General features: G+C 71.0%; 53 protein-coding genes (1 of these 53 cut by a window edge). 25 read left to right on the forward strand and 28 right to left on the reverse strand.

Translation table 11 applies throughout. The features are described from left to right. Window positions 1-348, reverse strand: a 348-nt coding sequence (locus tag ABZ857_RS35775) for an ATP-binding cassette domain-containing protein (protein ID WP_357052451.1), incomplete at its 3' end; no start/stop codon positions are given. Between the two features lie 19 nt (window positions 349-367). After that, on the reverse strand, window positions 368-1,555 hold the full coding sequence (locus ABZ857_RS35780) for an ROK family protein (protein WP_357052454.1): 1,188 nt from the start codon (window positions 1,553-1,555) through the stop codon (window positions 368-370). A gap of 174 nt (window positions 1,556-1,729) precedes the next feature. On the opposite strand from ABZ857_RS35780, the gene ABZ857_RS35785 reads away from it, so the two are divergent. Both ABZ857_RS35785 and ABZ857_RS35790 read left to right on the forward strand, forming a co-directional pair. Then, a complete protein-coding gene (locus ABZ857_RS35785; protein WP_357052457.1) occupies window positions 1,730-2,473 on the forward strand; it encodes a beta-phosphoglucomutase family hydrolase in 744 nt (247 codons plus the stop codon). Continuing rightward, window positions 2,470-4,872 carry a glycosyl hydrolase family 65 protein gene (locus tag ABZ857_RS35790; protein WP_357052460.1) on the forward strand — a complete coding sequence of 801 codons (2,403 nt, stop codon included), beginning with the start codon at window positions 2,470-2,472 and terminating at the stop codon, window positions 4,870-4,872. The genes ABZ857_RS35785 and ABZ857_RS35790 overlap by 4 nt, the downstream gene beginning before the upstream one ends. 28 nt (window positions 4,873-4,900) lie before the next feature. Here ABZ857_RS35790 and ABZ857_RS35795 read toward each other — a convergent pair whose 3' ends face one another. The 12 genes from ABZ857_RS35795 to ABZ857_RS35850 all read right to left on the reverse strand — a co-directional run bounded on the left by ABZ857_RS35795 (window position 4,901) and on the right by ABZ857_RS35850 (window position 19,516). Then, window positions 4,901-5,824 carry an SDR family oxidoreductase gene (locus ABZ857_RS35795; protein ID WP_357052462.1) on the reverse strand — a complete coding sequence of 308 codons (924 nt, stop codon included), beginning with the start codon at window positions 5,822-5,824 and terminating at the stop codon, window positions 4,901-4,903. A 65-nt stretch (window positions 5,825-5,889) separates the two neighbouring features. Further along, window positions 5,890-6,858, reverse strand: a complete 969-nt coding sequence (locus ABZ857_RS35800; protein WP_357052465.1) for a GNAT family N-acetyltransferase — start codon at window positions 6,856-6,858, stop codon at window positions 5,890-5,892. Next, on the reverse strand, window positions 6,855-7,841 hold the full coding sequence (locus ABZ857_RS35805; RefSeq protein WP_357052467.1) for a hydroxyacid dehydrogenase: 987 nt from the start codon (window positions 7,839-7,841) through the stop codon (window positions 6,855-6,857). Before ABZ857_RS35805 ends, ABZ857_RS35800 begins: the two co-directional genes overlap by 4 nt. Continuing rightward, on the reverse strand, window positions 7,825-8,817 hold the full coding sequence (locus tag ABZ857_RS35810) for a dihydrodipicolinate synthase family protein (protein ID WP_357052470.1): 993 nt from the start codon (window positions 8,815-8,817) through the stop codon (window positions 7,825-7,827). Before ABZ857_RS35810 ends, ABZ857_RS35805 begins: the two co-directional genes overlap by 17 nt. Next, window positions 8,817-9,836 (reverse strand): epimerase, encoded by a 1,020-nt coding sequence (locus tag ABZ857_RS35815; protein WP_357052473.1) that lies wholly within the window; start codon window positions 9,834-9,836, stop codon window positions 8,817-8,819. Before ABZ857_RS35815 ends, ABZ857_RS35810 begins: the two co-directional genes overlap by 1 nt. Before the next feature lie 3 nt (window positions 9,837-9,839). Continuing rightward, complete coding sequence (locus ABZ857_RS35820; RefSeq protein WP_357052476.1) at window positions 9,840-10,676, reverse strand: carbohydrate ABC transporter permease; 837 nt, start codon at window positions 10,674-10,676, stop codon at window positions 9,840-9,842. Next, window positions 10,673-11,569: a sugar ABC transporter permease gene (locus ABZ857_RS35825; RefSeq protein ID WP_357052479.1), complete on the reverse strand. Its 897-nt coding sequence runs from the start codon at window positions 11,567-11,569 to the stop codon at window positions 10,673-10,675. Before ABZ857_RS35825 ends, ABZ857_RS35820 begins: the two co-directional genes overlap by 4 nt. Before the next feature lie 75 nt (window positions 11,570-11,644). Beyond that, window positions 11,645-12,877, reverse strand: coding sequence for a sugar ABC transporter substrate-binding protein (locus tag ABZ857_RS35830; RefSeq protein ID WP_357052482.1), 1,233 nt, complete (start codon window positions 12,875-12,877; stop codon window positions 11,645-11,647). Window positions 12,878-12,909: 32 nt separating this feature from the next. Continuing rightward, complete coding sequence (locus tag ABZ857_RS35835; RefSeq protein ID WP_357052485.1) at window positions 12,910-14,163, reverse strand: Gfo/Idh/MocA family oxidoreductase; 1,254 nt, start codon at window positions 14,161-14,163, stop codon at window positions 12,910-12,912. 35 nt (window positions 14,164-14,198) lie between these two features. Continuing rightward, window positions 14,199-16,322 carry a hypothetical protein gene (locus ABZ857_RS35840; RefSeq protein WP_357052488.1) on the reverse strand — a complete coding sequence of 708 codons (2,124 nt, stop codon included), beginning with the start codon at window positions 16,320-16,322 and terminating at the stop codon, window positions 14,199-14,201. 24 nt (window positions 16,323-16,346) lie between these two features. Further along, window positions 16,347-18,512 (reverse strand): hypothetical protein, encoded by a 2,166-nt coding sequence (locus tag ABZ857_RS35845; protein WP_357052491.1) that lies wholly within the window; start codon window positions 18,510-18,512, stop codon window positions 16,347-16,349. A 194-nt stretch (window positions 18,513-18,706) separates the two neighbouring features. After that, complete coding sequence (locus ABZ857_RS35850) at window positions 18,707-19,516, reverse strand: IclR family transcriptional regulator (RefSeq protein ID WP_357052494.1); 810 nt, start codon at window positions 19,514-19,516, stop codon at window positions 18,707-18,709. 189 nt (window positions 19,517-19,705) lie between these two features. On the opposite strand from ABZ857_RS35850, the gene ABZ857_RS35855 reads away from it, so the two are divergent. Genes ABZ857_RS35855 through ABZ857_RS35870 form a run of 4 tightly spaced genes read left to right on the forward strand, consistent with a single transcriptional unit; the run spans window position 19,706 to window position 23,917 of the window. After that, window positions 19,706-21,064: an aspartate aminotransferase family protein gene (locus tag ABZ857_RS35855; RefSeq protein WP_357052497.1), complete on the forward strand. Its 1,359-nt coding sequence runs from the start codon at window positions 19,706-19,708 to the stop codon at window positions 21,062-21,064. After that, on the forward strand, window positions 21,064-22,251 hold the full coding sequence (locus ABZ857_RS35860) for a mandelate racemase/muconate lactonizing enzyme family protein (RefSeq protein WP_357052500.1): 1,188 nt from the start codon (window positions 21,064-21,066) through the stop codon (window positions 22,249-22,251). Before ABZ857_RS35855 ends, ABZ857_RS35860 begins: the two co-directional genes overlap by 1 nt. Then, window positions 22,248-23,090: an amidohydrolase family protein gene (locus ABZ857_RS35865; RefSeq protein WP_357052503.1), complete on the forward strand. Its 843-nt coding sequence runs from the start codon at window positions 22,248-22,250 to the stop codon at window positions 23,088-23,090. The genes ABZ857_RS35860 and ABZ857_RS35865 overlap by 4 nt, the downstream gene beginning before the upstream one ends. Further along, window positions 23,087-23,917 carry an SDR family oxidoreductase gene (locus ABZ857_RS35870; protein WP_357052505.1) on the forward strand — a complete coding sequence of 277 codons (831 nt, stop codon included), beginning with the start codon at window positions 23,087-23,089 and terminating at the stop codon, window positions 23,915-23,917. The genes ABZ857_RS35865 and ABZ857_RS35870 overlap by 4 nt, the downstream gene beginning before the upstream one ends. Here ABZ857_RS35870 and ABZ857_RS35875 read toward each other — a convergent pair. The 3 genes from ABZ857_RS35875 to ABZ857_RS35885 all read right to left on the reverse strand — a co-directional run bounded on the left by ABZ857_RS35875 (window position 23,905) and on the right by ABZ857_RS35885 (window position 26,427). Further along, window positions 23,905-24,732 carry an SMP-30/gluconolactonase/LRE family protein gene (locus ABZ857_RS35875; protein WP_357052508.1) on the reverse strand — a complete coding sequence of 276 codons (828 nt, stop codon included), beginning with the start codon at window positions 24,730-24,732 and terminating at the stop codon, window positions 23,905-23,907. The genes ABZ857_RS35870 and ABZ857_RS35875 overlap by 13 nt on opposite strands. Then, window positions 24,729-25,562, reverse strand: a complete 834-nt coding sequence (locus ABZ857_RS35880) for a fumarylacetoacetate hydrolase family protein (protein WP_357052511.1) — start codon at window positions 25,560-25,562, stop codon at window positions 24,729-24,731. Before ABZ857_RS35880 ends, ABZ857_RS35875 begins: the two co-directional genes overlap by 4 nt. Before the next feature lie 97 nt (window positions 25,563-25,659). After that, window positions 25,660-26,427 carry an IclR family transcriptional regulator gene (locus ABZ857_RS35885; RefSeq protein WP_357052514.1) on the reverse strand — a complete coding sequence of 256 codons (768 nt, stop codon included), beginning with the start codon at window positions 26,425-26,427 and terminating at the stop codon, window positions 25,660-25,662. A gap of 260 nt (window positions 26,428-26,687) precedes the next feature. Between ABZ857_RS35885 and ABZ857_RS35890 the strand changes: the two genes are divergently transcribed. Further along, on the forward strand, window positions 26,688-26,993 hold the full coding sequence (locus ABZ857_RS35890; RefSeq protein WP_357052517.1) for a hypothetical protein: 306 nt from the start codon (window positions 26,688-26,690) through the stop codon (window positions 26,991-26,993). A gap of 301 nt (window positions 26,994-27,294) precedes the next feature. On the opposite strand, the gene ABZ857_RS35895 is transcribed toward ABZ857_RS35890, so the two are convergent. The 3 genes from ABZ857_RS35895 to ABZ857_RS35905 form a co-directional block, all read right to left on the reverse strand. Then, window positions 27,295-28,359, reverse strand: coding sequence for an MBL fold metallo-hydrolase (locus ABZ857_RS35895; protein WP_357052520.1), 1,065 nt, complete (start codon window positions 28,357-28,359; stop codon window positions 27,295-27,297). Between the two features lie 645 nt (window positions 28,360-29,004). Then, a complete protein-coding gene (locus ABZ857_RS35900; RefSeq protein ID WP_357052523.1) occupies window positions 29,005-30,345 on the reverse strand; it encodes an MFS transporter in 1,341 nt (446 codons plus the stop codon). Further along, complete coding sequence (locus ABZ857_RS35905; RefSeq protein ID WP_357052526.1) at window positions 30,338-30,919, reverse strand: helix-turn-helix domain-containing protein; 582 nt, start codon at window positions 30,917-30,919, stop codon at window positions 30,338-30,340. Before ABZ857_RS35905 ends, ABZ857_RS35900 begins: the two co-directional genes overlap by 8 nt. 211 nt (window positions 30,920-31,130) lie before the next feature. Here ABZ857_RS35905 and ABZ857_RS35910 point away from each other — a divergent pair, with 211 nt between their 5' ends. Further along, window positions 31,131-33,671: a glycoside hydrolase family 9 protein gene (locus ABZ857_RS35910; protein WP_357052529.1), complete on the forward strand. Its 2,541-nt coding sequence runs from the start codon at window positions 31,131-31,133 to the stop codon at window positions 33,669-33,671. A 271-nt stretch (window positions 33,672-33,942) separates the two neighbouring features. Here the strand turns inward: ABZ857_RS35910 and ABZ857_RS35915 are convergent, their stop codons facing one another. From ABZ857_RS35915 to ABZ857_RS35925, 3 genes are read right to left on the reverse strand one after another with little or no spacing between them, the layout of a single operon-like run. Then, window positions 33,943-34,275, reverse strand: coding sequence for a DUF2283 domain-containing protein (locus ABZ857_RS35915; protein WP_357052532.1), 333 nt, complete (start codon window positions 34,273-34,275; stop codon window positions 33,943-33,945). 27 nt (window positions 34,276-34,302) lie between these two features. Beyond that, a complete protein-coding gene (locus ABZ857_RS35920) occupies window positions 34,303-35,241 on the reverse strand; it encodes a hypothetical protein (RefSeq protein ID WP_357052535.1) in 939 nt (312 codons plus the stop codon). Window positions 35,242-35,287: 46 nt separating this feature from the next. After that, window positions 35,288-35,614 (reverse strand): hypothetical protein, encoded by a 327-nt coding sequence (locus ABZ857_RS35925; protein WP_357052538.1) that lies wholly within the window; start codon window positions 35,612-35,614, stop codon window positions 35,288-35,290. An 81-nt stretch (window positions 35,615-35,695) separates the two neighbouring features. On the opposite strand from ABZ857_RS35925, the gene ABZ857_RS35930 reads away from it, so the two are divergent. The 8 genes from ABZ857_RS35930 to ABZ857_RS35965 all read left to right on the forward strand — a co-directional run bounded on the left by ABZ857_RS35930 (window position 35,696) and on the right by ABZ857_RS35965 (window position 43,692). Next, on the forward strand, window positions 35,696-36,085 hold the full coding sequence (locus ABZ857_RS35930; RefSeq protein ID WP_357052541.1) for a YbaB/EbfC family nucleoid-associated protein: 390 nt from the start codon (window positions 35,696-35,698) through the stop codon (window positions 36,083-36,085). A gap of 28 nt (window positions 36,086-36,113) precedes the next feature. Further along, window positions 36,114-36,494 carry a YbaB/EbfC family nucleoid-associated protein gene (locus tag ABZ857_RS35935; protein WP_357052543.1) on the forward strand — a complete coding sequence of 127 codons (381 nt, stop codon included), beginning with the start codon at window positions 36,114-36,116 and terminating at the stop codon, window positions 36,492-36,494. 261 nt (window positions 36,495-36,755) lie between these two features. Continuing rightward, the gene (locus ABZ857_RS35940; protein WP_357052546.1) at window positions 36,756-37,397 is read left to right on the forward strand and encodes a phenylalanine--tRNA ligase beta subunit-related protein; all 642 of its coding nucleotides are present in this window, start codon (window positions 36,756-36,758) and stop codon (window positions 37,395-37,397) included. 197 nt (window positions 37,398-37,594) lie between these two features. Continuing rightward, the gene (locus ABZ857_RS35945; RefSeq protein ID WP_357052549.1) at window positions 37,595-41,284 is read left to right on the forward strand and encodes a multifunctional oxoglutarate decarboxylase/oxoglutarate dehydrogenase thiamine pyrophosphate-binding subunit/dihydrolipoyllysine-residue succinyltransferase subunit; all 3,690 of its coding nucleotides are present in this window, start codon (window positions 37,595-37,597) and stop codon (window positions 41,282-41,284) included. 83 nt (window positions 41,285-41,367) lie between these two features. After that, on the forward strand, window positions 41,368-41,541 hold the full coding sequence (locus ABZ857_RS35950) for a DUF6104 family protein (protein WP_167530605.1): 174 nt from the start codon (window positions 41,368-41,370) through the stop codon (window positions 41,539-41,541). A gap of 186 nt (window positions 41,542-41,727) precedes the next feature. Then, window positions 41,728-42,549, forward strand: a complete 822-nt coding sequence (locus tag ABZ857_RS35955; RefSeq protein WP_357052552.1) for a DUF4097 family beta strand repeat-containing protein — start codon at window positions 41,728-41,730, stop codon at window positions 42,547-42,549. Window positions 42,550-42,661: 112 nt separating this feature from the next. After that, window positions 42,662-43,402: a PadR family transcriptional regulator gene (locus ABZ857_RS35960; RefSeq protein WP_357052555.1), complete on the forward strand. Its 741-nt coding sequence runs from the start codon at window positions 42,662-42,664 to the stop codon at window positions 43,400-43,402. Between the two features lie 50 nt (window positions 43,403-43,452). Further along, entirely contained in the window at window positions 43,453-43,692 is a 240-nt protein-coding gene (locus tag ABZ857_RS35965; RefSeq protein ID WP_357052558.1) for a hypothetical protein, read from the forward strand. Here ABZ857_RS35965 and ABZ857_RS35970 read toward each other — a convergent pair. Next, window positions 43,682-44,644: a zinc-binding dehydrogenase gene (locus tag ABZ857_RS35970; RefSeq protein ID WP_357052561.1), complete on the reverse strand. Its 963-nt coding sequence runs from the start codon at window positions 44,642-44,644 to the stop codon at window positions 43,682-43,684. The genes ABZ857_RS35965 and ABZ857_RS35970 overlap by 11 nt on opposite strands. Before the next feature lie 347 nt (window positions 44,645-44,991). Between ABZ857_RS35970 and ABZ857_RS35975 the strand changes: the two genes are divergently transcribed. After that, a complete protein-coding gene (locus ABZ857_RS35975; protein ID WP_357052564.1) occupies window positions 44,992-46,200 on the forward strand; it encodes a serine protease in 1,209 nt (402 codons plus the stop codon). Window positions 46,201-46,336: 136 nt separating this feature from the next. Here ABZ857_RS35975 and ABZ857_RS35980 read toward each other — a convergent pair whose 3' ends face one another. Then, complete coding sequence (locus ABZ857_RS35980; RefSeq protein ID WP_357052567.1) at window positions 46,337-46,825, reverse strand: SSI family serine proteinase inhibitor; 489 nt, start codon at window positions 46,823-46,825, stop codon at window positions 46,337-46,339. A gap of 211 nt (window positions 46,826-47,036) precedes the next feature. Between ABZ857_RS35980 and ABZ857_RS35985 the strand changes: the two genes are divergently transcribed. The 4 genes from ABZ857_RS35985 (at window position 47,037) to ABZ857_RS36000 (ending at window position 51,302) form a co-directional block, all read left to right on the forward strand. After that, the gene (locus tag ABZ857_RS35985; protein ID WP_357052570.1) at window positions 47,037-48,164 is read left to right on the forward strand and encodes a trypsin-like serine protease; all 1,128 of its coding nucleotides are present in this window, start codon (window positions 47,037-47,039) and stop codon (window positions 48,162-48,164) included. Window positions 48,165-48,450: 286 nt separating this feature from the next. After that, window positions 48,451-49,632: a hypothetical protein gene (locus ABZ857_RS35990; protein ID WP_357052573.1), complete on the forward strand. Its 1,182-nt coding sequence runs from the start codon at window positions 48,451-48,453 to the stop codon at window positions 49,630-49,632. Between the two features lie 69 nt (window positions 49,633-49,701). Beyond that, window positions 49,702-49,986, forward strand: a complete 285-nt coding sequence (locus ABZ857_RS35995; RefSeq protein WP_357052576.1) for a hypothetical protein — start codon at window positions 49,702-49,704, stop codon at window positions 49,984-49,986. A gap of 197 nt (window positions 49,987-50,183) precedes the next feature. Next, the gene (locus tag ABZ857_RS36000; protein ID WP_357052579.1) at window positions 50,184-51,302 is read left to right on the forward strand and encodes a hypothetical protein; all 1,119 of its coding nucleotides are present in this window, start codon (window positions 50,184-50,186) and stop codon (window positions 51,300-51,302) included. A gap of 94 nt (window positions 51,303-51,396) precedes the next feature. Here ABZ857_RS36000 and ABZ857_RS36005 read toward each other — a convergent pair whose 3' ends face one another. Further along, a complete protein-coding gene (locus ABZ857_RS36005) occupies window positions 51,397-52,803 on the reverse strand; it encodes a hypothetical protein (protein WP_357052582.1) in 1,407 nt (468 codons plus the stop codon). Between the two features lie 196 nt (window positions 52,804-52,999). Continuing rightward, window positions 53,000-54,184 (reverse strand): NADP-dependent malic enzyme, encoded by a 1,185-nt coding sequence (locus ABZ857_RS36010; protein WP_357052585.1) that lies wholly within the window; start codon window positions 54,182-54,184, stop codon window positions 53,000-53,002. Between the two features lie 273 nt (window positions 54,185-54,457). Between ABZ857_RS36010 and ABZ857_RS36015 the strand changes: the two genes are divergently transcribed. Next, on the forward strand, window positions 54,458-54,985 hold the full coding sequence (locus ABZ857_RS36015) for a CGNR zinc finger domain-containing protein (protein WP_357052588.1): 528 nt from the start codon (window positions 54,458-54,460) through the stop codon (window positions 54,983-54,985). Between the two features lie 17 nt (window positions 54,986-55,002). Here the strand turns inward: ABZ857_RS36015 and ABZ857_RS36020 are convergent, their stop codons facing one another. Next, window positions 55,003-55,317, reverse strand: coding sequence for a S24 family peptidase (locus ABZ857_RS36020; protein WP_239105287.1), 315 nt, complete (start codon window positions 55,315-55,317; stop codon window positions 55,003-55,005). Window positions 55,318-55,401: 84 nt separating this feature from the next. Between ABZ857_RS36020 and sodN the strand changes: the two genes are divergently transcribed. The 3 genes from sodN to ABZ857_RS36035 form a co-directional block, all read left to right on the forward strand. Continuing rightward, window positions 55,402-55,803, forward strand: coding sequence for a superoxide dismutase, Ni (gene sodN, locus ABZ857_RS36025; protein ID WP_357052592.1), 402 nt, complete (start codon window positions 55,402-55,404; stop codon window positions 55,801-55,803). 210 nt (window positions 55,804-56,013) lie between these two features. Next, window positions 56,014-56,439: an ATP-binding protein gene (locus ABZ857_RS36030; protein ID WP_079316287.1), complete on the forward strand. Its 426-nt coding sequence runs from the start codon at window positions 56,014-56,016 to the stop codon at window positions 56,437-56,439. Beyond that, window positions 56,439-56,863, forward strand: the 5' portion of a protein-coding gene (locus tag ABZ857_RS36035; protein ID WP_030511447.1) for an RNA polymerase sigma factor SigF. It continues 376 nt past the right edge of the window; only the first 425 of its 801 coding nucleotides appear in the window; the start codon lies at window positions 56,439-56,441; the stop codon falls past the right edge of the window. The genes ABZ857_RS36030 and ABZ857_RS36035 overlap by 1 nt, the downstream gene beginning before the upstream one ends.

Consider the following 56,863-nt stretch of genomic DNA (forward strand, 5'->3'; position numbering starts at 1 on the left):
CCGGGAGAACCCGAAACTCGCCATCTCATGGCCGAGGAAGATGTTCTCCGTCACGCTCAACCCGTCCACCAGGTCGAGCTCCTGATAAATGGTGGCGATTCCGAGGCCCATGGCCGCGGTCGGCGGCGCCAGCCGTACGGGCGAGCCGTCGAGCAGCACCTCGCCCTCGTCGGGCGCGTGGGCACCGGACAGGATCTTGATGAGCGTGGACTTCCCGGCGCCGTTCTGGCCGAGCAGGCAGTGCACTTCTCCGGCTCTGACCTCAAGGTCCACGCCGTCCAGCGCGCGTACGCCGGGGAACTGCTTGACGATCCCCCTCATTTGGAGCAGGGGGTGTTCGTCTCCCATGGGGGTCTCCCAACGATGATCAGTTGGCGGAGTAGACGTGATCGCTGATCAGGCGGGTGGCGCCGATGACACCCGCGGTGTCGCCGAGTTCGGACAACACGATTGGCAGGTTTCCGGTGGCGAGCGGCAGCGACCTGCGGTAGACGACGCTTCTGATCTCCGCGAGCAGCACGTGGCCGAGCTTGGCCACGCCGCCCGCGATGATCACAAGGCCGGGGTTGAAGAAGCTGACCAGGCTCGCCAGCACCTGGCCCACCCGGCGCCCGCCGTCGCGGATCAGCCCGATCGCGCCGGCGTCGCCCTGCGCCGCAGCCGCGGCGACGTCCTCGGCCGTCAGCGTGCCCGCGACCGCGAGCCGTTCGGCCAGGTACGGCGAGCCGCCCGAGCGGGCCACGGCGACGGCCTCCCGCGCCAGCGCGGCGCCGCCGAAGTACGCCTCCAGACATCCGGAGTTGCCGCAGGAGCAGACCGGTCCGAGGTCGTCCACCCGGATGTGGCCGATGTCGCCGGCGCTGCCGGACACACCGCGGTAGATCTTGCTGTCCACCACGATGCCGCAGCCGATACCGGTGCCGATCTTGACGAGGAGGAAGTCCTCGACGTGCCGCGCGAGACCGGCGTGCAGCTCTCCGAGTGCCATGATGTTGACGTCGTTGTCGACCACCGTGGGGCAGCACAGCGCCTGCCCGACCGTCTCCCTGACCGGGTAGCGGTCCCAGCCGGGCATGATCGGCGGCACCACCGGGACGCCCTCGGCGAAGCTCACCGGCCCGGGGACGCCGATGCCGGCTCCGCTGAGATCGGTGAACAGCCCGTCCCTGCTCAGCTTGCCGAGCAGTTCGATGGCCCGGTCCAGCACGACGGCGGGCCCCTCTCTGATGTCACAGGGCTCGCTCAGGTGACCGAGCACCTTGAGCTCTCCGTCGGTGACGGCGACGTCGATCGAGGTGGCGCCGATGTCGATCCCGGCGAACCGGATTTCACCGGCCAGGCGTACGCGTCCCGAGCGCCTGCCGCCGCGCGAGGCGGCCAGTCCGTCGGGCTCGGCGAGCCCCAGCTCGATCAGCCGGTCCAGCTCGACGTTGAGCTTCGACCGTGACAGGTCCACCACGTCGCCGAGTTCGGCACGGGAACGCCCGCCGTCCCTCAGCAACCGCAGGAGCGCGGCCTGGTGGACGTTCTCCGGCCTGATGGTCGTCCTCTTCACGTACGCCTCCGCGTCCCGGTGATTGGCACGAAACGTACCTCTTTTCTGCTGATCAGGGAAGACCTTTTATCGATGTGATGCAATCTTTCGCTGAAATCAGCAAAAGTAACGTCCTGTATGCGGGGTAGAAGAGCAGGAGGACGGTTGGAGGGCGCATGCTGGGGGTTGCCTGACATGCTGGGTTTGCCTGACGGGGTGCGCGGCTGCCTGTTCGACATGGACGGGGTTCTCACGCGCACGGCCCGGATCCACGCGGCGGCGTGGAAGGAGATGTTCGACGAGTACCTGCGCGACCGGGCGGTCGCCACCGGCACGCCGTTCGTGCCGTTCGACGAGACCGGCGACTACGAGCGGTACGTCGACGGCAGGAAGCGCCTGGACGGCACGCGGACCTTCCTGCGGGCCAGGGGCGTCGACCTGCCCGAGGGCAAGCCCGGCGACCCGCCGGGCATGCCCACCGTCAACGGCCTGAGCAACCGCAAGAACGAGCTGGTCCAGGCGATCCTCGACCGGCGGGGCGTGGAGGTGTTCGAGGGCTCGGTGCGCTACCTGCGCGCCGTCCGCGACGCCGGGCTGCGCCGTGCGGTCGTCTCCAGCAGCGCCAACACCGCGCGCGTGCTCGCCGCGGCCGGGCTTGAGGACCTGTTCGACGCGCGGATCGACGGCGTGGTGGCCAGGGAGCGCGGCCTGGCCGGCAAGCCCGCCCCCGACATGTTCCTCGCCGCCGCCGAGGCACTCGGGCTCGCGCCGGCCGAGGCCGCGGTGTTCGAGGACGCGCTGGCGGGCGTCGCCGCCGGGCACGCGGGCGGCTTCGCCCTCGTGGTGGGCGTGGACCGCGGCCACCAGGCGGAGGCCCTGCGCGAGAACGGCGCCGACGTCGTGGTGACGGACCTCTCCGAACTGCTGGACGACAAATGATCAAGCATCCCGCCTTCGTCGTCGAGCCCTGGTCGGTGCGGGAGTGCCACCTGCACACCGACGTGCTCGCCCAGACCGAGTCGGTGTTCGCGCTGTCCAACGGGCACATCGGGCTGCGCGGCAATCTCGACGAGGGCGAGCCGTACGGGCTGCCCGGCACCTACCTCAACTCCTTCTACGAGCTGCGCCCGCTGCCGTACGCCGAGGCGGGCTACGGCTACCCCGAGTCCGGCCAGACGGTCGTCAACGTCACCAACGGCAAACTGATCCGGCTGCTCGTCGACGACGAGCCGTTCGACGTCCGGTACGGGACGCTGCACTCACACGAGCGGGTCCTCGACCTGCGGGCGGGGACGCTCACCCGGAAGGTCTGCTGGAGCTCCCCGACCGGGGCGCAGGTGCGCGTCACCTCGACCCGGCTCGTGTCGTTCACCCACCGGGCCGTGGCCGCGGTGCGCTACGAGGTGGAGCCGGTGGACCAGCCGCTCAACGTCGTCGTCCAGTCGGAACTCGTGGCCAACGAGACCGTGCCGCCGCCGACCGCCGACCCCCGCGCCGCCGCTGCGCTGGAGGCGCCGCTGGTGCTGGAGGAGAACGTCGCCGCGCGCAACAACGTGTGCGTCATGGTCCACTCCACCAGGGCCAGCCGGCTGCGGGTCGCGGCGGGGATGCGCCACGAGATCGACGGCCCGGACGGCACCCGCGCCGAGTGCGACGGCGGCGGCAACGTCAGCCGGGTCACGATCGCCACCCGGCTCGTGCCGGGCGAGCGGCTGCGGCTGGACAAGTTCTTCGCCTACGGCTGGTCGGCCAAGCGGTCCCGGCCCGCGATGCACGACCAGGTCGTGGCGGCGCTGGCGGCGGCCAGGCTCACCGGGTGGGAGGGCCTGTGCGCCGAGCAGCGCGCCTTCCTCGACGACTTCTGGGCGGGCGCGGACGTCGAGGTCGAGGGCGACGCCGAGGTGCAGCAGGCGGTGCGTTTCGGGCTGTTCCACCTGCTCCAGGCGGGCGCCCGGCTGGAGCGCCGGCCCATCCCCGGCAAGGGGCTGACCGGCTCGGGCTACGACGGTCACGCGTTCTGGGACACCGAGAGCTTCGTGCTGCCGGTTGCCACCTACACCTACCCCCGGGCCGCCGCCGACGCCCTGACGTGGCGCGCCACGATCCTGCCCCTCGCCCAGGCGCGGGCCGAGCAGCTCGGGCTGTCCGGGGCGGCCTTCCCCTGGCGCACGATCAACGGCGAGGAGTGCTCGGGCTACTGGCCCGCGGGCACGGCGGCCTTCCACGTCAACGCCGACATCGCCGCCGCGGTCACGCGATACGTCGACGCGACCGAGGACACCGAGTTCGAGCGGGACATCGGCCTGCCGCTGCTCGTCGCGACCGCCCGGCTGTGGTGCGCGCTCGGCCACCACGACGCCGAGGGCCGCTACCGCATCGACGGCGTGACCGGCCCGGACGAGTACAGCGCCGTCGCGGACAACAACGTCTACACCAACCTCATGGCCCAGCGGAACCTGCGGGCCGCCGCCGCGGCGGCCGTACGCCACCGCGACGGGGCCGAGCGGCTCGGGGTCACGCTGGAGGAGACGGCGATGTGGCGCGACGCCGCCGCCGCCATGTACCTGCCGTACGACGAACGGCTCGGAGTCCACGAGCAGAGCGAGGGGTTCACCGGGCACGCGGTGTGGGACTTCGCGGGCACCAGGCCCGAGCAGTATCCGCTGCTGCTCCACTTCCCCTACTTCGACCTGTACCGCAAGCAGGTCGTCAAGCAGGCGGACCTCGTGCTGGCCATGCACCTGTGCGGCGAGGCGTTCACGCCCGAGCAGAAGGCGCGTGACTTCGCCTACTACGAGGCGCTGACCGTGCGGGACTCCTCGCTGTCGGCCGCCACCCAGGCCGTGATCGCCGCCGAGGTGGGCCAGCTCGACCTCGCCTACGCCTACCTCGGCGAGGCCGCGCTGATGGACCTGCGCGACCTGGAGCACAACACCCGCGACGGCGTCCACATGGCCTCGCTGGCCGGGGCGTGGATCGCGCTGGTGGCCGGGTTCGGCGGCATGCGGGCACGCGAGGGGCGGATCCGCTTCGCCCCCCGCCTGCCCTCGGGCATCACCCGGCTCACCTTCCGCGTCCGCTACCGGGGCCGCCTGCTGCGGATCGACGTCACGCCGGACGGCACGACGTACCGGCTCCTGCACGGCTCGCCCATCACGCTGGCGCACCACGGCGAGGAGCTCACGCTCGGCGCGCGGCCGCAGGCCCGGCGCAACCCGCCGCCGCCCTTCCCCGATCTGCGGGTCAGGCAGCCGCCCGGCCGCGCGCCCATGCCACGGCGGCCCACGGACCTGTCCGCCGACCTCGTCGGCCCGGCCGAGCAGGCCGAGGAGCTCTGACGGCCCGGCCGGGCGGAGCGCGAGGAGGTCAGAGCATCGCCTGCAGGGAGGCGCCGGCCTGCTCGCCCAGCTTGGTCGGGAGATAGGGCTGCTCGGCCATGACGGCCTCCCAGTTGTCGCGGATCGCCTCGACCGTGAGGTCGTCGGTCCGCCAGCCCGGCCCCTCGGCGACGAACACCCGGGCGATCCGGCCGGCGCCGACCGAGAACACCTCGCCGCTGGTCTCGCAGCTCTCGTGGGCCAGGTACGCCACCAGCGGGCTGACCCGCTCGGGGGTGAACTTCTCCTCGAACTCCGCGGGCAGCAGCGTCTCGGTCATCCGCGTCCACGCCACGGGGGCGATCGCGTTGGCCTTGATGTTCGCCCGCGCGCCCTCGATGCCGAGCGTCTTGGTGAGGCCCACCAGGCCCATCTTGGCGGTCGAGTAGTTGGCCTGACCGAAGTTGCCGAACAGCCCGGCGGGCGAGGAGGTGTTCACGATCCGTCCGTACGCCTGCTCCTTCATGTGCGGGAACGCCGCCCGGCTGACCAGGAACGAGCCGCGCACGTGCACGGCGATCACGGCGTCGAACTCCTCGACCGTCATCTTCCCGAACGAACGGTCGCGCAGGATGCCGGCGTTGTTGACGACGACGTCCACACGGCCGAACGCGTCGAGCGCCGTCCGCACGATCGCCTCCGCGCCCTCCGGCGTGGCGACGTTGTCGGTGCTGGCCACCGCCTCTCCGCCGTTTTTCACGATCAGCTCGGCGACCTCCGCCGCCGGGCCCGAGGACGCGCCGGAGCCGTCGAGGGCGCCGCCGAGGTCGTTGACGACGACCTTCGCGCCGCGCCGGCCGAGCAGCAGCGCGTGCGACCGGCCGAGCCCGTGCCCGGCACCGGTGACGATCGCCACCCTTCCGTCGAACCTGAGCTCGGCCCCGGCAGCATCGTGACCCTCAGCAGCAGACATGGCGCCACCCTTCCAGAAAGAGAACAAGGTTCTGGTAGCACTTTAGCCTTCTGCGACGGCAGCGGTCAGAAGTAGTCGGCCGTCCAGTGCACGGCGCGCGGGTGCTCGACGACGGCCCTGACGTCGGCCTCCTCCAGCAGCAGCGGCCTGGCCATGCCGGTGCGCTCGTCCCGGCGCTCCCACTCCTCGAAAAGGAGGGGCAGGGCGGCGCGGACCGGAGGGTCGAGCGGCGCGCGCAGGCGTCCCGACCGCACGCCGCGCGCGCGGGCCTCGGCGGCCACGGCGCGCAGCAGCGGCCCGGCCGCCCGATCGGCCGCGAGCGCCACCTCGACCACGTCGCCGGCGCTCCAGTCCACCACCGCGTACGCCATGGGCGTGCCGTGCTCGCGGACCAGCAGGATCTCGTGCGGCGGGCCGTACCAGACGGGGACGCGGCCGGTCCAGTCCCGGGCGGAACGCACGGTGGTGAGCGGGCGCCGGTCGTCGTGCCGGTCGTGCAGCGCGGCGAGCACGGTCCAGTCGTCGAGCCCGGTCCAGTCGTCGAGCACGGTCCAGTCGTCGAGCCCTGCCGGTCCGGCGGTCCAGCCGGCGTCGAGAGTGCCGGCGTCGAGAGTCCCGGCGGCGGCGAAGCGGCCGTCCACGCGCGGCCGGTCGAACACCCGCCAGCCGGAACCGGTGTAGACGCCCGGCGTGCCGGTGAACAGCAGCGACCACGCGCACCCGGCCGCCGTCATCGCGTCGGCCGCCATCGCGAGCAGTCGCCTGACCAGTCCCCTGCCCCGGGCGTCCGGCCTCGTCGCGACGCTGGACAGGCAGCCCACCCGCTGGACGCCGCCGTGAGCGTCGCGCACGTCGCGGGGCAGCCAGTACACCACGGCCAGGACGCCGGTGGCGTCCGCGGCCACGAGCGTGCGGCCGAGGCGCCCCTCGTCCTGCTCGTAGAGCGGCACGATGTGGGACGCGGTGAACGCCCGCGCCCACAGCTCGTAGAGGGACGTCACCTCGTCCGCGCGTACGGTCCTGAACTCGGTCAACCCATGCGCTCCAGCATCTCGGGAGTCACCTCGTGGTGCAGCGGAAGCCCCGCGCGGTGACGCCGGATCTCGTCCAGCACGAGCGTGCCCTGGCGCCGCCGCGCCTCGACCGTCCCGGCGGCCTGGTGCGGCGTGAGCAGGACGTTCGGCAGGGTCCTGAATCCGTGGTCGGCGGGCAGCGGCTCGGCGTCGAAGACGTCGATCGCGGCGTCGATCCGCCCGGTGCGCAGCTCCGCCAGCAGCGCCTCCTCGTCCACCAGCCACGACCTGGCCGTGTTCACCAGTCCCGCGCCGTCGGGCATGAGCGCCAGCTCGCGTGCGCCGAGCAGATGCCTGGTCTCCGGCAGCACCGGCGCGTGCAGGGCCACGATCCTGCTCGTGGCCAGCAGTTCGTCCAGCGGCACGGCGGGCACGCCGGGCTCGCCCGCGAAGTGGGGATCGCTCACCACCGTCTCCGCGCCGAGGGCGCGCACCAGCTCCAGATAGGCCCGGCCGGTGCGGGAGGCGCCGACGACCCCGACGCGGCATCCCAGGATCTCGTGCCGCGGCGGCGCCTGCTCCGCCGTGTGCCAGTCGGCGCCCCCACGCAGCGCGTGGTCGAAACGGTGGATGCGGTGCAGGAGGGACAGGGTGAAGGCGAGCGCCACCTCGGCGACCGGACGGGCCATCGCCTGCCCCGCCTGCGTCACCCTGATCCCCCGGGCGAACACCTCGTCGGTGACGAAGAACTTGACGCTGGCGCCGATGTGGGCGACCAGCCGCAGCCCCGGCGCGAGGTCCAGCAGGGCCGTGTCGAGGACCGGCATTCCCCAGCCCGTGACCAGGATCTCCGTGCCCGGAAGCGCCTCGGCCAGGGCGGCCCGGTCGGCCGGGTCGTCGAGCGGACGGGCTTCGCCGAGCTCCCGCCCGAACAGCCGGGCGCGCAGGTCCGGCGGCACGCAGACCAGTGTGCGCGGGTCGGGCGCGTCAGGCGAGCCAGGCATCGAGGTGCTCCGCCACGAAGTCGTCGTCCACCAGCCAGGGGTAGGCGGCCGTCACCCGGGTCAGCTCCTCGGCCTGGCCGGGCGACAGGCCCTCGTCCGGGTCCAGGCACCAGACGCCGGCGAGCAGGCCCTGCCTCCTGAGCACCTCGTGCACGCCCGCGATGCACCCGGCGAAGCCGTGCGCGGCGTCGAACACCGCCGCGTTGGCGTCGGTGAGCTGTTGCGCCTTCCGGGCCAGCCCGGCGGGGTCCCGGGACACCTGCTCGACCATCGCCACGGCGGCCCGGGTCCAGACCGCCCACTGGCCGAGCAGGCCGCCGCGGAACCGCAGCCCGCCGGGCAGCGCGGCGAGCAGGTCGCCGATGATGTGGTCGTCGTTGCCGGTGTACAGGGCCACCTCCTCGCGCCGGTCCGACGCCGCGACGCCGTACGCGACCTCCAGGGTGCGGTAGCGGTCGAACGGCGCGACCTTGATCGCGACGGTGGACGGCTGGTCGGCGAGCGCCCGCCAGAAGTCCCGGGACAGCTCGGGGCCGCCGATGGCCCGTTGCAGGTAGAACCCGATCACGGGCAGCACCTCGCCCACCGCGCGCGCCCGCTCCAGCAGGTCCGCCTCGGTCGCCCCGGGGACGACCGGCGACAGCAGCACCGCGTCGTACCCGAGGCCCGCCGCGAGCTCCGCCTCCGCGACCGCCTGTGCGAGGGGGCCGCAGGCGCCCGCGACGGTCACGACGTCCCCGGCGCGGTCGCTCGCGGCGACGGTCTCGGCGGCCAGTTCCAGGACCGGGCGCAGCAGTCCGGCCTCCCGGATCTCGAACTGCGTGGTGTGCACGCCCACGGCGATCCCGCCGGCGCCCGCCGCGAGGTAGTAGCGGGTGAGGGCCCGCTGGCGGCGCTCGTCGAGCGTGCGGTCCGCGGTGAGGGCGAGCGGGTGAGCGGGGATGACCGCCCCGTGGAGCAGCGGTGCGAGGGACATCAGAACCTCCCGTCGCGCACGGCGAACTTGGTGGGCTTGCCCGACACGGGCAGTCCCCGCGCCAGCCAGTCGGCCTGCCAGTCGACCAGCGTGCCCAGCGGGACGTCCGGGTAGCCGAACAGCGCGTGGCAGCGTGTCGCGTCGCTCAGCAGGGCCGTACGCGCCTCGGTGCCGGTGAACTCGGCGGCGACGCCGAACCGTTCGGCGAAGCGGGACGCGATCCGCCGGACCGACGCGGTCTCGGGGCCGGTGAGGTTGAGCACGAAGGCGTCGGACGACGCGTGCTCCAGCGAGCGCAACGCGACCTCGTTCGCGTAGCCCTGCCACACGACGTTGACGTGACCGGTGGTGACGTCCACCGGCGACCCCGACAGCACCGTCTGACCGATGTCGGCGAGCACGCCGTAGCGCAGGTCCACGGCGTAGTTCAGGCGCAGCACGCTCACCGGCGTGCCGCGCCGCGCCGCGTGCTCGAACACCCGCTCCCGGCCGAGGCAGCTCATCGCGTACTCCCCGACCGGCCCGGTCGGATCGGTCTCGGCGCAGCCGCCGGACTCCAGGCCGGTGAGCGGGTAGACGTTCCCTGTGGAGAACGCCGCGATCCGCGCACCGGCGTACCGCTCCGCGACGCGCGCGGGCAGCGCGGCGTTGACCACCCAGGCGAGGTAGGGCGCGGCGGCGGTGCCGAACTTCGCCCCCACCATGAACACCACATCGCGGGCGTCCGGCAGCGCGCTCAGGTCCGCGTCCCCCATCAGGTCGAACGTCACCGTGCGCACGCCGTGCCGCTCCAGGTCGCGGGCCGCGGCGGGGTCGGACCAGCGGGAGACCGCCCACACGGCGTCACCCGTACGGCCGGCCTCGTCGAGGCCCCGGCGGGCCAGGCGGCACAGCGTGGGGCCCATCTTGCCGCCCGCGCCGAGCACGACCAGGTCGCCCGCGCCCGAGGCCAGGGAGGCGACGAGGGCGGGAGACGGCGTCGTCAGCCGGTCTTCCAGCGCGGATTCAGAGTCGAACATCATTTATCCCTTGATTCCAGACATGGTGACGCCCTCGGTGAGGTAGCGCTGGCCCACGAGGTAGGCGGCGAAGATCGGCACGAAGGCCACGGTCGCGCCCGCGAGCACGACGTTGAGCGGCACGTTCTGCTCCTGCAGCGACGCGATGCCGACCGTCAGCGTGCGCATGCCGGTGCTCTGCCCGACGATCAGCGGCCAGAGGAAGTCGTTCCAGTGCCACAGGAAGACGAACAGGCCGAGCGTGGCGAGGATCGGCTTGCACAGGGGCAGCACGATCCTGACGAAGATCGTCCATTCCGAGGCGCCGTCCAGCCGGGCCGCCTCGAACAGCTCGTCGGGCAGCGCGCCGATGAACTGCCGCATCAGGAAGACCGCCTGGGCGTTGGCGAGGGTCGGCACGATGAGCCCCCAGAAGGTGTCCACGCCGCCCGCGTTGGCGACCAGGACGAACAGCGGGATCAGCGTCACGTGGTAGGGCACCATCACCATCGCGAGGAACGACCAGAACATGGTCTCCTTGCCGGGGAAGCGCTTCTTGGCGAAGGCGTATCCGGCGAGCGAGGCGAGCAGCAGCACGAGCACGACGCTGACCACCGAGTAGATCAGCGTGTTCAGCGTCCACAGCGGCAGGTCGCCGCCGCCGAGCACCCGCTCGTACGCCCCGGTGGCCAGCGGCCAGGGCAGCAGGCTGCCGGGGAACTCGACCGCCGCCACCGGCTTCAGGCTCAGCACGACCATCGCGTAGAACGGGAAGATCGTGACGATCGAGGCGACGCTCAGGAGCACGATCCGTACGGCCCGGCCGCCGGGTCCCGGCTCCAGCGCTCGGTATGCGGTCACTTGGCCCTCCCGATGAGCAGCCGCTGGATCAGCGCGACGAACAGAGTGAGCACGAACAGGGCGACGCCGAGGGCGCTGGCGTAGCCGAGGTCGAAGTACTTGAAGCCCTGGTCGTAGAGGTCCATGACCAGGGTGTAGCTGGAGCGTCCCGGGCCGCCGCTCGTCATGACGTAGACGAGGTCGAAGACCTGGAAGGAGTTCGTGGTCTCGATCACGGCCAGGAAGAAGATCGCCGGCCGCAGCTGCGGCAGGACCACGTAGCGGAAGCGCTGCCAGGGCCCCGCGCCGTCGCTGAGCGCCGCCTCCTCCAACTCGCGCGGCACGTCCTGGAGCCGGGCCAGGACGATCAGCATGCCGTACCCGAAACGGGACCAGACCGACACGATCACCAGGGCCGGGATGACGAGCACCGGCGAGGCCAGCCAGGAGCCGCCGATCAGCTCACCGAGCGGCCCCGACGAGGAGAACAGCCAGGTGAAAATGGTGGCCGCCAGTACGAGGCTGGTGATGACCGGCAGGAAGAAGATCGACCGGAACAGCCGCACGCCGCGGAACGACCGGCGCACGAGCAGCGCCAGGCCCACCGACACTCCGACGGACAGCGGCAGGTAGAGCACCGTGTAGATCACGGTCACCTTGAGCGCCTGCCAGAAGAGCGGATCGTGCAGCATCCGCTGGAAGTTGTCCAGGCCGACGAACGTCGGGCTGTCGCCGACCGTGTACTCGAAGAAGCCGAGTAAGGTCCCCACGACGGCCGGGCCGAACCGGAAGGCCAGGAACAACAGGAAGCACGGCAGGACGAACGCCAGGCCCCAGCGGGCCTCGTACCGGGCGCCCGCCGACCTGCGCCGGGCCGTCACTCGGCGCGGACGCGCCTCCGCGGTGACCGTCACGGGTTTACCTCACAGGTGTCTCGAAACTTGTCGCACCGTCCCGGCCGCCCTCGTGGGGTGGCCGGGACGCGCGTCCTACTGGCCGATGAGGGCGTTGGCCGCGGTGGCGGCGTCGGTGAGGGCCTGCTGCGGGCTCTTCTGGCCGATCAGCGCGGCCTGGATCTCCGGCGCGAGCACGCCCATGACGTCGCGCGCCTTGTCGTGCAGCGGCGCGCCCTGCATCAGGTCGAGCGTCTTCTCCATCTCGGCGTTCGGCCCGTCCGTGTACAGGGCGCCGGTCGACTTCTGCGGCGAGAAGAAGCCGGAGGCCGTGTCGTACGCCTTGGTGACGGCGGCGCCGGAGGCGAAGGCCAGCCACTTGCCGGCCGCGTCCTTGGCCTTGGAACCCTTGAGCATCGACAGCGCGCCGATGGAGCCGTAGCCGACCTGCTTGGCGTCGCTCAGCGGCGGGTAGATCTTGATGTTCTCCGCGCCCCAGAACGACTCGACGTCCGCGGGCACCTGCTGCCAGGTGCAGGCCGTCTTGTTCTGCGCCAGGTGCGTCTGCTCGAACGCGGGGATGCCGGTGAGCAGGTCCTTCTCGACGTAGCCCTTGTCGGCCAGCGTCTTGAGGAAGGTCAGCGCCTTGAGGCCCTCAGGGCCGTCGAAGGCCACCTTGGCGCCGTCGGGCGTGAAGACGCTGCCGCCGGCCTCCCACAGCAGGGGGTAGAACGACTGGTTGAGCGTGGCGCCGGGGTCGGCGTAGTAGTTGGTGACGTCGAAGCCCTTCTCCTTGAGCTTCGGCGCGATCGCGAGCACGTCGTCCCAGGTCTTGGGAGCCTCCACCCCGGCCGCGTCGAGCACCTTCCGGTTGCACATCAGCGGGTTCGCGCCCATCAGGATCGGGGCGCCCATCAGCTTCCCGTCGATGGTGACGGCCTGCTTGACGTTGTCGCGGTAGTCCGCCTTGGCCGTGTCGGACAGATAGGAGTCGACCGGCTGGATGGCCTTGGCGAACTTCGGGATCTGGTCGGGGATCAGGTAGACGAGGTCGGGCCCCTTGTTGCCGGCGATCGCCGTGGTGAGCGACTCCTCGCGCTTGGCCCAGGGGTAGATCTCGACCTTGACGTCGATGTTCGGGTTGTCCTTGGTGAACGCGGCGATCTGGCCGTCCCAGAAGGCCTTGTGCTTGGCCTCGTCCGGGATGATCGGATACACCCACATGGTCACGCTCTGCTTGCCGGACGCGGTGTCCGAGCCGGAGCCGCAGGCGGTGGCCGCGGCGGCGAGCGCCGCCACCACGACCGGCGCCAACATGCGAAGTCGCATGGGAAAGGTCCTCTCTCAGGAGTCGGGGAAGTTCACTGCTCGGGCACGTCGACGACGGTGCCGCTGTGCCGGGCCCGCTCGGCGGCGAAGACCGCGAGGTGGGAGGCGAGCGACTCGGCCGGGCCGGACCGGATCAGGACGTCGTCGCCGGTGGCCACGGCGCGCACGAAGGCGTCCATCACGCCGTCGTCCCCGCCGCCGTGGCCCTCGCCGGCGTTGGCGCCGCCGACGGGGCCGGCCTCGGTGGTCTCGGTCCTGCCGGTGCGGAAGTCCAGGACCGTCACCCGCTCGCCGTCTCCGACGAGCTGCCCGTGGCTGCCGAAGATCCGGGTCTGCCGGTGGGTCTGCTCGGTGAAGGCGGTCATCGTGAACGTCCCGGTGGCGCCGCCCTCGAACTCCAGGGCCAGCACCTGGTGGTCCACGACGTCGTTGTCGCAGGCGTAGACGCACCTGCCGTACGGGCCGGTGCGCAGCGCCTCGGTGACGCCCGCCTCGTCCGTCGCGTCGGTGATCACGCTGACGGGCCAGGCGGCCCCGCGCTCCCGCAGTGCGGGGTAGTAGAGCTTGGGCGCCGAATAGGGGCACTCGGGCTCGATCGCGCAGTCCAGGCAGCGGTCCGCGGCGCCGACGGGGCGCTTGTCCGGCCGGAAGTGGCCGAGGTCGCCGAAGCTCGCCACCCGGGCGATCCTGCGTCCGGTCACGTACGCCAGCCAGTCGAGGTCGTGGCAGGACTTGGCGAGCAGCATCGGGCTGGCCAGCTTCTCGCTCCGCCACGGCCCGCGGACGTAGGAGTGGGCCGCGTGCCACCAGCCCACCGGCTCCAGGTGCTGGACGCTCATGATCTCGCCCAGCACGCCGGAGCGGACCACCTCCATCACCAGGTCGGTGTACGGGGTGTAGCGCAGCACGTGGCAGACCGCGAGCCGGACACCGGCCTCGGTGACCGCGGCGACGATCCGCCGGCACTCCTCCTCGGTGGGCGCGAGCGGCTTCTCCAGCAGCAGGTCGCGCCCGGCGCGGGCGAACGCGACGGCCGGGTCGACGTGGTCCCTGTCCTGGGTCGCCACGATCACCGCGTCGGCCGGCACGTCCGCGGCCAGCATGTCCTGCCAGGTCGCGTACTCCGCCACCCCGGGATGCCCGGCCGCGACGAGGCCGCGCCGGTGGGGGTCCGGGTCGGCCACGGCGACGAGCCGCGCGCGGTCCGGGTTGCGCGCCACCCACGAGGCGTAGGTCTGGCCCCGGCTTCCGGCGCCGGCGAGGGCCAATGCGACCCGGCGTTCCATTTGCACTCCTCTGTGATGGTTTGGGAGTAAGAAGGTTAGAGAACGAGGTTTCCGGTGGTCTGGACCCGGGGGCCGTCCGGCGGCGTCGTCCGGGAGACGCCCTCCTCGACGCAGGAGGTGTGCTGGAGCAGCGAGCCGTCGCCGAAGGCGGCCCCGGCGAGCGTGACCTTCCCGCCCGACAGGCGGGCGCCGACCGCCGAGTACACGTTCTTCCCGGTCTCGATCGCCACGTGGGCCGTGCCCGCGTCGTTCGTCGTGCTCCGGTAGTCGCGCAGTTCCCACTGGACGGTCCCGCCCGCGTCCGCGCGGGACAGCAGCGCCTTCGCGCCGTTCGTCCCCTCGACCACCGCGCCGCCGCCCACGTGGACGCGCTGGTCCTTCTTCCCCGACAGCCGGATGCCGGTGCCCGACAGCCGCCCGCCCTGGATCCGTACGAGCGAGGCGGCGACGGGCAGCGGCGCGCCGCCCTCCTTGCCGAGCAGCGTGCTGTCGACCAGGTGCAGCTCGCCCGTGCCGTTGCAGGCGTTGCCGTCCAGGTTCGCCAGCACCGACCGCACGATGTGCACGGGCGAGGTGACCGAGGACTGCACGATCTCCGTACCGGCGGCGATCGTGAAGTCGCAGCCCTCGATGACGTTCGGCCGGGCCGACAGCGCGGACGACTGGGAGATGATCAGCTGGTTGTTCGCGGAGCAGCCCCGCATCTGGACGCCGTCGGCGTTGACCCAGATCATCCCGGAGCCCGCGAGCGACGGCTTGCCGATCACCCGCATGTCCTCAAGCGTCAGGTCCGTGACCTTCACCCGGGCGACGAACCACGAGCAGACGTGCCGGCGTACGGTGATCCGCTTGGCCGCCGAGCCCCACGCCGCACCGGAGTTGGCGAACGTCATCAGGCCGGAGTTGCCGGTGTAGACGAGGTCGTGCTCGTACTGCCCGTGGGTGACGAACGGCCCCTGGTCGTCCCCGTCGCCGTGGCAGTTCTCCACCAGCCCGTACGCCGAGGCGGTCCAGTCGTTGAGGTGGCGGGCGTTGGAGGTGTGGCAGTCGGCCACGTGGCCGTACAGGCAGTAGATCTGCTGGGTGAGGTAGCCCGCGCCGCCCCATGTGACGGACGTGGGGTTCTTCAGCGAGCAGGAGCGCGTCTGGAAGTAGGTGCACCAGCGCCGCATGACGACCGGCCAGAACGTGCCGGTGGCGTCGATGCCGGACACGTCGCACCAGACGGCGTACTCGTAGGCCACCGGGTGCGACCCCGTGTACTGGTCCGCGCCCGCGCCGGTGAACACCATGTTCCTGACGTGGACCCGCTCGACCGGCTCGATCCGCGTCCAGGTGATCGACCGCCCGGCCTTCAGCGTCCAGCCGTTGAGGTAGTTCACCCGGATGTGGGAGCCGTCCACGATCTGGGTGACCTGCACGAGCTTCTGCAGCTCGCGTTCCCACTGCCCGGCGCCCTTGCTCACCTCGGCCGACCACCACTGACCGACCTGGAACTTCGACGAGTCGCCGACCTCGAAGACGTCCGACAGCTCCGGCATGTCCGCGGTGAGCGGCGCGGTCACCACCGTGTCGGTGACCTTGCCCCGGAAGAAGAGCACGGCCGCGAAGGGGTCGTCGTAGCCCGCCTTCTCGATGCCGTCGGTGCGGACGGTGTGGCCGCCGAAGTCGAACTCCAGGTTCGAGCGGGTGTACCTGTGGCGCTTGACGAACAGCAGGTCGGTGTGGGCCTCGATCCGGTGGATGGACGGGTCGTTCACCATCGCGTCCAGCGCGGCGTCCGCCGGAGCGTCGTCGCCGAACACGCCGAACCTGCGGAAGTCGCCGACGCCGTCGTGGACCTGCACCCACCGGCCCGCGCCTGAGCCGCCCGAGTTTTCAGGACGCAGCACTGTGCCGCCGTTGGCCGCCGTCGTGGAGTCCGCGTCCCAGCGCACCAGCATGCCGCCGCCGTCACCGGCCGCCTTGTAGCCCGCGACCCGCACCAGCGTCCCGTCCGGGATCTTCCCGCCGTCCAGCGACAGCAGCTCGGCCACCGTCGCCACGCCGTACACAGCCGTCTTCAGCTCCGCCTGCGGCCCGGCGTGAGCCGTACCGGGAACCAGCAGAGCCAGCCCGCCGACACCGCCCGCCGTCAACAGGGCACGACGGGACCTCATGGATGAACTCATTTCGGGGACTCCTCAGACGGCCAGGTTGCCAGTGGTGATGACTCGGGGCCCCTGCGCCGGGGCCGTACGGGTGACGCCCTCTTCGGCGCAGCCCGTGTGCAGGAGGTGGGAGTCGCCGCCGAAGGCGGCGTCCGCGAGCGTGATGACGCCGCCGCGAAACCGCGCCCCGACGGCGGAGTAGCGGTTGACGCCGCTCGTGATCGCGACGTGCGCGGTTCCGACGTCGCGGGTCGAGCTGGCGTAGTCGCCCAGCTCCCACCGCACCGGTGAGCCGTCGGCACGGGACAGCAGCGCCTTCTCGCTGTTGGTCCCCTCGACCACGGCGCCTCCGCCGATCGACAGCCGCTGCTCGCGGACCGCGGACAGGCGGATGCCGGTGTCGGTCAGCCGCCCGCCGGACACGACGACCTCGGCGGCTCCGATCAGGAGCGGCGCCGCACCGGCGGTCCCCGTGAGGACGGTGTCGGTGAGGTGGACGGGGCCGGACCCGCGCATGACCGCGCCGTTCATCCCGGTGAAGACGCACCGGACGAAGTGGACGGGGTTCGTCACCGGCGTCTGGACGACGACCTGCCCCTCGGGGAGGTCGAAATGGCAGTCCTCGATGACGTTCGGCCTGCCGGACCGCGCCGACCGCTGCGCGACCGCGAACGTCCTGGCCGAGCAGCCGCGCATCTGCACGCCGTCGGCGTTGACCGTCAGCGTGCCGCCGGGGTCGAAGGTGGAGCGCGGGATGACCTTGACGTCCTCCAGCGTCAGATCGGTGATCTTGGTGTTGGCCGTGAACCAGGAGCAGACGTGCCGGCGTACGGTGATCCGCTTGGCGCTGATCCCCCACTGCGCGCCCGAGTTGGCGATGTCCATCAGGCCGGAGTTGCCGGTGAACACCAGGTCGTGCTCGTACTGCCCGTGGGTGGTGAACGGGTTGCCGCCCGCGTCGTCGCCGTCTCCGTGGCAGTTCTCCACGACGCAGTAGGCCGACGCGGTCAGGTCGTTGAGGTGGCGGGCGTTGGAGGTGTGGCAGTCGGCCACGTGGCCGTACAGGCAGTAGATCTGCTGGGTGAGATAGCCCGCGCCGCCGTAGAAGACCGTCGGCGGGTTCTTCAGCGTGCAGCTCTCGGTCCGGAAGTAGGTGCACCAGCGGCGCATGACGACCGGCCACCAGGTGAGGGTGGCGTCGATGCCCGAGACGTCGCACCAGGCGGCGTACTCGTAGGCCACGGGGTGCGAGCCGGTGTACTCCCGGTCGTCGGGCAGTTCCCCGTTCTTCGGCCCGTCGTACGGCGGGGCGCCGACGAAGACCATGTTCCTGACGTGGACCCGCTCGACCGGCTTCACCCTGGTCCAGGTGATCACGCGGCCCTTGTCGAGGTCCCAGCCGTTCTGGTAGTTCACCCGGATGCGGGAGCCGTCCACGATCTCGGTGACCTGCACCATCTTCTGCAGTTCCCGCTCGTCGCGGCCGGAGAGGTTGTTCACCACCGCCGTCCACCACTGGCCGACCTTGAATCTCGACGCGTCACCGACCTCGAAGACGTCGGCCAGGTCGGGCATCGGGGCGCTCAGCGTGTGCTCGACGACCGTGCCGGTGACCTCCCCGCGGAAGAAGAGCACCGCGCCGAACGGGTTGTCGTGCGTGTTCTTCTCGATGCCGTCGGTGCGGACGGTGTGGCCGCCGAAGTCGAACTCCAGGTTCGAGCGGGTGTACGTGTGGCGCTTGACGAACAGCAGGTCGGTGTGGGCCTCGATGCGGTGGATGGACGGGTCGTTCACCATCGCGTCCAGCGCGGCGTCCGCCGGCGCGTCGTCGCCGAACACGCCGAACCTGCGGAAGTCGCCCACGCCGTCGTGGACCTGCACCCACCGGCCCGCGTCCGGCCCGCCGAGGACTGTGCCGCCGTTGGCCGCCGCGGTCGAGTCCGCGTCCCAGCGCACCAGCATGCCGCCGCCGTCACCGGCCGCCTTGTAACCCGCGACCCGCACCAGCGTCCCGTCCGGGATCTTCTTGCCGTCCAGCGACAGCAGCTCGGCCACCGTCGCCACGCCGTACACCGCCGTCTTCAGCTCCGCCTGCGGCCCGGCGTGAGCCGTACCGGGAACCAGCAGCGCCAGCCCGCCGGCACCGCCCGCCGTCAGCAGGGCACGGCGAGCCAGGGGAGATTTCTGGGGATCGTTCAACAGATGCCTCAACCTTCGGCCGTACGGCGGGACGCGGCACGGCAGGGGGTGAATGAAGGCCGGGCGGACACGCGTGAGGCGTGCAGGCGGCGGTGCTGCTGGCCGAAACCGTCCGCGGTCAGGGGCTGTGACGTCGCGGGGGCCAGTTGTTCGCCCGATGTGGCGCAAACCTTAAGCAGGTTTCGGTCGGCAAATCAAGGCCGGTAGCCGAGTTCCCACGAAATCCGCCGCGCCGCGTCCCGCACCTGCCGCCCCAGCTCCTGGTAGCGCCATGTGGGCAGAGCCGGTTTCAGGCCGGTGATGCTGATGGCCCCGGCGCACGTGCCGGAATGGTCGCGCAGAGCGCTGCCGACGCAGAACACCCCCTCCGCGTCCTCCTCGTCGTCGAGCGCGTAGCCCGTCTCGCGGATGTCACGCAGGTGCGCCAGCAGCCGGTCGAGCTCGGTGATCGTGTGCGCCGTGCGGCGGGGCAGCCCCACCCTCTCGATCAGGGCCGCGACCTGCCGATCCTCCATCTCGGCGAGCAGCGCCTTGCCGAGGCCGGTGCAGTGGGGCAGCTCCCGCACGCCCATCCGCAGGTCCACCTGGATGCGCTCGCCGTTGCTCACCTGGTCGATCACCACGGCCTGGTCGCTCTCCGGGATCGCGAGCCGGGAATTCATGCCCGTCGTCCGGGTCAGCTCCACCAGAATGGGACGGGCGACGTCCCGCAGCGACAGCTGGTCGCGCGCCCTGTCCCCGAGCCGGGCGAGCGTCATCCCGAGCCGGTAGCGCCGGTTCATGCCCTCGCCGTCGTCGGCGGCCAGGCCGAACCGCTGGAGTGTGTAGAGGGTGGCGAAGGCCGAGCTCTTCGAGAGGCCGCACGCCGCCGCCACCTCGGTCACGCTCATCCCCTCCCCCGGGGGGCCACCGGCCAGGGCCTCGAGGACCTCGGCCGCCCTGGCGACGCTGCGGATCCAGTAGCGGGAGTTCTCCACCTCGCCATTCGCCATACTGTTCGTCATAGCCGAACACTGTAGCGCATTTTTCATCACACCTCCCCAGTACGGCATTGACCTGCGATGTATGCCTCCCTAAGATGCCGCTATCTGTTCGGGTACGCCGAATAGTGTTCGTAACAATCGATCTGCGGCGGAAACATTCGCGTCACACCGGAACGGGGCTGGTCCCGGTGCGGCGGCCAAGGAGACCATGTGAATCAGCAACCGGCCCCGTCCACCTCCCTGCCCGAACGGGCCCGCCGGGTCATCCCCGGCGGGGTCAACAGCGGACAGCGGAACGTTCCGGGACTCGCCGACCTGGTGATCGCCCGGGCCCAGGGCGCCACGTTCTGGGACGCGGACGGGCGGCAGTACACCGACTACCACGCGGCCTTCGGCCCGCCCCTGCTCGGCCACAACGACCCGGACGTCGCCGCGGCCGTGGCCGAGGCGGGACGGACCCTGGACCTGTGCGGCGTCGGCGTCACCGAGGGCGAGATCGAACTGGCCGAGACGCTCGCGGAGCTGGTCCCCAGCATGGAGCGGGTCCTCCTGACCAGCACCGGTTCGGAGGCGACCTTCCACGCCCTGCGGGTCGCGCGGGCCGCCACCGGGCGCCGGCTGGTGGTGAAGTTCCAGGGCTGCTACCACGGCTGGCACGACTCCGTGAGCATGAACGTGATCTCGGCGCCCGACCGCGTCGGGCGCAGGGACCCGATCTCCACGGGCATCCTGCCCGAGGTCCTCGACGCCACGCTCGTCCTGCGGTTCAACGACCCGGAGGGGGTGCGCGCCGCGTTCGCCGACCACGGCGACGACATCGCGGCCGTGATCGTCGAACCCGTGCCGCACAACGTCGGCTGCCTGCTCCCCGACGCGGAGTTCCTGCGTACGCTCCGGGAGGAGTGCACCCGGCACGGCAGCGTGCTGGTCTTCGACGAGGTGATCACGGGCGTACGGCACGGCCTGGGCGGCTGGCAGGAGATCGCCGGCGTGACCCCGGACCTGACCACGATGGGCAAGGCCATCGCGAACGGCTATCCCGTCGGCGCGCTCGGAGGCCGCGCCGACCTCATGGACCTGTTCAGCTCGCGCCCCGGCGCCCCCGTCTTCTTCGCGGGCACCTACAACGGCCACCCGGCGGTGGTCGCGGCGGCGCTCGCCACCCTGCGCAAGCTGCGCGAGGAGCCGGTGCACGAGCACGTGTTCCGGCTGGGCGACCGGGTGCGCGCCGAGCTTCCCCCGGTGCTCGCCTCTCTCGGCGTGCCCGCCGTCGTCACCGGGTACGGCTCGGTGTTCGTCACCTACTTCATGGACCGGCTGCCGAAGACGTACGACGACCTCCTCGCCAACGACACCGCCATGTTCGTCGGATACCGTCGCCGCATGGTCGACCAGGGCGTCTTCGAGCTGCCGCTCAACCTCAAGCGCAGCCACCTGTCGTACGCGCACACCGACGCGGACGTGGACCGGCTGATCGAGGCCACCGAGGCGGCCGTCCGCGCCCAGCTCGCCGAAGGCGGCGCGCCCGGCGACCTGAGCACCGCCTCCACCATGGGAGGAGCCCGCTGATGCTGACCGTGAACACCACCCGCCCGGCCGGCCCCGCCGGGCGGATCAGCCGCGTCGAGACCCTCACCCTGGGCACCGCCTGGCGCGACTTCAGCTATGTCCGGATCCACACCGACGAGGGCCTGTCGGGCGTCGGCGAGATCACCCATCCCTACCGGGCGCGGGAGACCTGCCTGCTGACCGAGGCGATGGCGCAGCGCCACCTGCTGGGCGCCGACCCGTTCGACGTGGAGGAGATCTGGCTCCGGCTCTACCAGGGCGACTTCCTGCGCGGCGGAGACGTCGGCGGCATCGTGGTGTCGGGCGTGGACCAGGCGCTGCACGACCTGATGGGCAAGGCGCTCGGCGTGCCGGCCTACCGGCTCACCGGCGGCGCCTGCCGCGACCGGGTCAGGGTCTACGCCAACGGGTGGTACACCGGCGACCGCGAGCCCGGCGCGTTCGCCCAGCGCGCCAAGGAGACGGTCGCCAAGGGCTACACCGCGCTGAAGTTCGACCCGTTCGGCGCCGGCCTCGGCGAGCTGTCCCGCGCCGAGCTGCGGCTCTCGCTCGACATCGTCGCCGCCGTACGGGAGGCGGTCGGCCCGGACGTGGACCTGTTCGTCGAGGGGCACGCCCGGTTCGCCTTCCACACCGCCGCCCGGCTGGTGCGGGAGCTGGAGCCGTACGACATCGGCTGGTTCGAGGAGCCGCTGCCGTGGACCCACATCGAGCGGTACGCCGAGCTGCGCCAGCGGGCGGCCTTCCCGATCTCGGGCGGGGAGCACTTCCACAACCGGTACGAGTACGCGCGGCTGTTCGCCACGGACGCGGTGGACATCATCCAGCCGGACCTGTCCATGGCGGGCGGGTTCACCGAGGTGCGCAAGCTCGCCGCGCTGGCCGACCTCCACGCGATGACCGTGGCGCCGCACAACTCGAACTCGCCGCTGTGCACGACCGCGTCGGTGCACGCCGTGCTCGGCATGCCGAACTTCACGATCCTGGAGACCTTCGACGGCCTGCTGGAGCCGTACGTCTTCGAGGCGGTCCGCGGCGCCCTGCCCATCGAATCCGGATATATCGGGATACCTGATGAGCCAGGACTGGGAATCGAGCTGGCCGACGAGGTCTTCGAGGAGCACCCGCCGAGCCACCGGTTCTGGAACATGTTCGCCGAAGGCTGGGAGAAGCGGAACCGCACATGATCGTCGACGTCCACTCACACCTGTTCACCTGCCCGGACGACGTCGGGGACCCCTTCGCCGCCGAGTCGGCCCGCGCGCACGGGGGTCACGTCGACCTCACCGTGCGGTGGTCCGACTACGCGGCCTCCGCCCCCGACGGCACCAGGACGATCGTGGTGGGCGGCAAGGCGCGCAGGTCGGGCCTGTGGGTGGACGACGCGGCCGTGGCGGATTACGCGGCCGCGCACCCCGACAGGCTGATCGGCTACCTGTCGCTCGATCCCACCCAGCCCGGCTGGCGGGACGAGCTGGTGCGCGGCCACCAGGACCTGGGCCTGCGCGGGATCAAGCTCATGCCGATGTACGCGGGGTTCGACCCCGCCGCCCCGGAGTACGACGACCTGTTCGCCTACGCCGAGCGGCACGGCCTGCCCCTGCTGGTGCACACCGGCACGACGTTCGTGTCCAAGGCGCCGCTGAAGTGGGCGCTTCCGGTCCATCTGGACGAGGTCGCGATCCGCCACCCCGAGCTGCGCATGGTCCTGGCGCATCTCGGCCACCCGTTCGAGGGCGAATGCATCGCGGTGATCCGCAAGCACCGGCACGTCTACGCCGACGTCTCCGCGCTCCACTACCGCCCGTTCCAGCTCTGGCACAGCCTCAGGCTCGTGCAGGACTACGGGGTGTGGCACAAGCTGCTGTTCGGCAGCGACTACCCGTTCACCACGGTCGACGCCTCGATCGAGGGGCTGCGGGCGGTCGGGGCCGTGGCGGGCATCCCCGGCCTGCCCCCGCTCGACCGCGACGACATCGAGAGCCTCATCCACCGCGACGCCCTCCCGCTGCTGGGGCTCGCATGAGTGAGCGAAGGTTCGACCTGACGGGACGGGTGGCCGTCGTCACCGGCGCCGCGCGCGGCCTCGGCCAGGCGTTCGCCGCCGGTCTCGCCGAGGCCGGCGCGGACGTCGTGGCGATCGACAGGCCGGGCGGGCCGCCGCTGGACGAGACCGTCCGGCTGGTCGAGGCGTACGGCAGGGTCTGCAGCCCGGTCGAGTTCGACCTCGCCGACACCGCCGGTCTCGCCGGCCTCGCCGACCGCCTCTGGGCCGGCCGCCCGGTGGACATCCTGGTCAACAATGCCGGGATCGCCAGGCTTGAGCACTTCAACGAGATCACGGTCAATGGCTGGCGCGAGATCATGGCGGTCAACGTCGACGCCGTGTTCTTCCTCTCCCAGCGGGTCGCCGAGCACATGATCGCCGCCGGACGGCCCGGCAGGATCGTGAACGTCTCGTCGAAGAACGGCCTGATGGCCGAGGCCGGGCTGGCCCACTACAACGCGTCCAAGGGCGCGGTCGAACTGATCACCAAATCGCTCGCGGCGGAGCTCGGCCCGCACGGCATCACCGTCAACGCGGTCGCGCCCGGCATGATCGCCACGCCGATCGACGACGCGTTCCCCCTGGAGCACCAGGCGTTCGAGGCGGCCTGGGCCGAGCGGATCCCCCTCAGGGGCGGGTACGGCACGCCCGACGACGTCACCGGCGCCGTCGTCTACCTCGCGTCCGACGCCGCCCGGTACGTCACCGGCGCCACCGTCGTGGTCGACGGGGGCGTGCTGGCCGACCAGATGCCCCGCCACCGGTTCATGCCGCCGTACCGCTCGACCCTGGATCAGCCACGGTAGGGGTGGGCGGGCAGGCCGGTGGCCGACGTGCGGCAGCGGAAGACCTCGCCTCCCGTCCGGCCGTCCGAGGCGGTCGTCACGTACAGCTCGTCCAGCCCCGGGCCGCCGAAGGCGCAACTCGTGACGCGGGACGCCGGGATCTCGACGACCAGGTCGAGCCGCCCGCCCGGCCCGTACCGCAGGACGGCGCCGCCTTCCCACACCGCCACCCAGACGTGCCCCGATGCGTCCACGGTGATGCCGTCGGGGCGTCCGCGCGTCACCGGGACGAAGGTGCGCCGGTTCGCGAGGTCGCCGGAGCCCGGGTCGTAGTCGAAGACGTCCACCCGGCCCAGGGCGGTGTCCACGTAGTACATGAGGCTCTCGTCCGGACTCCAGGCGATGCCGTTGGAGATCGTGACGCCGCCGACCACCCGTTCGACGTGACGATCGGCACCGAGGCGGTAGAGGGCGCCCACGCCGGGCGCGTCCGTCATGGTGCCGGCGAAGAACCTGCCCGCGCTGTCGCACGCGCCGTCGTTCATCCGGCCGCCCGCCTCGATCACGGTGGCGAGGACCTCCGGCGGGCCGCCCGCGGTGAGAAGCGCGAAACCCTCGCGCAGGGCGAGCGCGAGGCCGCCGCGCGCCGCGGGTACGGCCACCGTGACCGGGCGGCCCACGTCGATCGACTCGTGGCGCCCGCCGGCGAGCGTATGCACCAGCCCGGCCGGGATGTCGACCCACAGCAGCCGCCCGGCCTCATGATCCCAACGGGCCCCCTCCCCCAGCGCGGACCGGGGCACCGGAAGGGCGACGGGCTCCGAGACGCGGATCACTCCCGGCCGGTCACGGGGTTGCGCAGGGTCCCGATGCCCTCGACGCCCACCTCGACGACGTCACCGGGACGCAGGGAGCGCCGCGGGTCCATGAACTCGCCGCACCCCCACGGCGTGCCGGTCAGCACCACGTCACCGGGCTCCAGCGTGAACGAGCGGGAGCAGAAGGAAAGGAGCTCCGCCACCCCGAAGAGCATCTGCGACGTGCTGGAATCCTGCACCGTCTCGCCGTTCACGACGGTCCACAGCCGCAGCCCCTGGGGGTCGGGGATCTCGTCGGGCGTGACGACGACCGGGCCGAGCGGGCAGAACGTGTCGAGGCTCTTGCCCCGCACCCACTGGCCGTCGCCGAACTGGAGGTCCCGGGCCGACACGTCGTTCGCGACGGTGTATCCGGCGACACCGGCCAGGGCCTCCTCGGGGCTCGCGTCGCGCAGCGGCGCTCCGATGACGGCGGTGAGCTCGACCTCCCAGTCGACGCGGGAGGTCAGTGCGGCGTCGACGACGATCGCGTCCTCCGGGCCGATCACGCTGGAGGGGAACTTCGCGAAGACGAGCGGCCGCTCCGGCTTGTCCATGCCGGCCTCGCGGATGTGGTCCAGATAGTTGAGCCCGATGGCGACGATCTTGCCGGGCCGCAGCGGCGCCGTGGGCACGGCCCCCGGGATCTCGGCGGTCGCCGCGCCGGCCAGACGGCGGACCTCCCCCGCCCCTCTCGTCAGGACGTCCCGGAGGGTCACTCCGGCCGGCACGCCGAGCGCCAGCCACGCTCCGTCGCGCTCCACCGCCGCGACCTCGCCACCCGCCGTCCGGACCGTCCCGAGCCTCATGATCCCTCATTCCGTATGACAGAACGCTATTCCACGATGCGGTTATGAGATCACCGCGGAGGGGGATTTGTCAAGATATTTCCGCAGATGAAGAGGGTTAGGCGGTTCGTCCGTACTCGGTGGCGAGCCGGCGGATCGTCTCGCCGAGCTCCCTGGCCCTGGACCCGGGCAGGCGTTCCTTGAGCACCGTCACGCTCACCGCGGCGAGCGGGACGTCCCTTCCCAGGAACACCGGAGCGGCCACGCAGCGTACGCCGGGCTCGTTCTCCTCCAGGTCCAGCGCGTAGCCCCGCCGCCTGATCTCCGCCATCTGGGCGGCCAGCCCCGCCGGGTCCGTCACCGTGGCCCGGGTCGGCGCGCGCAGCGGCCCGTGCCGGACGGCCCAGGACGTGACCGCCTCGTCCGTCGGGTACGTCCAGGCCAGCAGCGCCTTGCCGACCCCGGTGCAGTGGGCTCCGTTGCGCCCGCCCACCACCGAGGTCATGGTGATGGACCGGGGCGCCTCGATCTTGTCCAGGTAGACGACGTCGGCGCCGTCCAGCACGGCCATGTGCACCGTCTCGCCGGTCGTCTCGCGCAGCCGCGCGAGCAGCGGGTGGACCAGCCCGCGCACGTCCATGTTCTCGTGGAAGCGGAACGCCGTGGCCAGCAGTTCGGTGCCGATGAAGTACGGACCACCCGGCTCGTACTGAGCGGCGAACCCCCGATGCCTGAGGGCTCCGAGAATGCGGTGCAGGGAGCTCTTGGGAAGCCCCACCCTGGCGGCGAGCTCGTCCAGCGTCACGCCCCGCCCGTGCTCGCTGATCTCCCGCAGGACCTGCAGGGCCCGGTCGATGCTCGCCACCGGCGAGCGCTCCTCGCTCACGACACCGTCCTTCCGATTCCGCGTGCCAGAATAACGGCCCGCCGCGCGGAGCCACCCCGCGTATGCGGCCTCGCGGCGCCGGCCGGCCCGCGGAAGGTTCCCGCCTCCGCCCAACCGCTTTCGCACCCCTTCGATACTTGCGTTATCAGAAATTGCCGACGCACTGCGGTTGAGAATCTGAGATGAAGCGGGTGAAAACTTTACAAACACGGGTGAACTATTAAGCTGTCGACGAGTGAGCGTCCCGTTGGAGAGGACCGGTGAGCGTGAAACGCTTGTGGCAGGCGCTTGTAGCAGGTGCCTTACTCGTGCTCGGCATCGTAGCCGTGCCCAATCCCGCGAATGCCTGGAGCTGTACGACCATCCAGACGCAGTTCATGTATTTCGAGGAGGGCACGCCGATCCACAGCGCACCCCGTGGCAGCTCGTCAGTGGTGGGCATTCTTGGATACGAGCAACCGCTCGACGTCAACGGTTCCTGCGTCAGCGACTCGGGCCTTCAGTGGTGGCGCGTCGACGTGGGCGCCTACAACGGGTACGCCTACGACGGATACCGAGTCGGCTGAAACCGGCCGTGTGATATTCACATCGCGCACACGCGTCGTCACGCGGCTCCGGCGAGCATAACCGGAGAAGGCTCTCCATCCGCCTGCGCGAGCACCGCGTGACGATTTGACTGCGCGGTGAGTCCCAATTCGGTGGATCTCTCGTAGAGGTCCGTGAGTATCGGCCGGAGATTCCTTCAGAACCATATCCCCGAACGACATCCCCGCTCACCGTGGCCGAGGAAACGAGCCGCGCCCTCCGGCCCCCTGCCGTCCATCGGACCGTCGAGGCGGCAGAGCGCGGCCCGGCCGGTCGCGGGTGTCAGGCGGAGGGCGCGTACCAGAGATCGGGCTCGCCGGGCACGCGGGTGACCATGCCGCGCCGCTCCAGCCACACCAGGTGGGCGAGCGTCTCGTTGTTGGCCGCCCGCCGCATGTGGGCGGGGATCTCCTCCCAGCTCCGCGACCAGGTGAGCCTGGTGGCGATGTCCCAGCAGGCCGAACCGTCCCCCTCGGCCACGACGCGGCGGACCTCGGCCAGCCGCTCCTCGTGGTGCGCGATCACGTAGTCGACCCGATCCGCCAGCTCCAGGAAGCGGTACTCGTGGGCGGGCAGCACCTCCTCCACGTCGAGCTTGCCCACCGCCCGCAGCGCGTCGAGGTAGTCGGCCAGCGGGTTGGCCGACGACTGAGGGTGCACGGCGACCATCGACGTGATCCGGGCGAGCACGTGGTCGCCGGAGAACAGCAGCCTGCGCTCCGGCTCCACGAAGCACAGGTGACCGGGCGAGTGGCCGGGGGTCCACACCGCCCGCAGGTCCCAGCCGGGCAGGTCGAGCCGGTCGCCGTCCTCGATGAGCCGGTCGGGCGTCGCCGTCGTGACGAACTGGCGCAGCATGACCGACGCCCCGGCCAGTTCCTCGGCCGTCATGTCGGGCACGCCGCACCTCACCAGCAGGTCGCGCTCCCGCTGGACGAGCGCGTTGACGGCCGACTCGTCGTAGCGGTCGTGCACGATGCGGGCGTCGGCCGGGTGCAACCCGATCCAGGCGCCGGAGACCTCACGGATCCGTCCGGCCAGGCCGTAGTGGTCCGGATGGATGTGCGTGACCAGCACGGCCTTCACGTCGGTGATCTCGTATCCGGCCGTGGCGAGCCCCGCGACGAGCGCGCCGTACGCCTCCTCGGTGTTCCATCCGGCGTCGATGATCACGACTCCACCGGGGACCTCCAGGGCGTAGACGAGGACGTAGCGCAGCGGGTTGATCGGGATCGGGACGGGAATCGACCACAGCCCCGGCCGCACCCGCTCGACCTCGGGCAGTCCCCCGCCCAGCCACGCCGCGCGCTGCGCCTCGTTCGCCGCGGTCACGCTCACCTTGCTCATCGGCTCCCCGCCCCTCTCGCAGCCCTGCCCGCTTGATTGTGCCGCCTTACCGAATCTGGTTCTACCGGGGGTACCACCGGCCAGGACCGGCGGGGAGGCGGACTACCAATCGACGCGGGTACGCCTTCGGTTCACCAGAGACCTGGAACAACATGTCGGCCGGCTCAAGGAACTCCCGGTATCCGAACTGGTGAAGCGCGAAATCCTCCCGCAGGAGCCGAGCGACAAGATCTCGCGCATCGATCAACTCCTCGCGTTCTTCGCCGTGGGCTCGGTCGACGTGTGGCGAGATCTGTACGAGCAGCCGGCGGGGCGTGCTACCCGCCCAGGAGTTCCGCCCCCGGCTGCAGAAGATCTGCTCCACCGGCGGAGTCGCGGTCGTCTTCGTCGTGGAGATCAAGGGTGCGCGTGTGAGCGGGGTCACCCGCAAGATCGGGACCAAGCGCGTGATCCAGCTCAGACGCGGTACGGGCCTTCGCCCGGGAGATCGGGATCGCCCCGGGAATAGTCGTGGGACGCCTGCAACGAGAACACCCACGACGCTGGCCCTACCGTAACGGCAACGACCTCAAGCGCAAGCTGGATCTACTCGACACGTAGCAACGGCAACACAACGGTACGAGCCGAGACCCGGCTGACCACGCTTCAGGGCGTCCACCGGGGGTGCCCGGCGGGACCGGCGGGGAGGCGTACGTACAGGAGGGCGGAGGCGAGGACGACCACGGCGGTGAGGGCCCAGGCGGGACCGACGCCGGCGATCCCCGACAGCGGCACCAGGCAGAGCGAGGAGAGCAGGCCGCCGAACTGGAGTTGCAGGGAGTCCACGGACATCACGGTGGCCCGGCGGCCCGCGGCGACCCGCTGGTGCAGCAGTTCGGTCCTGAGCAGGGAGGCGACCGCCAGCGCGGTGAACAGCAGCACGTAGGCCGCCGCGGTCGCGACGACCCCCGCGGCGCCCCGCAGGACCGTCGATGCGGCCAGCGCGACGACCGCCGCCGCCGTGACGACCGTGGCCGAGGCGGCCGCGCGGACCGAGCCGCGGAGGAGCCGGGCGACCGGCGGCGCGAGGGAGCTGCCCAGCGCGTTGGCGGCGAAGCCGCCGAAGGTCACGAAGGCGTAGGCCGCGCCGCCGGTCTCGGACCCTCCGGTCAGCGCGGCGAGGCGTCCAGGGGTGAGCAGCTCGATGCTGTTCAGCATCACGCCGGCCCCGGCGGCGAGCAGCAGCAGCCGTCCGAGGGCGCGGTCGGCCAGGCCGAGCCGGACCCCCGCGACGATCGTGACCGGCACGTCGCGCACCACCTCGGCCAGCCGGACCGCGGCCCGGACGGGCCCCCTCCCCGTACGGCTCGGCTCGCGCATGAGCACCAGCACGGCCACGAGGAGGACGAGCGCGGCCCCCGCCCCCGCCCAGACCGGCGCGGCCAGCGGGTCGTGGCGTACGGCCAGCGGGAGCAGGCCGCCGGCGAGCGTGCCGAGCGCCAGGGCGGCCGAGCCAGCGACGTTGCCGGCCGCGAGCCCGGGCTTCAGGTCGGCGGCCGGGCCATACCGCGCGTGCAGGGTGTCGACGTACCACGCCTGGGCGGGCCCGCTGGACAGCGCACGCGCGACGCCCTTGAGCACGGACGCGACCAGGAACGGCCACACCGAGTGCGCCAGGGCCATCACGACCAGCCCGGCCACGCTGACGACGGCCGAGGCGGCGAGCACCGGGCGTCTCCCGAGGACGTCGGCGAGCCCGCCCGTCGGCAGTTCGAGCACGACGATCGTGACCGAGTAGGCCCCGCCGACCAGGCCGACCTCGGCGATGTCCAGCCCTCTGGCGGACATCAGCAGCACCATCGGCGCCAGCATCAGGCCGGTCGGCAGCCAGGTGAGGAACTCGATCGCGGCGTAGCGCCCGTGCTCACGCATGCCCGGCCGCGGGGTCTCGGCGAGCGATCGCCTGGGCTCGCCCGCGACCGGCTCACCCACGACCGGCTCACGCATGACCGGCCACCGGGTCGCGGCGCGGATGGGCCGCCAGCAGGACCGCGACCAGACGCGCGTCCGGGTCGTCCCGATCCCGTTCGCCGGCCTCCAGGAGCATGGCCGACACCCGCTCGTAGAGGGACGCCACCGTCGCCGGCGACAGCCGTACCACCAGGTCGGACATGCCGGCGGCCTCGACCCACGCCTCGCTCCACAGGTCGCGCTCGCGCTCGAAGTTCTCGACGTCGGCGGTGAGCTTCTCGAGCTGGCGCCGCCGCAGGAACGCCGCGGCCTCCCGGCCCTCGGCGGTCGCGGCCATCTCCACGTCGCTCCAGGAGGTGAAGCGGTGGATCGCCCGCCACCGGCGCTCGCGCCGGTCGCGACGGCCGGGATCCTGCTCGACGAAGCCATATCTGGCGAGCTGGCGCAGGTGATAGCTGGTGGAGCCGGAGCTCTCTCCGAGGCGGCCGGCCAGCTCGGTCGCGGTCGCCGGGCCGGTCGTGCGCAGCTCCCCCAGCAGCCGCACCCGCAGCGGGTGGGCGACCGCCTTCAGGGTGCGGGGATCGTGGACGTGGAAGACCTCGTGATCCATGCCCCGGACGCTAACATCGCAAAGACATCTTTGCAAAAATCTCTTTGCAGAAATGAAAGTTTCAGCCTTACCGGCCCGCAACGCCCGGTCACGCGCGTCTCCTCGGCCGGCTCGTTGACGCCCACAGAAACCCACAGGAAACATGCGATTCGCTCATCACTTGGGAGCGCTCCCACTCCCAGGGTCCTCCCCCACACCCCCGAGGACGACTGTGCTCAGACGAATCGGCATCCTCGCCGTGGCGGCACTGGCCACGGCCTGCCTGACCGGCGCACCTCCCGCAACGGCGGAGGAGGGCCCGGAACAGATCCCCAACGGCACGTTCGACACCACCGCCGACCCGTGGTGGCACACCGCGAACCTGAACTTCGAGCTGTCCGACGGCCGGCTCTGCACGAACGTCCCCGCCGGGACGGTCAACCCCTGGGACGCGATCATCGGCGTCAACGACATCCCGCTGGTGAAGGACGAGACCTACGCGTTCAGCTTCTTCGCCACCGCCGACCCGTCGAAGGTCGCCAGGGCGTACGTTCAGCTGCCGACCGATCCCTACACCCAGTACGTGGCGGCCGCTCCCGAGGTCAGCGTCTCGGGCAACACCTACAGTTACACGTTCACCTCGCCGGTCGACCTGCCCAACGCCCAGGTCGTCTTCCAGATCGGCGGCAGCTCGACGGCCTGGCGCTTCTGCGTGGACAACGTCTCGCTCAAGGGCGGGGCTCCACCGGAGGTCTACACGCCCGACACCGGTCCCCGGGTGCGGGTGAACCAGGTGGCCTACCTGCCCAAGGGCCCGAAGAACGCGACGCTCGTGACCGAGGAGACCGAGGCGCTGCCCTGGCAGCTCAAGGACTCCGTCGGCACCGTGGTCGCGCACGGCACGTCGACCCCGCGCGGCGTCGACGCCAGCTCCGGGCAGAACGTCCACTCGATCGACTTCGGCTCGTACGTCAAGGCGGGGACCGGCTACACGCTCACCGCCGACGGTGAGACCAGCCGGCCGTTCGACATCAAGCCCGACGCGTACGCCGACCTCAAGCTCGACGCGCTGAAGTTCTACTACACCCAGCGCAGCGGCATCGCCATCGACGACGCGCTGCGGCCCGGGTACGGCCGTCCCGCCGGTCACGTGGACGTGGCCCCCAACCAGGGCGACACGAACGTCCCCTGCCAGCCGGGCGTGTGCGACTACCGTCTCGACGTGTCCGGCGGCTGGTACGACGCGGGCGACCACGGCAAGTACGTCGTCAACGGCGGCATCTCGGTCGCCCAGCTCATGAGCGAGTTCGAGCGCACCAAGAACGCGGCGACCGCCAAGCCGATCGGCAGCCTGAACATCCCCGAGAGCGGCGACGCCGTTCCCGACGTGCTCGACGAGGCCCGCTGGGAGCAGGAGTTCCTGCTGAAGATGCAGCGGTCCGACGGCATGGTCCACCACAAGATCCACGACGAGAACTGGACCGGCCTGCCGCTGCTGCCACACCTGGACCCGCAGAAGCGCGAACTGCACCCGGTCAGCACGGCCGCCACGTTGAACCTCGCCGCGACGGCCGCCCAGGCGGCCCGGATCTTCGCGCCGTACGACGCCGCGTTCGCGGCGAAGAACCTGGCGGCGGCGAAGAAGGCGTGGGCGGCCGCCAAGGCGCACCCGGACGTGCTCGCCTCCCCCTCCGACGGCAACGGCGGCGGCACCTACGACGACGCCGACGTCAGCGACGAGTTCTACTGGGCCGCGGCCGAGCTCTACATCACCACCGGTGAGAAGGAGTACAAGGACTTCGTCCTCGCCTCTCCGCACCACACCGCCGACCTGTGGAGCAAGAGCGGCGTCTTCGACTGGGGCCACGTGGCCGCGCTCGGCCGCCTCGACCTCGCGACCGTGCCGAACGACCTGCCCGGCCGGGACACGGTGCGCCAGTCGGTCGTCGACGGCGCGGAGCGCTACCTCGGCGTCGTCAAGGCCCACCCGTACGGCCTGCCGTTCGATCCGGGCAACTATTTCTGGGGCTCCAACAGCGCGATCCTCAACAACACAGTCGTCCTCGGCGCGGCCTACGACATCACCGGCACGGTGAAGTACCGCGATGCCGCCATCGAGGCCATCGACTACCTGCTGGGCCGCAACGCGCTCAACCAGTCCTACGTGACGGGCTACGGCGAGGTGGCGTCGAAGAACCAGCACAGCCGGTGGTACGCCCACTCGCTGGACACCTCGCTGCCGAACCCGCCGCACGGCACGCTCGCGGGCGGCGCGAACTCCGACATCCAGGACCCGGTGGCCCAGGCCAAACTGAAGGGCTGCAAGCCCCAGTTCTGCTACATCGACGACATCGGCTCGTACGCCACGAACGAGGAGGCCATCAACTGGAACTCCGCGCTGTCGTGGGTGTCGGCGTTCGTCGCCGACCAGGGCGACGGCACGGTCAAGGCCCCGGGCGCGTGCAAGGTCACCTACACCACGCACGGCACGTGGCCGACCGGGTTCACCACCCAGATCACCCTCAAGAACACCGGCACGAAGGCGATCGACGGCTGGTCGCTGAAGTGGTCGTTCCTGGGCGGCCAGAAGGTGGCCAGTAGCTGGAGCGCCAAGTTCTCGCAGGAGGCGGCCACCGTGACCGCCGCGAACGAGGCGTGGAACAAGACCATCAAGCCGGGCCAGTCGGTCACCTTCGGCTTCAACGGCCAGGCCGCGCCGGGGGCCAACCCCACGCCCGACCTGTTCACGCTGAACGGCGCCGCCTGCGCCTGACCCGATCCGTTCCGGATCGGAAAGACTCCGGCCGCCGCCTCAGCAGAGGCGGCGGCCGGTTCCATGCCGGGACGTGCCGGGGCATGCCGGGCCGGGGAAACCCGCCGACGGAATCAGGACCCGCAGCGTAGGCGCAGCCGTGCCAGGCGGCCACAGCGCAGGCCCGGCCCTGCCGAGCGGCTTCAACGCAGGCCCGGCCCTGCCGGGTGGCCTCAGCGCAGGTGCGGCCGTCCGAACGGCTTCAACGCAGGCCCGGCCCTACCGGCCGGCCTCAGCGCAGGCCCGGCTCGTAGGGCGGCAGGGTGACGCCTCCGTCGTCCTGCCTGTCGTCCGGCCCGTCGTCCTGCCCGCCGCCGTCCTGCCCACTGTCGTCTCCGCCGTCCGATCCGTCGCCGGCCTGGGCGAGGACCTCCGGGCGCAGGACGTACGACGCGCCGATGATCTCGATGCCGAGGAGGGTGCCGTTCCGGTCGAGGTCCAGGACGATCTCCCCGCGCAGCTCGTCGGCCTCGACCTGGACCTGTGTCTCCGCTTCGCCGGCGTCGATCCGGTCGACCAGGTAGACGTAGGCGACGTCGTTCTCCCTGTCGTGTTCGATGCGCACGTCAGACCTCTCGCACTCGCCCGGCGGCTATTTCTTCTTGCGGATGACCGTGATTAATTTACCGGTCCTGGTGTTCTCCACGATTTTCAGGTTCTGCGTCTCGTAGACCGTGGTTCCCGGCGTGTTGCCCCGGCTCTTCTTGCCCGTCCTTCTGGCGTTCTCGACCATGTCGTCGCTGATGCCACGCTGGCTCTGCCGCAGGTCGGCGTGGGAGCTCACCCCGCCCTCACCGCGGCCACCGCCACCGCCACCTCCGCCGCCGCGGCGCCCGCCTCCGCCTCGGCGGCCGTTGCCGCCGCTCCTGGCGTTCTTGTTGCTGCGCCCCATGAGGGCCATGCCGTCGTGGACGGACCGGCCCGGGCCGGCCGACGCCCTCGGGCCCACCGTCCCCCGGGCCGGGATCCGGGCCCCCGCGCCGGCGAACGCGGGGGCCGGGCCACCGCCGCCCGGACGGCGCAGACCTTCGAGGACCCGGCGGAACTGCTCGGTCACGCGGCGGTCGAGCGCGGGGACCAGCACCCGTGCCGCGCCCTCGGCGCCCTCACGCTGGATCTTCCCGATCGCGGCGCGGGAGCGGAACATCTCCGCCGCGGCCATGGCGGCGCCCAGCGGACCGCCCGCCAGGTAGGCCCTGGCCACCCGCACGGTCGTGTAGACGGCGGTCGAGGCCACCGCGACCTTCACGCCGGTCGTCAGCCAGGCCGCGCTGTCGAGCACGGGCGGTGCCCACCGCGCGGCGGCGGCCGCCCGGCTCAGGTGTCCTCCCTCGCCGCCCGTCTCGCTCCAGTAGCCGGCCAGCGCGGTCGCCGACCTGCCGCGGTAGACCTCACCCGTCCCCGCGACCGTCGCGTCCGCCGCCGCCCCGGACCGCTCGGCGCCCGCGAGCACGGTCCGCCAGGCGTCGGCGTCCTTGCGGATCTCGTCCTCGTCGACGTTCGGCCAGGGCACGTTCAGCAGGCTCAGCATTATGTCCACCTGCGGGGGAACCGTCACACCCACCGTCGGGCCCCCGTCACGCCCACTGCTCGCCGTACAGGTCGCGTGACCGTGACAGGCTCGCGCCCTCGGCCTCGCCGACTCGGGCGCTCACCCTGCCGAGCCCGTCGCCGGTGTCGCCCATGACGGCGGACAGGCCGGTCAGCGCCTCCACCCCCAGGAGCGTGCACTCGGCGTACGGCCCGACGAGCATGCCGAGCAGGCCGTCGTCGCGCCACGCGGCGCCCCCGAGCCCGCGTTCCCTGAGCCGGCGCAGGGCCGCGGCGTAGTCCTCGCCGTGTACGTGCATCCGGGAGGCGTCCTGCCTCATCCGGTCATGGATGATCTCCAGCCCCGACTCCATGCCGCAGACCTCAACTCCCCCATTTCCCATTTCGTACGGATCACAGTAAACACTGATTTACCTTTCGATAACCTCCTTCTCATGACCACTCCCTCCCCCGACGGCGACGCCGAGCTGCTGGAGCGCGTCCTGATGGAGGGCCGGGCGACGATGCGGCGGCTCCAGGAAGCGCGGGCCATGGTCCACGACGTGACGGGACGGGCGGAAAGCGCGGACCGGACGGTCAAGGCCGTGGCCGACGGCCGGGGCGAGATCGTGGAGCTGCACTTCGACCCGCGCGTCATGCGGCTCGGCCGCGAGGTCCTCGGCCGGCAGGTGACGGCCGTGCTGCGCGAGGCCCAGCGGGACGCCGAGGCCAGGACCCGGGCGATCATGGACGCCGCCCTCGCCGAGACCGCCGACGTGCCCGCACCGCTGGACGAGAGGTTCGTCCGAGACCGCGTGGAGCGAATCGCCCGCGACCTGCTGTGACCGTTTCGCGATTCCGACTGGAGGCGCCGTGTACGGCTCTCGCATGAACCCGGCCGACATCCGCGAGACGGATCTCGCCCGGGCCGAGGAGCAGGCGGAGCGCATCCATGCCTGGATAGAGCGGGCCCAGGCCGGCCTCGACGGGATCACCGGCACCGGCGAGGCGGCCTCCGGCCAGGTGACGGTCACCGTCTCGGCGTACGGCCTGGTGCTGGACGTGACGTTCGGGCCGCGCGCGATGCGCCTGGACAGCCGGGCGCTGGCGGATGAGGTCCGCGCGGCCGTCTCCCGGGCGCGGCTCGACGCCGCGCGCCGGACGCGCGAGCTGATCCGCGACGGCCTTCCCGGATTCGACCCCGACGAGGCCGCCGCCCAGTTCGAGCGGCTGCTCGACACTCCTTGGGCCTGAAGCACGAGGACTCGAACCGGATCAAGGCGATCATCGACGATTCCTCCGATCCGGTCTACGAGGGCGAGCCGGCGGCGCCGTCCCAGCCCCGCCTCTGAGGCGCGTCCCTTGGTCATCGCGCGATCGCCTCGGGGAACGCGATCCTGGTCTTCGCCGCCGTCATCCAGGGGATGTCCGCCCAGGCCAGGGACGGCGCGACCCGGGCCGGCCTCGACGGGGTGGCGACGCCGGCGCCGCGCGCCTGGCCGTAGGCTGTCGGGCGTGATCGACGACATCTGGGTGGACGACGCCGTCACGGCGCTGCGTCCGGACTTCGCCGTCCTGGTGGTCTGCGCGTACGGCCTGCGCAACGGGCCGTCCGACGACCGTTCGCGGGCCTGGCTCGCCGACGCGGCGGCCCAGGCCGTGGCGCTGGACGACGAGCGGATCGAGGCCTGGCGGGCGGCCTACCGCGCCTTCGGCGCCAAGCCCCAGCGCACCCGGCCGTCGGTGGACGCGCTGGTCCGCCGGATGCCGCTCCCCGAGATCAACCTGGTGGTGGACGCCTACAACGCCGTGTCCGTACGGCACGGCCTGCCGATCGGCGGCGAGGACCTGCGCCGCTACCAGGGCACCGCCCGGCTGGTGCGGGCCGCGGGCGACGAGCCCTCGGAGGAGGCGCTGGGCGAACCGGAGATCGGCGAGGTGGTGTGGCGCGACGACGCCGGAGTCACCTGCCGGCGGTGGAACTGGCGGCAGTGCGTCAGGACGAGGATCACCGAGGAGACCGTGGACGCGCTCTTCCTCCTGGAGCGTCTCGAACCGCTCTCTCCACACGCGTTGCGTGCCGCGGGCGACGACCTCGCGGGTATGCTGTCCCATATAGCTCCCAATGTCCGGATCGAGTCGCGGCTCATCGGCTGACCCAGTCGTTGTGACCAGAGGGTAAGGGACACCTCACCACCCAGACGGGCTATCCGCGCGTGACCTGTTTTATCGATCCTGGGAGGATGGGCCGGGGCCTGCGACCCGCCGAGGCGCGCCACGGTGTGCGAGGCGAGTAGCCTTGGACAGGTTCACCAAACATCAACGCCGATCTGCGGAAGAGGGCGATTTCCGCCGTGTCGTCTGAGTCGTCGCGGACAAACCCGCTGGCAAGCTTTGGACAAAATGAGTGGCTTGTCGACGAGTTGTACCAGAAGTATCTCGAAGATCCCGAGTCTGTTGACCAGGCCTGGTGGCACTTCTTCGCTGACTACAACGGGACGGCCAAGCCCGCTCCGTCCAAGTCCGCCGGCGCCGCGAACGGCGCGACCGCGACGGCCGCGCCCGAGGCTCCCGCTCCGGTGAGCCCGGCTCCGCAGACGGCGCCGCCGAAGCCCAAGCCGCAGGCGAAGCCCGAGGCCAAGGCGCCCGCGCCCGCCAAGCAGCAGGCCCCGGCCCCGGCCGGCGCGGTCGAGGAGAAGCTGCGCGGCGCCGCCGCGCGCACCGCCGCCAACATGGAGGCCTCGCTGGTCGTTCCCACGGCCACGAGCGTGCGCGCGGTTCCCGCGAAGCTGCTGATCGACAACCGCATCGTCATCAACAACCACCTGTCCCGCGGCCGCGGCGGCAAGATCTCCTTCACCCACGTCATCGGCTACGCGATCGTCCAGGCGCTCAAGTCCATGCCTGAGATGAACCACTCGTACGCCGAGGTGGACGGCAAGCCGGTCCTCGTCAAGCCGGAGCACGTCGGGCTCGGCCTCGCGATCGACGTGCAGAAGAGCGACGGCACCCGCCAGCTGCTGGTGCCCTCGATCAAGCAGGCCGAGACCATGGACTTCCGCCAGTTCTGGGTGGCGTACGAGGAGATCGTGCGCAAGGCCCGCGCGGGCAAGCTCGGCGTGGAGGACTTCCAGGGCACCACGATCTCCCTGACGAACCCCGGCACCATCGGCACCGTCCACTCGGTGCCGCGGCTGATGCCCGGCCAGGGCACGATCATCGGCGTCGGCGCGATGGAATACCCGGCGGAATACCAGGGCGCCTCGGAGGAGACGCTGTCCCGCCTGGCCATCAGCAAGGTGATGACGCTCACCTCCACCTACGACCACCGGATCATCCAGGGCGCCCAGTCGGGCGACTTCCTGCGCCGCATCCACCAGCTCCTGCTCGGCGCCGACGGCTTCTACGACGAGATCTTCGAGTCGCTGCGCATCCCGTACGAGCCGGTCCGCTGGGTCAAGGACATCTCGGCCACCCACGACGACGACGTGGCCAAGTCCGCGCGTGTGCTGGAGCTCATCCACGCCTACCGGGTGCGCGGCCACCTCATGGCCGACACCGACCCGCTGGAGTACCGCCAGCGCAAGCACCCCGACCTCGACATCCAGTCGCACGGCCTGACGCTGTGGGACCTGGAGCGCGAGTTCCCGACGGGCGGGTTCGGCGGCAAGCCGCTGATGAAGCTGCGCGACATCCTCGGCGTGCTGCGCGACTCGTACTGCCGCACGGTCGGCATCGAGTACATGCACATCCAGAACCCCGAGGAGCGGGCCTGGATCCAGGCGCGGGTGGAGCGGCCGCACGCCAAGCCCAGCCGCGAGGAGCAGCTGCACATCCTGCGCAGGCTCAACACGGCCGAGGCGTTCGAGACCTTCCTGCAGACCAAGTACGTCGGGCAGAAGCGGTTCTCGCTGGAGGGCGGCGAGTCGCTGATCCCGCTGCTCGACTCGGTGATCAGCTCCGCGGCGGCCGAGCGCCTCGACGAGGTCGTCATCGGCATGGCCCACCGCGGCCGGCTCAACGTGCTCGCCAACATCGTCGGCAAGTCGTACGCCCAGGTGTTCGGCGAGTTCGAGGGCAACATCGACCCGCGCAGCGCGCACGGCTCCGGCGACGTGAAGTACCACCTCGGCGCGAGCGGCGACTTCGTCGCGCCGGACGGCAACAAGATCAGCACGTCGGTGGTGGCCAACCCCTCGCACCTGGAGGCCGTCGACCCGGTCCTGGAGGGCGTGGTCCGGGCCAAGCAGGACCTGCTGGAGCGCGGCGAGGAGGGCTTCACCGTCCTGCCCGTGCTCGTCCACGGCGACGCGGCGTTCGCCGGCCAGGGCGTGGTCGCCGAGACCCTGCACCTGTCCCAGCTGCGCGGCTACCGCACCGGCGGCACCGTGCACGTCGTGGTGAACAACCAGGTCGGCTTCACCACCTCGCCCGCCTCCTCGCGGTCGAGCGTGTACGCCACCGACGTCGCCAGGATGATCCAGGCGCCGATCTTCCACGTGAACGGCGACGACCCCGAGGCGGTCGTGCGGGTCGGCCGGCTGGCCTACGAGTACCGCCAGACGTTCCTCAAGGACGTCGTCATCGACCTGATCTGCTACCGGCGGCGCGGCCACAACGAGACCGACAACCCGGCGTTCACGCAGCCGCTGATGTACGACCTCATCGACGCCAAGCGCTCGACCCGCAAGCTGTACACCGAGGCGCTCATCGGCCGCGGCGACATCACGGTCGAGGAGGCCGAGCAGGCCCTGCGCGACTACCAGGAGCAGCTGGAGCGGGCCTTCACCGAGACCCGCGAGGCCACCAGGCAGCCGCTCCAGCCGGGCGCGGTCGTGCGGCCCGAACCCGACGAGGTGATCCCGTGGTCGCACGAGGACACCAAGACGGCGATCTCGGAGGAGGTCGTCAAGCGGGTCATCGAGACCCAGCTCAACCTGCCCGAGGGCTTCACCGTCCACCCGCGTCTCGCCCCGGTGATCCAGCGCCGCGGCGCGATGGTCACCGAGGACGCGATCGACTGGGCGACCGGTGAGCTGCTCGCGTTCGGTTCGCTGCTCATCGACGACCACCCGGTCCGCCTGGTCGGTCAGGACTCCCGCCGCGGCACCTTCGGCCAGCGCCACGCCGTGCTGGTCGACCGGGTCACCGGTGAGGAGCACACCCCGCTCAAGACGTTCAACCACGACACCACGAAGTTCTACGTGTACGACTCGCTGCTCAGCGAGTTCGCCGCGATGGGCTTCGAGTACGGCTACAGCGTGGTCCGCCCGGACGCCCTGGTCGCGTGGGAGGCGCAGTTCGGCGACTTCGCCAACGGCGCCCAGTCGATCATCGACGAGTTCATCTCGTCGGGCGAGCAGAAGTGGGGCCAGCGCTCCTCGGTCGTGCTGCTGCTGCCGCACGGCTACGAGGGCCAGGGCCCGGACCACTCCTCCGGCCGCATCGAGCGCTACCTGCAGCTGTGCGCGCAGGACAACATGACGGTGGCGCAGCCGAGCACCCCGGCGAACTACTTCCACCTGCTGCGCTGGCAGGTGCTGTCGGAGCGGCGCAAGCCCCTCGTCATCTTCACGCCCAAGTCGCTGCTGCGGCTCAAGGCGGCCGCCTCGGCCACCTCGGAGTTCACCTCCGGCGCCTTCCGCCCCGTCATCGGCGACGCGACGGTGGACCCGGCGGCGGTCCGCAAGATCGTGGTCTGCTCGGGCAGGATCTACTACGACCTGCTCGCGCGGCGCGAGAAGGACGGCAGGAAGGACGTGGCGCTGGTGCGCCTCGAGCGCATCTACCCGTTCCCGGAGAACCCGCTCAAGGCCGAGCTGGCCCGCTACGGCGCCGACGCGGAGCTGCTCTGGGCGCAGGACGAGCCCGTCAACATGGGCCCGTGGCCGTACCTCAGCCTGAAGATGGTGGAGAAGCCCGACCTGCTCGGGGGCCGCACCTTCCGCCGGGTCTCGCGTACGCCGAACTCCTCGCCGGCCGTCGGCTCGCACGCCAAGCACGACGAGGAACTGCACGCCATCCTGGGCGAGATCTTCGGCTGAACGAGGATTCCGCACCACTGAGGAGGTCCCCCACGCCTGTGGGGGACCTTTCTCCATGATCAGGTCATTGCTTGGAGCGAGGTATGTACTTCACCGACAGGGGGATCGAGGAGCTCGTCGAGCGTCGCGGCGAAGAGGAGGTCAGCGTGGGCTGGCTCGCGGAGCGGCTGCGCGAGTTCGTGGACCTCAACCCCGAGTTCGAGGTGCCCGTCGAACGGCTGGCCACCTGGCTCGCCCGCCTGGACGAGGACGACTGACCGAGAACCACTAGACCGAGGACGCCCGACGAGAGCGGTTCAGGGGGACGGCTCAGGACGAGGCTCCACCGCAAACGCGATACATCTTGACTTCCGACAAACGAGATATATCTTGTTTGTGGATGGTTCGTCCGTGCGGATGCCGACCCGTGCGGGCGCAGGACTTCGCGTGGAAGGGCCGGAGCGATGCCCCAATGGACGATCGACTCTCCCGGACGGCTCACGTTCGGAGAGGTCACCGCACTCAACGTGCGCGTCGTGGCCGGTCGGCTGGCCGTGCTGGCCAGTGACGGCCCGCCGACCCTCGAAGTGACGGAGGTGGACGGCTCGCCGCTGGTGGTGATCCACGACGACGACGGCCGCCTGACGGTCGCGTACAAGGACCTCACGTGGGACGGGATCCTGGGGTGGTTACGCCCTGGCCCGCGCAGGACCACGCTGACGCTGACCGTGCCGAGGACGTGTCCCGTCCAGGCCGGGATCGTCTCCGCCTCCGCCGTCGTGGCGGGCGTGGAGGGGATCACCGGCGTGAAGAGCGTGTCCGGAGAGATCGTCCTCGACGGCGTCAGCGGCGAGGTGCAGGCCGAAACGGTCTCGGGCTCGGTGGAGAGCCGGGGACTGACCGGCGACCTGTCCTTCTCCAGCGTCTCCGGCGACCTCACGGTGGCCGCGGGCCGGCCGCGGCGGCTGCGCGCGAACACGGTGTCCGGGCGCGTCACCGCGGACCTGGACCTGGAGCCCACCGGTCACGTCACGCTGCACAGCATGTCGGGCGCGATCGTCGTACGGCTCCCGCACGACGTGAACGCCGACGTGTCCGCCCACTCGACCTCAGGCAGGATCGAGTCGGCCTTCCCCGAGTTGTCCGCCGCCACGATGCCCGGGGCCCGTTCGCTCGGCGGCCGGCTCGGCGGCGGCATGGCGTCCCTCTCGGCGACCACGGTGTCCGGCGCCGTCACTCTGCTGTGCGGGCAGCCCGCCGGCAGGCGAGCAGAGGAGGAAGTATGAGCGAGCGTGGCGAGCGAACCGGGGAACGCGGCGAGGAGGTGGGCATGCGCGAGCGCATCAGGAAACACGGCGTCTGGCGAATGCCACTCCGAGCCGAAGGCGAGGAGAGAGCATGAGTCCCGTGTTCGGGCATGGCCGGTTGCGGCTGTACCTGCTGAAGCTGCTGGAGGAGAGCCCGCGGCACGGCTACGAGGTCATCCGGCTCCTGCAGGACCGTTTCCTCGGCGTCTACTCCCCCTCTCCCGGCACGATCTACCCCCGCCTGGCCCGCCTGGAGGACGAGGGCCTGGTCACTCACGAGGTCGTGGACGGCAAGAAGGTCTTCACGCTGACCGACAAGGGGCGGGCCGAGCTGAACGACCGGATGGACGAGCTCGCCGACCTGGAGCAGGAGATCACCGCCTCGGTCCAGGACATCGCGCGCGAGGTCAAGGAGGACGTGCGGCAGACCGTGCGTTCCCTGCGCGAGGAGCTCACCCAGATGGCCAGGGACATCGGCCACGACAACCGCGACCTGCGGCATGAGCAGAAGGAGGAGTGGCGGCGGCAGCGCGAGCACGCCAAGGAGGAGTGGCGCAGGCAGAAGGAGGAGTGGCGCCGCCACAAGCGCCAGTGGAAGGAGGAGAGCGAGCGCTGGCAGCACGAGTGGCGCCGGATCTGGGAGGAGTCCTGGGGGTTCGGCGGCGGCCGGCAGGGCGGCCACGACGCCGCGCTCGGCCGGATGCTGGCCGACTTCGTCGCCGACGTCCACGGGTCCTCCGCCGCGGGCGTGCCCGACGAGCGGGCCCTGGCCGAGTGCCGGGCCGCCCTCGACGAGGCCGCCGAGCGCATCCGCCGGGCACTGCGTTCCTGAGGCCGGGCCCTGAGACCGGGCCCTGGCGCCGAGCCCCTGACGCCGGGCCCGTGACATCCCCCACGAACACCACCGGCCAGCGAGGAGCCGAGTTGAGCCCGTACGGCTGGCGCAATCCGTTCCTGCGCTCGTCCCTCCCCCCGCCGCCGTGCGCCCGGCCGATCCGGGAGCCGGAACGGCCGGGCGACGAACGATACGTCCACGGCGACCGCGCCCTCCAGCGCGATCGGCGGCGGGAGGGCGGCGACGAGAGCGCCGCCCGGCCCGCGCGGGCGTCCGTCAGGGTGTGAAGACCACCTTGCCGAAGACGTCGCCACGGTGCATGGCGGCGAAGCCCTCCTCCGCCTCGGCCAGCGGCAGCACCCGGTCGATCGCCGGCCGGACGCCCGTCTGCTCCAGGAACACCGCGAGCCGCGCGAGCTGCTCGCGCGTCCCCATCGTCGATCCGATGATCGACTTCTGCAGGAAGTAGACCTGCGCGAGCTGCGTCGCGGCGACCATGCCGCTCGTCGCGCCGCAGGTGACGATCCGGCCACCCGGGCGCAGGGAGCTGAGCGAGTGCTTCCAGGTGGCCTCGCCGACCGTCTCCATGACGGCGTCCACCCGCTCGGGCAGCCGCGCGCCCGTCTCGAAGACCCGGTCGGCGCCGAGCGCGAGGGCCCGTTCCCGCTTGTCCTGCGAGCGGCTGGTCGCCCAGACGCGGAAGCCGCCGGCCCGGCCGAGCGCGATCAGCGCGGTCGCCACGCCACCACCGGCGCCCTGGACCAGGATGGTCGAGCCCGGCTCCAGCCCGGCCTTGTCGAAGAGCATCCGGTAGGCCGTCAGCCAGGCCGTGGGCAGGCAGGCGGCCTCCTCGAAGGAGATCGCCGCGGGCTTGGGCACCAGGTTGCGGCGCGGCACCGCGACCTTCTCCGCGAACGTCCCGTCGTACTTCTCCGACAGCAGCGAACGCGCCGGGTCGAGGGTCTCGTCCCCGTCGACCGGCGTGCCGATGACGGAGTGGACGATGACCTCGTTGCCGTCCTCGTCCACGCCCGCCGCGTCGCAGCCGAGCACGATCGGCAGCCGGTCCTCGCTGATCCCCACACCCTTGAGGGTCCACAGGTCGTGATGGTTGAGCGCGGCGGCCCGGACAGTGACGGTCGTCCATCCCTCCGGTACGGCGGGCTCGGGGTGCTCCCCGAGTGTCAGGCCCTTGAGCGGGTCGTCCGGATCGGTCTGTGTGGCGGTGACGGCGAACATGCCAGAACATTACTCCGGCCGTCGCGCCGGGCCCGGACGACCCCCGGACGGCTCGCCGCCGGCACCTTTGATACTCGGGGATATCACTGGGAACAGAGCGCCGGAAACAAAACAAGACTGGTCAAGAATGACCGTAAACCCGTCGGCTCCGCGACGCGACGGCCCGAAGCGGAAGCACGCCGACCTGCGAGTACGGCACTCATAACCACTCGCTATGGATAACAGATAGGGCAAATTACCAATTGTTCTGGTTATATCCACAGCATTCTGCAAGATCCGGTCATTAGCCTCGGAGCGTTTTCCTGAGGAATGGGACGCACCCTCACCGTCCCAGGGAAAGGAGCTCCATGATCCCCCGAGCACGTCGTCTGGCCGTTCCCCTCACCGGCGCGCTCCTCGCGGCCGGCGTGGTCGGCGCCACCCCTGCGGCCTCCTCGGCGGCCTCCCCTGCGGTCTCCTCGGCGGCCTCTTTGACGGCCTCCTCGGCCGCGACCCGCACGGCCTCGGCAGTCGCGGCGGCGCGGGCCACCCCCGGCGACGTGACCGCCAAGGCCGCGCCCCAGACGCCCGCCGAGGCCGTCGCCTTCTGGTCGCCGCAGCGGTTGCGGGCGGCCAGGGACTACACCGAGGAACTCGGCAACTCCGTCAAGGGCTTCGGCGGGGCCGGCGACGCCATCCCGGACGGCAAGGCGGGCACGGTCCCGCCGACCGGCGCCGGCAAGGGCGCGGCAGGCGGTTCCAACAAGATCAGCAAGCAGGTCAACCTGCCCCCCACGGTCGGCCGGGTGTTCTTCACCCTGCCGGGCAGGAACCCCCTCGACCCGAAGAGCTGGAAGTACTGCTCCGGCGCCTCCGTACAGGGCCACTACCGCAACGTCGTCGCGACGGCCGGGCACTGCGTCTACGACCCGGTGACCAACCAGTTCTACGACAACTGGGTGTTCGTCCCGTCGTACTGGGACGGAGACCAGGCGTGGGAGGGAAAGGCACCGTACGGCATCTACCCGGCGAAGTGGTTCCAGGCGCACGACGACTTCGTGGTCAGGGAGGATTTCGACTATGACTACGCGTTCGTGAACGTGTCGTCGGGCTTCAAACTCACGCCGGAGAAGGACGGCGGCGTCACCCGCTACGTGCGCACCCCGGTCGGCCGGCTCGGGGACAACGTCGGCGGCCAGGGCTTCACCTGGAACCGCAGCACCAAGGTCAAGGTGTTCGCGTTCGGCTATCCCGCCGGGCCGCATCGCGACGGCGACCGCCCCTTCACCGGGCGGACGATGAAGTGGTGCTACGGTCAGACGGCTCCGATGCCGGCCGCGCCGAAGCACGACATCCAGGAGCACATCGGGTTCACGTGCGGCATGACCTCCGGCGCCAGCGGCGGCCCCTGGCTGATGGGTTACAAGAGCGCGACCCGCACGGGCTACCTGAACGGCATCAGCAGCGTGGCGTGGGACAGCGACGGCAACGACCGGTACGACCGGATCTCCTCGCCGTACTTCAACGGCGAGACCTACGACGTCTACAAGGTCGCCGCCAACCGGTGGACACAGTGACGGCGGACGCCTGACCGCATGGCCGTTCGGTCAGGCAGAGGGCCCGGCGGACATCCCGCCGGGCCCTTTTCGTGTCGGGCGCTTCTCCATCAGCCCTTTACGTTCCCTGTACGCCGCGTACGGTCGACTATCCGTGTCAGAAGTCGAACAGCGCCCCGGCGGCCGACCGCTTCTCACAGTCGTTGCCGAAGGTGCGCCGGAACTGGAAGTACTTCCCGTCCCAGATGCCGCTGGCGGTGACCGTCTCAGGTGCGTAGATCATCGTGCAGGGCTCGGCCGCGTTCACCCGCAGAGCGCCCGGGTCGGGGCCCGTCCTGTCCAGCCAGGCGCACGCCTTTTCCGCCGAGGGATGAGATCCGCCCACCGGAGCGCAGTTCAGGAAGACCGACCGCGTCGGCGGGTCCGCCTGCTCGCCGTCGGCGACGGTCAGGATCACCGCCCGCACCCGGGAGGCCGGTGGCCTGGCCGCTTGCAGGGCGATCTCGGGTGGCGGTGGAGCCGGCAAGGTGTCCACCCGCGCCGGGGCCGACGTCCCGCCGTCACCGGCACCGGGTTGGGCCCAGGCCTGGGCGGAGGGGCCGGCGGCCAGCGCCGTACCGGCCAGTAGAACAAGCAGCGGTTTCATGCGATCCCCCCGTTTCCGCTGGTGACCAGCGTTCTCACGAGAGACCTCCAGGGCAAGCGCCCACTCCGGACCCCACCGGAAAACTGGCGTACCACAGACCACTTCGGTTCCGCTCGATTCATAACGAGCTGGACAAGAAGGTGTGCCACAACCGTATGGATCTGGAAAAATCACCCCTTAGTGTCCATATCTCCGCCCCGAGAGGCCCACGGTGACCAGGAAGCGCACGCTCGCCGCCGGTGGCGTCGTCGCCGCCGCGAGTGCGGTCGCCGTGCTGTTGGGTCAGGGACCGGCCGTTCCCGCGGCAGCCTCGTCCCACGGGGCCACGACGACGGTCTCCACCGTGACCGGCGTCAACGGCAACGGGGTCAGCGCCTTCCCCCTCGCCTCCAGCGAGGCGGACGAGCAGCGGGTGGCGGCGTACTGGAGCCCGGAGCGGCTCAAGCAGGCGAGCAGCTACGTGCCGAGCACGAAGCCGTCGCCCTCGACCGGGAGCACGCCCTCCGCCGTGGAGGTGGGCCCGGGGGACGCGAAACCACGCACGGGAGCCCCGCGCACCGCGACGCCCCCGCCCGTGGCCGCCCCGCCGATGGTGGGCAAGGTGTTCTTCAAGGTCGACGACAAGGAGTTCTGGTGCTCCGCCTCCGCGGTGCACTCCGCCCATCGCAACCTCGTCGCCACCGCCGGGCACTGCGCGTACGCGCTGGCCCAGGACAAGCCGGTGCAGAACTGGGTCTTCATCCCTAGCTACCACGACGGCGTCGCCCCCTCCGGCATCTTCGTCGGCCACACGCTCTACATGCACGAGGACTTCGCGGGCCAGGGCGACTTCGACCGCGACTACGCCTTCGTGACCGTGCACCGGGGCTTCTCCTGGCAGCCGTACGTGGAGAACGGCAGGCTCAAGTACCGGTCCATCGACGTGGGCCGCCTGGAGGACAAGGTCGGCGCCTTCCGATTCGCCTCCAGCAAGCCGACCGGACGACCGACCTACGTCTTCGGCTACCCCGCGGGGGCCAACCCCGACGGCAGCCGCCCGTACACCGGCCAGGCGGTGAAGTCCTGCGACGGCACCACCGAGAAGAAGTTCGTGAGCGCGCCGACATGGCAGCTCGAACACGGGGTGCGGCTGCCCGGCTGCCCGTTCACCTCCGGCGCGAGCGGCGGCCCGTGGGTGACCGGCTACGACGCCGCCAAGCGGACCGGCTACCTCACCGGAATCACCAGCCTGACCTGGAACCTCAGCGGCGGCGGGCGGCTCGACGCCGTCTCCACGCCGTACTTCAACCAGTTGACTCAGCGGGTGTACATCCAGGCGAGCAAGCAGGGCACGGGCTGACCTCTCCGGACCGGCGAGACCTGAATGTGATTCGCATCACATCGCTCCCTCCTGTCCGGCTGCGTACCGTGCGCGATTTGACACAGAAGGCGTCCGAACGGACCTGCACTGATCGCCCGGCGCGCTCTCGGCCTTGACAAAGGCTGTTGAGGATCACGGAAAAGTCACGCGAGCGACGGCCTCGAATGCACGAAAAACACGGATAAAACCGAGAGGTACTGTCTTTACTAGCCCTTTACTGACGGGTGGGACGCATGTGGCGTACCACGACAGCACCTGGAGATTCATGAACACCCGAGTCAAGCGCCTGATCCTCCCCATCGGGGGCGTGGCCGCCGCCGGCCTCATCGGGACCACCGTGGCAGCCCCCGCTCAGGCCGCCGGTGACACGGCCTCCGACACCCTGGCCGGCAGCGGCCTCGCCGCGAAGAACGTCATCGCCTACTGGCTCAACCAGAAGGCCTCCAACCTGGTCAACGCCACCCCGTACGGGTACGAGAGCCAGGTCAGCGCCAAGCACGTCTCGACCGGCGGGCCGTCCGCCGACAGCAAGCCCGGCACCGTCTCCCCCACCGGCGGCGGGAAGTCCGGCGGCACCCTGAAGAACGTGAACCTGCCGCGCACCACCGGCAAGGTCTTCTTCCGCGGCGGCGACGGCAGGCCGCACTGGTGCAGCGCGACCTCTGTCCAGTCGAAGTACGGCAACCTGGTCGCCACGGCCGGGCACTGCGTCTACGACACCAAGACGAACCGGGCCACCATGGACCGCTGGGTGTTCATCCCCGGCTACTACCAGGGCAAGGCGCCGTGGGGCATCTACGTCGGCAAGACGGCCTACACCCACTACGACTTCGACGTGTACGAGGACGGCGACCGCGACTACGCCTTCGTGACCGTCTACAACGGCATCAAGGCGGGGCGCGGCGGCGACCTGCGCAACGTCGCCGAGTGGACCTGGAAGCAGGTCGACAGGAAGACCTACCTGAAGTACGACCGCTTCATCCGCAGGAGCAAGGGCGGCAAGTACTACGTCGTCAGGTTCACCGACGTCGGCCGGCTGGAGAGCAACGTCGGCGGGCAGGGCCTGGCCTACAACCAGAAGGTCGGCAGCTCGGTCTACGTGTTCGGCTACCCGAGCGGGTCGCACCCGGACGGCGACCACGCCTACACCGGCCAGACCCTCAAGTGGTCGTACGGCAAGACCTTCGCCGCCAAGGCCCCCGCGGTCAAGGGCGAGGAGCTCGTGGGCGTCAAGTCGTCCTTCACCGGTGAGGGTTCCTCGGGCTCGGCGTGGCTGCTGCGGTACAGCAGCGCCAAGCGGCTCGGCTACCTGAACGGCGTCACCAGCGGCGTCTCGGACACCGACGGCAACAACCGGATCGACACCAGCGTCTCCCCGTACTTCGACGGCGAGACCTACGGCGTCTACAAGGCCGCCGCCGGCAACTGGTCCGGCTCGATCGCCTGAGTCGCCGGCACCTCGGCGCCGGTCCGCGAGTGACATGATGAGCGGACGGCGATCACGAGGAGACCAGCGATGACCCACCCGTTCAGTACGCAGCCCGCCCCCCGGCGCACCCCCCTGAACGCGGAGGAAAGGGCGCGCAGCGAGGTCGCCTTCACGCAACTCGCCGCCGAACACCTCGTCACACAGGGGCGGTTCAGAATCACCGCCGACAGCCCGGAGATGGTGGATCTCTGGCAGACGGTCGCCCGCAGGGCGGGTGAGACGCTCCGGCGGCCGGTGGTCAGCTACGCCAACGGCCGGGACATCGTCATCACCTTCGCCCAGGAGGCCCCGGGTCTCACGACCCGGGCCTGAGCACCCCCAGGAGTGCCCCGCCGCGCCGCGGCGGGGCACTTCGGCGTTCCGCGAATCGTGCCGGGGAGAACGCCCCTCTGTCCGCGTTGTTTTCCCGACTTGATCCCCATCGCTGTATCTTCCTTCGCAGCCCGTTAACACCGCACTCCCGAGGGCGCCATGGGGCGAGGGAGACGTTCCACAGCAAGGAGATCCGGTTGAAGCGCATCCTCCCCCCGCTGTGGGGTGCGGCGGCGACGGCCGCGTTGCTCGTCACCGGGACGGCGGTGCCCGCTCACGCCTATGAGATCACCGTGACGACACCCCTCGCCTCCGGCGCGAGGGTGTCCTCCGTGATCGCCTACTGGCTCAGGGACGACGGACGCGCGCTCACGCAGGCGACTCCCGCTTCCGCGCCGGCCAGGATCGACGCCACTCCCGTCACGGCCGAGGGCGCCGCTCCCGGCGGCGCACGGGGCGTGGTGCCCGCCGCCGCCGGGGTCAAACGGGCCGGCGGCCCGTCGAAGAACGTCAACCTGCCGAGGACGACGGGCAAGGTCTTCTTCGTCGGCTCGGACGGCCGCCCCCACTGGTGCGCGGGCACATCCGTGCAGTCCGACCACCGCAATCTCGTGGCGACGGCCGGACACTGCGTGTACGCCGCGAAGCCCACAGCGGGGGCCGCCGCCGGATCCACCGCGAGGCCGTACCGGAACTGGATCTTCATTCCGGGGTTCGCCGGCGGCGGCACGCCGTGGGGCGTCTACGCGGGCGACCGGGCCTTCGCCCACAGCGACTTCACCCGCTACGGCGACCTGGACCGCGACTACGCGTTCGTCAGCGTGCACGCCGGCGTGCTGCCCAGGCGCGTCACGCTGCGGGACGCCGCCCAGTACGCGGCGTTCTCCGGCGGCCCCAAGTACCGCACGGCCACCGGCTACACCGGCATCAGGCTGCTTTCCGCGGGGCGTCTCGGCGACAAGGTCGGCGGGCAGGGCCTCGCCTACAACCTGCCGGTCGACCGGCCGCTCGCCATCTTCGGCTATCCGCTGCGGACCGCCGAGCGTCCCGCGAACGGGCTCACCCGGCTCACCCGGGCGTACGGCCGGCCCTTCCTGGCCCAGGACCTGTCCAGGAGGGCGAACGAACTGGTCGCCGTGCGCTCGGCCTTCACCGCCGCCTCCGGGTCGCCGTGGCTGGCCGCCTACCGCGGCGTACGCGGCCTGGGGTATCTGAACGGCCTGACCATCGGTCTTTCCGGCCCGGCGACCGGTCTGTCGCCGTACTTCGACGGAGAACTGTTCCAGGTCTACGACGCGGCCCGGCACGCCGGCTGACAAGCTCGTCCGCGCGGAGTGCCCGGCCGGCGTCACCAGGTCCGGCGTCACCAGGTCCCCTCACGCTGATGCTCAGGGGCCCGGATCGCACCGCTCAGACGCCGACCACCTCTCTGGCCGCGCTCTGCCTGCCCGCGCCTTCCCTGTTGCCCGCACGGCCCCGGCCGCGCTCCAGCAGCTCCGCCACCCGCGGCTCCGCGGCGTACGGCGCGAACCTGCGGCACATGTCCGCCACGTACGTCCGGGTGCGCGCCGACTGGATGCCCTCGGCGAGATCGAGGGCCGACGACGCCGCCTGGCAGGCCTCCTCCAGTTCGCCCTCCTGGATGAGCGCCGTGGCGAGCAGCGACAGGTTGAACATCTTGCCGCGCACATAGCGCCCGTCCATCACCAGCGAGCGCCGGGCCTGCCGTACCGCCCGTGCCCCGTCCCCGAGGTCGCGCAGGCAGTGCGCCGACTTCGCGGCCAGGTAGGCCTCGTCGAAGTAGCCGATCCAGCCGGGCTCGTTCTGCGGCGTCCGCCGGTCGAAGGCGACCTCCGCCTCGTGCAGCGCGCCGCCGCACGCGGTGCGCTCGCCGAGCAGGGCCAGGGCGTGCGCCTCCAGCACCCGGGCCTCGGCCAGCAGCGAGCCGACCCCCGAGCGCCGGGCCGCCGCGACGGCCGCCCTGGCCAGCTCCAGCCCGTGCCGGGGATGCCCGATGTAGACGGCCTGGTGGCTCATCCCGGCCAGGATCTCGCCGCACAGGGCGTGGTCGCCCGCGCCGCGCGCCAGGCCGAGCGCCTGGATCAGGTAGCGCTGGGCCAGCCCGTGCTGCTCCAGGTCGTAGGCCATCCAGCCCGCCAGCCGGGTCAGCTCGGCCGCCGCGGTCGCCAGTGAGCGCCCGGTGGCCTCGCCGTACGCGCCCTCGCGCAGCAGCGGCGTCACGGCGGTGTGCAGGTAGCGCACCACCGGGCCGCGGACGCTGCCGCCGCCGAACCGGTTGTCCAGCTCGCCGAACGACCGGGTGACCTCCCGTATCGCGGCCACGTCGGAGGGCCCGACCCGGCGCGGCCCGTTCGCGGAGAGCCGCTCCCCGTCGGGCGACGCCAGCCAGCGGACGATGCCCGCCGAGCCCGCTCCCAGGGCGAAGGTGGAGTCGAGCAGGAACCTGCGCCGCTCGACGTCGGCCCTCCACAGTGCTGTCACGCTTGCCACACCCTCCTCCCACGAATGGGGGAACTCCTGTCCCAGATCGGCAGGGACCGTTCCGCACGGCATGCCGATGTCCTCCCTGGACACCTGCCGCCCCAGCCGCAGCGAGAAGATCTCGGCCAGCAGGCCGGGAACCGGTTCACGCGGGCGGCGGCCGCCGATCCAGCGCAGCACGGAACCGTGGTCGTACCGCATCCCCCGCAGCCCCCGGGCCGAGCCGAGACCGTTGAGCCGGCGCGCCAGGCCCTTGCGGGACAGACCGGCTTCGGTGAGGTGCTGCTGGAGCAGGCGGTTGGGGTCACGTCGCATCGCTCTCCAACCGGGACAGGCAATAGCCGAGTTGGTTACGGAGAGCTTTCTTTATAGCACTAACCGTGAGGACCTAAAGGGATTCCCAAATGTTTGACGGCACTGACAAGGACAGACCGACAAGGAAGGACGAAGGGCCGCGCACCGCGTGGTCACGCGGCTCGCGGCCCTTCCAGGGTCCGTGCCCGGCGGAGGACTACTTGCGGGCGACGCCGTCCTCCCGGGCCTGCCGCGCGACGGCGGCGATCACCGCGGGGGCGACCCGGGCGTCGAACGGCGAGGGGATGACGTAGTTCTCGGCGACGTCGTCTCCGACCACGGCCGCCAGCGCGTCCGCCGCCGCCACCTTCATGTTCTCCGTGATCGTCGTGGCGCGGACGTCGAGCGCGCCGCGGAAGACCCCGGGGAAGGCCAGCACGTTGTTGATCTGGTTGGGGTAGTCGGACCGGCCGGTGGCGACGACGCGGGCGTGCCGGCCCGCCACCGCGGGGTCCACCTCCGGGGTGGGGTTGGACAGCGCGAACACGATCGAGTCCCGCGCCATCGCCGCGATGGCCTGCTCGGAGACCGTCGACCCGGACAGGCCGACGAACACGTCGGCGCCGGCGAGCGCCTGCTCGGTCGACCCGGACAGGCCGGCCTTGTTGGTGTCGCGGGCCAGCGCCCGCTTGACCGGGTTCAGGTCCTCGCGGCCCGCGTGGATGACGCCCTTGGAGTCGGAGACCGCGATGTCGCCGATCCCGGCGTTCAGCAGGATCCGCGACACGGCGACGCCGGAGGCGCCGGCGCCGGCCACCACCGCGCGCAGGTCGCCGAGGGACCGCCCGCTGAGACGGGCCGCGTTGCGCAGCGCGGCGAGGACCACGATCGCGGTGCCGTGCTGGTCGTCGTGGAAGACGGGGATGTCGAGAAGCGCGCGCAGGCGCTCCTCCACCTCGAAGCAGCGGGGGGCGCTGATGTCCTCCAGGTTGATGCCGCCGAACGACGGCGCGAGCCTGACCACGGTCTCGACGATCGCGTCCACGTCGGTGCAGTCGATGCAGATCGGCACCGCGTCGACGTTGGCGAACTGCTTGAACAGCAGTGCCTTGCCCTCCATCACGGGCATGGCCGCGGCCGGCCCGATGTCGCCGAGCCCCAGGACCGCGGTGCCGTCGGAGACCACGGCCACCACGTTGGAGACCCAGGTGTAGTCGTTGACCAGGTCCGGGTTGTCGGCGATGGCGGTGCAGACGCGGGCGACCCCCGGCGTGTACGCGAGCGACAGGTCGTCGGCGTCGCGGACCGGGACGGTGGAGCGGACCTCCAGCTTGCCGCCGCGGTGCAGCGCGAAAGCGGGATCCAGGTCGAGAGATTCCAGGGAAACAGGTGTAACGGTCACAGCGACCCCAGTGTCGAAAGGACGAGTTCCTTCGGTAGACGCCGTCAAGAGAACGAGAGCCCTGGCTTCGGTAGCCGCCGGAGGCCGTCGTCGTTGACGGTCGTCTCTTGAGGGGGGTACGGGGGTCACCCGTTCCCTGATTGTGCCACACGAAGTGACAGCCGCCCCTGCCAGATCGGGTCACATATCGTTGCACGTTCAGGTGTTCCCCCAGGCCATCGGGCGTGTAATACTCGGCTTTGCCAGTGATCTCTTACATACTTGGGCGCCCCAGTGGACTTGACGTCTTACGCCGAGCTGGCCGTTCAGCTGGTCAACATGGGCGACGAACTCAAAAACCCCTTCTCCCTGCGAGCCCTGCTGGAGGAGACGGGCCGTACGGAGGCGGCCGCCCGCCTCACCCGTCGTGACATCGACGCGCTGTGCGAGCTGCGCGACGAACTCGCGGGGGTCTTCGCGTCCGCCGCCGAGGGCGACGACGTGGAGGTGGTCGATCGTCTGAACGGGCTGCTGGTCCGCCATCCCGTGCATCCGCAGATCTCGGGGCACGACGGCCAGCCCTGGCACCTGCACCTCACCGAGGGCGGCCGGGTGGCCGACGCCCTCGCGGTCGGATCGGTCATGGGTCTGGCCAGCGTCGTGACCCGGCTCGGCGTGGACCGGCTCGGCATCTGCCAGGCGACGCCGTGCCGCAACGCCTACCTCGACACCTCCTCCAACCGGTCGCGCCGCTACTGCTCCGAGCGGTGCGCCAGCCGGGCGAACGTGGCCGCCTACCGGGCGCGCAAGCGGGGCGCCTGACAGGGCCCCCGACCTGGTCAGGGCGCCGGCGCGGGGAAGCGCAGCGCGGGCCTGGGCCAGTAACGCAGCACGACCCTGCCGACGACGTCCTCCTCGGGCACGGCGCCGAAGTCCCAGCTGTCGCGGCGCCCGGGCGCCGACTGGTTGTCGCTCTCCAGCCACCAGCCGTCGCCCGTGAGCCGGAAGGCCCGCTTGACGATCAGCCCGTGCGGCCGCCTGGCGACCACCACGTCGCCCGGGCGGACGGGGGCGCCGAGCCGTACCAGCAGCCAGTCTCCGGGCCGCAACGCGGGCAGCATCGAGTCGCCGGAGACACATACGGCGGTGAGCACATCCCCCTCCGCGCAGTGATTTCGAGACGAGTAAGGTCGGTCCTGGAACAGTGCTGTCACCAGCATTCCTAAGGAAGGATTCCGATGCTCGCACGACTGCTGCGACCCCGGCACGAGGCATCCGCCCACTGCGACCTGCCGTGCGGGGTCTACGACCCGGCGCAGGCCCGCATCGAGGCCGAGTCGGTGAAGGCGATCATTAAGAAGTACGCCGACAACGAGGACCCGGTCTTCAGGACCCGCGCGCTGATCATCAAGGAACAGCGGGCCGAGCTGGTCAAGCATCACCTGTGGGTGCTGTGGACCGACTACTTCAAGCCCCCGCACCTGGAGCAGTACCCCCAGCTCCACCAGCTCTTCTGGGACGCCACGAAGCTCGCGGGCGCCGCCGGCGCCAAGGGCACCGTCGACCCCGCCCTGGCCGACGACCTCCTCGCGAAGATCGACGAGATCGCCAAGATCTTCTGGGAGACCAAGGCCGCCTGAGCCTCGGGTCCGGCCCCGCACGGTCTCCACGGTCGCGCGGGGCCAGATCACCCCAAGGCCCATACAAACTCGATATTCGGTAGTACGGAATTTACGTGCAGTTACCTCCAAGGATCGCCACAATCAGCGCGTCCAGCCAGGGCAGCACCGCGCGAGTGGCGGTAGGTTGCAGTCAGCGGCACTCAGCCGGCTGAAGGGGCGAGGAGGAACGTGACCGAGGAAACCGAGACGCCTGCGGTGGATCTGACCGGGATTCGCGATGCTGTGAGTGTCCGGCTGCCCGCCGTGAGCGCCTACCTGTCCGTGCTGCGCACGGCAACCGCCGGGCTCGCCGCACGGCTCGACTTCACCCTCGACCAGATCGAGGACCTGCGCATCGCCGTCGACGAGGCGTGCGCCATGTTGCTGCGGCACGCGGTGCCCGGAACGGATCTCCTCGCGGAGTTCGAGCTCACGGGCCAGGAGATGACGGTTCGCGTCGAGGTCAACACGCTCGGCGTCAGCTCGCCCAACCGGGAGGACTTCGCCTGGATGGTGCTGACCGCGCTGGCCGACGACGTGGACGCCATCTCCGACCACGCCGACCACCTGGCGATCGTGCTGCGTAAGCGCCGGAGCACGGCGAGGCCGTCGTGATGACGGAAAGGACGAGTGCGATGACCTCCGGCGACTCGGCGGTGCCGGACCGCGTACGCGCGCGCACACTCTTCGCCGAGCTGTCGGAGCTCCCGCCGGACGACCCGAGGCGCCAGCGCATCCGCGACGAGCTGGTCGAGCTCCACCTGCCACTGGTGGAGTACCTGGCCCGCCGCTTCCGCAACCGGGGCGAGTGGCTCGACGACCTCACGCAGGTCGCCACGATCGGGCTGATCAAGTCGATCGACCGGTTCGACCTCGCGCGCGGCGTGGAGTTCTCCACGTACGCCACCCCGACCATCGTCGGCGAGATCAAGCGGCACTTCCGCGACAAGGGCTGGGCGGTCCGCGTGCCGCGCCGCCTGCAGGAGCTGAAGCTCTCGCTCACCAAGGCGATAAGCGAGCTGTCGCAGCGGGAGAGCCG

This window comes from Microbispora sp. NPDC046933, from assembly GCF_040644635.1.
Classification (GTDB): domain Bacteria; phylum Actinomycetota; class Actinomycetes; order Streptosporangiales; family Streptosporangiaceae; genus Microbispora.

What these genes read in the sequence shown, in the direction of transcription:
- ABZ857_RS35830 (WP_357052482.1), bottom strand. Translation starts at nt 12,877, where the DNA reads ATGCGACTTCGCATGTTGGCGCCGGTCGTGGTGGCGGCGCTCGCCGCC.
- ABZ857_RS35975 (WP_357052564.1), top strand. Translation starts at nt 44,992, where the DNA reads ATGATCCCCCGAGCACGTCGTCTGGCCGTTCCCCTCACCGGCGCGCTC.
- ABZ857_RS35995 (WP_357052576.1), top strand. Translation starts at nt 49,702, where the DNA reads ATGACCCACCCGTTCAGTACGCAGCCCGCCCCCCGGCGCACCCCCCTG.
- ABZ857_RS35805 (WP_357052467.1), bottom strand. Translation starts at nt 7,841, where the DNA reads ATGCCTGGCTCGCCTGACGCGCCCGACCCGCGCACACTGGTCTGCGTG.
- ABZ857_RS35970 (WP_357052561.1), bottom strand. Translation starts at nt 44,644, where the DNA reads ATGTTCGCCGTCACCGCCACACAGACCGATCCGGACGACCCGCTCAAG.
- ABZ857_RS35865 (WP_357052503.1), top strand. Translation starts at nt 22,248, where the DNA reads ATGATCGTCGACGTCCACTCACACCTGTTCACCTGCCCGGACGACGTC.
- ABZ857_RS35785 (WP_357052457.1), top strand. Translation starts at nt 1,730, where the DNA reads ATGCTGGGTTTGCCTGACGGGGTGCGCGGCTGCCTGTTCGACATGGAC.
- ABZ857_RS35955 (WP_357052552.1), top strand. Translation starts at nt 41,728, where the DNA reads ATGCCCCAATGGACGATCGACTCTCCCGGACGGCTCACGTTCGGAGAG.
- ABZ857_RS35950 (WP_167530605.1), top strand. Translation starts at nt 41,368, where the DNA reads ATGTACTTCACCGACAGGGGGATCGAGGAGCTCGTCGAGCGTCGCGGC.
- ABZ857_RS35790 (WP_357052460.1), top strand. Translation starts at nt 2,470, where the DNA reads ATGATCAAGCATCCCGCCTTCGTCGTCGAGCCCTGGTCGGTGCGGGAG.
- ABZ857_RS35795 (WP_357052462.1), bottom strand. Translation starts at nt 5,824, where the DNA reads ATGTCTGCTGCTGAGGGTCACGATGCTGCCGGGGCCGAGCTCAGGTTC.
- ABZ857_RS35980 (WP_357052567.1), bottom strand. Translation starts at nt 46,825, where the DNA reads ATGAAACCGCTGCTTGTTCTACTGGCCGGTACGGCGCTGGCCGCCGGC.
- ABZ857_RS35920 (WP_357052535.1), bottom strand. Translation starts at nt 35,241, where the DNA reads ATGCTGAGCCTGCTGAACGTGCCCTGGCCGAACGTCGACGAGGACGAG.
- sodN (WP_357052592.1), top strand. Translation starts at nt 55,402, where the DNA reads ATGCTCGCACGACTGCTGCGACCCCGGCACGAGGCATCCGCCCACTGC.
- ABZ857_RS36005 (WP_357052582.1), bottom strand. Translation starts at nt 52,803, where the DNA reads ATGCGACGTGACCCCAACCGCCTGCTCCAGCAGCACCTCACCGAAGCC.
- ABZ857_RS35835 (WP_357052485.1), bottom strand. Translation starts at nt 14,163, where the DNA reads ATGGAACGCCGGGTCGCATTGGCCCTCGCCGGCGCCGGAAGCCGGGGC.
- ABZ857_RS35905 (WP_357052526.1), bottom strand. Translation starts at nt 30,919, where the DNA reads ATGGATCACGAGGTCTTCCACGTCCACGATCCCCGCACCCTGAAGGCG.
- ABZ857_RS35870 (WP_357052505.1), top strand. Translation starts at nt 23,087, where the DNA reads ATGAGTGAGCGAAGGTTCGACCTGACGGGACGGGTGGCCGTCGTCACC.
- ABZ857_RS35840 (WP_357052488.1), bottom strand. Translation starts at nt 16,322, where the DNA reads ATGAGGTCCCGTCGTGCCCTGTTGACGGCGGGCGGTGTCGGCGGGCTG.
- ABZ857_RS35895 (WP_357052520.1), bottom strand. Translation starts at nt 28,359, where the DNA reads ATGAGCAAGGTGAGCGTGACCGCGGCGAACGAGGCGCAGCGCGCGGCG.
- ABZ857_RS35900 (WP_357052523.1), bottom strand. Translation starts at nt 30,345, where the DNA reads ATGCGTGAGCCGGTCGTGGGTGAGCCGGTCGCGGGCGAGCCCAGGCGA.
- ABZ857_RS35850 (WP_357052494.1), bottom strand. Translation starts at nt 19,516, where the DNA reads ATGACGAACAGTATGGCGAATGGCGAGGTGGAGAACTCCCGCTACTGG.
- ABZ857_RS35990 (WP_357052573.1), top strand. Translation starts at nt 48,451, where the DNA reads ATGAACACCCGAGTCAAGCGCCTGATCCTCCCCATCGGGGGCGTGGCC.
- ABZ857_RS35960 (WP_357052555.1), top strand. Translation starts at nt 42,662, where the DNA reads ATGAGTCCCGTGTTCGGGCATGGCCGGTTGCGGCTGTACCTGCTGAAG.
- ABZ857_RS35810 (WP_357052470.1), bottom strand. Translation starts at nt 8,817, where the DNA reads ATGTCCCTCGCACCGCTGCTCCACGGGGCGGTCATCCCCGCTCACCCG.
- ABZ857_RS35860 (WP_357052500.1), top strand. Translation starts at nt 21,064, where the DNA reads ATGCTGACCGTGAACACCACCCGCCCGGCCGGCCCCGCCGGGCGGATC.
- ABZ857_RS35930 (WP_357052541.1), top strand. Translation starts at nt 35,696, where the DNA reads ATGACCACTCCCTCCCCCGACGGCGACGCCGAGCTGCTGGAGCGCGTC.
- ABZ857_RS35880 (WP_357052511.1), bottom strand. Translation starts at nt 25,562, where the DNA reads ATGAGGCTCGGGACGGTCCGGACGGCGGGTGGCGAGGTCGCGGCGGTG.
- ABZ857_RS35925 (WP_357052538.1), bottom strand. Translation starts at nt 35,614, where the DNA reads ATGGAGTCGGGGCTGGAGATCATCCATGACCGGATGAGGCAGGACGCC.
- ABZ857_RS35815 (WP_357052473.1), bottom strand. Translation starts at nt 9,836, where the DNA reads ATGTTCGACTCTGAATCCGCGCTGGAAGACCGGCTGACGACGCCGTCT.